This is a genomic window from Mycolicibacterium vulneris (genome assembly GCF_002104765.1).
GTDB lineage: Bacteria > Actinomycetota > Actinomycetes > Mycobacteriales > Mycobacteriaceae > Mycobacterium > Mycobacterium vulneris.
In genome coordinates, this window is the sequence record NZ_NCXM01000005.1 from 1 (window position 1) to 57,671 (window position 57,671).

The window sequence follows — 57,671 nt, forward strand, 5'->3', positions numbered from 1 at the left end:
CAATCACCACCGGCAACACTCAGCGATAGGCAAGGTCCCACCCATCACGCGATTGATCAACCTGCCTGGGCAGTACATCTAGCCCTCGTTCGAACGCGCCCGCTCGTCGGACCGGCTCGCGTGGGGATTGGCCGCATGGCTGGCCATCCAGTCGCGCAGGTCGTCCGGCGGCAGCGGCGGGCTGTGCACGAAGCCCTGGGTGATGTTGCAGCCATACCGCCGCAGGGCGCGCAGGGTGGCCTCGTTTTCGACCCCCTCGGCGACCAGATCGGCACCCAGGTTGGACGCCAGCGCCACCGTCGACCGCACGATGGCGACCGATCGCGCGTCGTGGGCCAGCCGCGACACGAAGATCCGGTCGAGTTTCAGCTCGTCGACCGAAACCTCTTGCAGGCGAGCCAATGACGACCAACCGGTGCCGTAATCGTCGAGCGAGATGCGGATTCCCAGGCCCTGCAGCGCGGCGACGGTGTTGCGGCTTCGCACGGAATCCACCAGCGCGCTCTCGGTGATCTCGAGGATGAGCGCCTCGGCGGGCAGATCGTAATTGGCCAGGAGTCGCTCTACGGTGCCGACGAGTTCGATGTCCAGCAGGTTGGTCGTCGACAGGTTCACCGCGACGGTCAGCGGGAGGCCTTCTTCGCGCCACGAGCGGACCTGCGCCAGAGCCATGGACAGCGTGCGGTTGGAGATTTTGCGCATCAGCCCGGCGCGTTCGGCGACGGACAGAAACTCCTCCGGCAGCAGTGTTCCGCGGGTGGGGTGTTGCCAGCGCAGCACCGCCTCGACACTGTGGACGCTGCCGTCGCGGCCGTCGATCTTGGGCTGGTAGTGCAGCGTCAGCTCGTCGGTATCGAACAACGCTGTCCGCAATTCCTCGATGAGGCTCGGGTCGTTGTCGCGATGAACGTCGAACGAAGAGTCATAGACCACGATCTTGCTGCGGGCGGATTTGGCGTGCGCCATAGTGGTTTCGGCGCGGCTCAGCAAGTCTTGCGGGGAGTCGCAGTGGTCGGGGCAGAGCGCGATGGCGATGCGGGCGTCCACCTGCACGGTGATCGGATCCAAAGCGATCGGCTCGCTCAAGGCTTCGAGCAGCCGGCCCGCCGAGGCGCTGGCCGCGGTGAGGTTGGCCCCATCCGACAGCAGCACGGCGAATTGGTCTTCGCCCACCCGTGCGAGCAGATCGTCACGACGGACGCAGCCGGCCAGTCGATTTGCGATATGGCATAGCAGCTCATCACCGAACTGCCTGCCGATCGAATCGGTGATCTCGTGAAAATCGCTGAGGCTCAACAACAACAGCGCGCGGCGCGCGTGAGCCCTGGTCGGAATCGACCTCGTTCGCGAGGGTGGCGAGACGGGCAAATCGGTCAGGGCCGTCGCCAGTGAGCGCCGGTTCGGCAGTGCCGTCAACTCGTCGATCATGGCGAGTCTGTCGTTCGGCTCCAGCAGGCTCGCGTTGCGGAAGGTCAGCGCGAACCGCGCGGTCGCCACGACCAGGCTCAACGCCGCCAGCGTCGCGGCGAGTCGTGAATGATGTGCCAGGACGATCACGCCCAGCGCCACGATGGCGGACACCACCGGAGTGATGTATTGCCCATATCGGCCTGGGGGTGGTGGCGTGATCGACGACGATCTGGCCCAGCTCGCCATCGCGATGAGCAACGACGACGCGGCCCAGCACGCATCCAGCAACGAGCCCGCCCGGTACAAGCCGGCGGACGCCTGAAAGAGATAGGCGGCGTCCGCCACCGCGAACAGGACCAATCCGGCGACCAGCAGCGCCCAGCGAATTTCGTTGCGCCAACCAAGGATTGGCAACATTCCGGCGGCCAGGGCCAACAGCACCAGATCGCTCCACGGATACGCCAGCCCAACCCATACGGTCGCCGGGCTGCGTATCGCGGCCGCCCGGATCGGGCCGGCCGTCAACGCCGCGGCCACCGCCGCCAACGTCAACGCGCAGATGAACGAGTCGAGCTGAATCGGGACCGGCAGCCGCTTGAGCCGTGCCCGCATGAGCAGCAACAGCCCGGCGTAGACGAAGGGGTAGTACGCCAGGTACTCCGGATCGGCTACCGACGGGGAGCGGCCGTTGGGCACCCATAAGGCATAGACGACGTCACCCACCGCCGAGGACGCCATGCCCGCGGCGATCAGCGCCCAGGCGGACCGGTCGGCCGAAACACGGTACGCGCGAAGGGCGATCAGTGCGGCCGCGACCACGCTCAGCGCCGTATACAGCGCGGCGGCCGACACGATGCCGTGCCCGGCATTCGGACGTACGACTGTGGACACTGTGAAGGCGGCCAATCCGATTGCCAGCAGCGCAATCACGGCCCGGACGTCCCGTGGCGGCCAGCGGACGGCGTCGGGGACGTCCTCGGGCGGGCTGGGTTCCGCCGTGGCGACCTCGGCGGCCGGCCGCGAATCGCGCGGCGTATCGCCGTTGCCACTGCTGATACCACGGGAGGCCACGGGCGATCTGTGCGAACCCGGCGCCGCCGGAAACGCATATGGCAGCGGCAAGTCGGGCATGAAGCTGCGGATGCACTGGCCGCCTTCGCGTTTGGCGGCATACATGGCCAAGTCGGCGTGTCGCAGCAACTGATCGACGGTGCATTTCGCCGAGCCGGTGGCCACCGTGAATCCGATGCTCGGCCGCACCGTGATCGGAATGCCGTCGATCAGAATGGCTCCGGTGAAGGCGTCGAGGATGCGGTGCGCGGCCGCCTGCGATTCCTCGACAGAGGTTTCGATGACCGCCGCGAATTCGTCGCCACCCAGCCGGGCGATGGTGCCCGTGTCGCCCAGCGCGGCGGTGAGCCGGCCGGCCACCCGCACCAGGAGTTCGTCGCCGGCCGGATGACCCAGGGCGTCGTTGACCGCTTTGAAGTTGTCGAGGTCCAGGCACAAGACCGCGATCGGTGTGCCGTCGAGGTGTCGACGCGCGACGGCCAGCTCCAACCGATGCAGGAAGAGCGCCCGATTGGCCAGGCCGGTCAGGTGGTCGCGGAAGGCCTCCTGCGCGACTTCGGTCAGCAAATTCTGGTTCTCCACCAGGGCCACGAATTGACGGGCCAGCACGGCGGCGACGAGTATTCCCAGCGCGCCCAGCAGGGGTTTGTGCAGCGTATTGCCGGCCGCGTGCGCCCAGCCCACCGCGGCGGCCATGGTCAGCGGCAGGTAAGGCAGCCACAGCCGGGTGCGCAGCTCCATCTCGTCCGGCGACATTTGCGATGCCGATGCGGGCTGCTCGTGCCGGCTGGCCGCTGCGGCCAGCGCCAACATCGCCAGCCCGGCGACCCGGGTCAGGTCGACGACGTAGCCGGTGTGATAGCTGCCGATGCCGGTGTCGAAAACCAGCACCAGGTCGGCAAGGTTGATCGTTCCGATGCCGCCGGCCAGCAGGGCTCGGCTCGGCTGATCGCCGGGACGCGCCCGCGACAGCATCAGGATTGCCGCCGTCAGCAGGACGATGTCGCTGAAGACCTCCGCCAGCGTCGCCAGCCGGGTGCCCGTGTGCTCCCGCAGCTGAGTTTCGACCACGAACACCCAAGAGATGACGAAGAGCGAGGTCGCCACAATCAGGCCGTCCAGCAGCAGACGCCGGAAGTTGTCGAGGCGAGAGAGCCGGGACAGCAACACCAACGAGGTCATGGCGCCGAGCGGGTACAACAACAGCACGATCTCGGTCGCCGCCGGGTTGGCGGCGTGGTCGAATTCCGGGCGCACGTCGTAGACCGCCCAGATGATCTCACCCGCCGCCCAGCCGACCAGGCCCATGACCAGCGCCGCCCAGCCGTATCGTTGTCGTCCGGCTTTACGGCGGGCCGCGGCGCCGGACCACGCCGCCGTGATGGCCAGACACACCGCGATGACGACCTCGTTGATCGGCCGCGTCCCGTAGGGGCCACGCGATCCCCAGAACTTCGACACCACGATCGCCAACTCGGCGGCACCGTACGCGCCGACGAGCAGCCAGCCCCTGCGCGCGGGCAGCCCAAACCGCGGCCACGGATTCACCGCCCAGCGTTTCATCGCCGCACCAGCCGCTCCCCTGCTGTGTGGTGAAGAAAATGAACAAACTCACCACGAGTTACAGGGCATTAAACCGCCGCTGACGTCCGCGAAGTGGGGCTTTTGCCAGGTTGGTGCGGGCGCGGGCCGTGATCGGACCGGCGGTTCAATCCGGCTGACTTGCATCGATGCGGGCCAGCGCGGTGCGCAGAATCTGGCCGGTGGCGTCCCGGTCGGGGTCGCGGCGCAGCAACAGCCCCTTGGCCACCGACAGCTTGTCGCCGTTGCGGCGGGGCAAAACGTGCAGGTGGATATGCAAGACGGTCTGGAAAGCGGCGCTGCCGTCATTGATCGCGATGTTGGTCGCGTCGGCCAATTCGGTGCTGCGCGCGGCCCGGGCGATGCGTTGCCCCAGGGTGACCATTCCGGCCAGCGTCTCCGGCGGGGTGTCGGTGAGATCGACGCTGTGTCGCTTGGGCAGCACCAACGAGTGGCCGCGGGTGAACGGCCGGATGTCGAGGATGGCCAGGTAGTCGTCGTCTTCGTAGATCCGGATGGCCGGAGCCTCGCCGGCGACGATCGCACAGAACACACAGGACATGTCGCCCACGGTACTGGCTGCTGCGGCGCGGCCATGCCGAGACCATTCGGGGCCTGCCACGATTATCGAGATACGCTGCCGCGGTGAACGATCTCGCGTTCGCCGGCGCGGCGGCACATGCGCGCATGCTGGCCAACGGTGAATTGACCGCACCGGAATTGCTCGAGCTCTATCTGGAGCGGATCGCGCGGCTGGACAGCCAGCTGCGTTGCTACCGCGTGGTGCTTGCCGATCAAGCCCGTTACGAGGCCGCCCTGGCGCAGGAGCGCCTGGACGCGGGCGAGCGGCTACCGCTGCTCGGCGTTCCGATCGCGATCAAGGACGATGTCGACGTCGCGGGCGAGGTGACGACTTTCGGCAGCGGTGGACACCGGCCCGCCGTCACCTCCGACGCGGAGGTGGTGCGGCGATTGCGGGCCGCGGGCGCCGTAATCATCGGCAAAACCAATGTGCCCGAGCTGATGATGCTGCCCTACACCGAGTCGATGACCTTCGGAGCCACCCGTAACCCCTGGAATCCCACCCGCACCCCGGGCGGCAGCAGCGGCGGGAGTGCCGCCGCGGTCGCCGCCGGGTTGGCGTCGCTGGCACTGGGATCCGACGGGGGCGGCTCGATCCGCATCCCGGCGACGTGGTGTGGCCTGTTCGGCCTGAAGCCGCAACGCGATCGCGTGTCGCTGGAACCGCACGACGACGCCTGGTACGGGCTGAGTGTCAACGGCCCGATCGCGCGGACGGTGATGGACGCGGCCGTGTTCCTGGACGCGACGTCGACGGTGCCCGGCCCCGAAGGGGAGTTCGCGATCGCGGCGGGGCGAAGTCCCGGCCGGCTGCGAATCGCGTTGAGCACCAAGGTCCCAACCCCACTCCCTGTCAGGGTCGGCAAGGCGGAGTTGGCGGCGGTCGACCAGGCGGGCGCGTTGCTTCGCGACCTCGGCCATGACGTCATCACGGCCGACCCCGAATATCCGGCCTCGGCGATACTCACGAACTTCCTGCCCCGCTATTTGCGCGGCATCTGTGACGATGCGGACGCCCTGGCCCATCCGGAACGCCTTGAAACGCGCACCCGCAACATGGCTCGCCTGGGGTCCTTCTTCTCCGACCGGCGGATGGAGGCTATCCGAGCCAACGAAGGCGCCGTGATTTCGCGGATCCAGGCGATCTTCGACGACGTCGACGTCGTCGTCACCCCCGGCACCGCGACGGGCCCGTCGCGTATCGGCGCGTATCAACGCCGCGGCGCGGTGTCCACGCTGCTGAGGGTCGGTCGATACGTTCCCTACCAACAGATCTGGAACCTGACCGGACAGCCCGCGGCGGTGGTTCCGTGGGACTTGGACCGGCATCGCTTGCCGATGTCGGTCCAGCTCGTCGGCAGGCCCTATGACGAAGCGGCCCTGCTGTCGCTCTCGGCGCAGATCGAAGCCGCCCGGCCGTGGGCGCTGCGGCGACCGCCGGTCTCCTAGGCGGGGTCCAGCAGCACAGCCCAGGCCGCGAGCTTGGCGCCCGGCCGCACCGCGTGGGCCGGGCTGGTCGACGGCAACCGCCGAGACCGGATCCGATCGGGCGCGGTCGCCAGCCGGCGGAACAGGTCGGCGGCCTTGGCGCCGTTGAAGCACACCGCCGTGATTGTGGGGTAGTGCTCGAGGAATTCTCCAAAATCGTTGACCAACACACTCTTTGGCTCGATCGCCGAGTCCGAGCTACCCGCCCGGCGGCACGCGTGTAGCACGTCCCAGAGGGCGACACCGTGGGCCCGCAGTGCCGCGAGCCGCCCGTCGTAGGGCGCGGCCGCATCAAAGCCGAACAGCTCACCGGTGATCGACCAGAACGCATTGCGTGGATTGGCGTAGTACTGGCCCGCCACCAGCGACTGTGCACTGGGAAACGAGCCGAGGATCAGCGTCCTGGCGCGCTCATCGACGACGGGCGGGAATCCCCGCAGCAGCGGTGTGCTCATCACCCCACATCATGGCTCGCCCGCGTTGTACGTTGGCGACGTGCAGGACGGGACCGACCACGACATCGACGATCTGCTCGAGGGGCTGGAGGGGAGCGCGCGCACGGAGCGCGCCGAGCTGGTGAAGTGGCTGTTCGAGCAGGGCGTCACCGCCGAGGAGATCCGCACCACCAATCCGCCCTTGCTGCTGGCCACCCGCCACCTCATCGGCGACGACGGCAGCTACGTGTCCACCCGCGAGATCAGCGAGGCCCATGGCATCGACCTGGGCCTGCTGCAGCAAGTGCAGCGCGCGATCGGTCTGGTCCGCGTGGACGACCCCGACGCGGTCGTGCATATGCGCGCCGACGGTGAAGCCGCCGCCTTCACCCAGCGATTCGTGGAGCTGGGACTGGATCCCGAACAGCTGGTCCTGGTGGTGCGGGTGCTCGCCGAGGGGTTGTCGCGTGCCGCCGAGGTCATGCGGTACACGGCCCTTTCGGCGATCATGCGCCCCGGCGCCACCGAACTCGAAATCGCCCAGGCGTCAAAGGCTTTGGTGACCGAGATCGCGCCCATGCTCGGCCCGATGATCGAGCACATGTTGTTCATGCAGCTGCGTCACATGATGGAGACGGAGGCGATCAATGCCGCGGAGCGCGCCGCCGGCAAGCCGCTCCCGGGAGCGCGCCAGATCACGGTTGCATTCGCGGACCTGGTCGGCTTCACCAAGATCGGCGAGGCCGTGTCACCAGAGGAGCTGGGGCACCTGGCCAACCGGCTGGCCATTCTCGCCCGGGACATGACCGTGCCACCGGTGCGATTCATCAAGACCATCGGCGATGCGGTGATGTTCGTCTGCCCCGATCCGCTGCCGTTGCTCGACGTCATCATCAAACTCGTCGAAGTCGTCGACACCGACAACGACTTTCCCCGGTTGCGAGCGGGGGTGGCGTCCGGCATGGCGGTGAGCCGGGCCGGTGATTGGTTCGGCAGCCCGGTCAACGTCGCAAGCCGCGTCACCAACGTGGCGCGCCCGGGCACGGTCCTGGTCGCGGATTCGGTCTGGGACGTCATCGGCAACCGCGGTGAGTTCGCCGGCTCGTTCGCCGGTGCCCGTCGGCTCAAGGGCATCAAAAGCGAGGTGAAGCTCTATCGCGTCCGGCGGGGCGACGGCGACTGACGGCCACGCAGCCACGGCGAAGAAAGAGTACTCGGCACATGGGCAGGCCCGGCGCGACTCCAGGGGGCGTCTGACTCCGTCTTATGCGTGTCCTACGCGGCCGGATTCCTACCCCGTGTTCCGGCACTTCGAATTGGTCGCTTCCGGGCCTGCTTCGCTAACCAAAATACGCCGACGAACTGCCCGGATCAACGGGTTTTCCGGGTTGGCCGGAGTGCCTCGATCACCCATGACCCGACGGCCGGGACTGCCGGGAGGTTGCCCCGCGTAAGTCTGTCGTTTCGCTGCCGGTGAAAGGCCGTTCCCTTACACATGCAACGGTGTAATTATGTAATCATGAAGGCGCACCACACACACGGGCGGCGTTACGGCCGCCCCGGGGGCTGGCAGCAAGCCCAGCAACCCGACGCCAGCGACGCCGCGGAATGGTTCGCGGGTCGTCTTCCGGAGGATTGGTTCGACGGCGACCCGACGGTGACCGTCGACCGTGAAGAGATCACCGTCATCGGTAAGCTCCCGGACGCGGCGAGCCCGGAAGGCGAAGCCAGCGAGGCCCGCGCGGCCGGGCGAGCTTCGCGATTCCGCGAAGACACCCGGTCGGAGCGGATGCACATCGCCGACGAAGCGCAGGAGCGCTACGGACGCAAGGTGTCCTGGGGCGTCGAGGTCGGCTCCACGGCGGGCATCGAGCGAATTCTGTTCACCCACATCGCCGTACCCGTCATGACGCGGCTGAAGCAACCCGAACGTCAGGTGCTGGACACGTTGGTCGATGCCGGGGTCGCCCGATCCCGCGCCGACGCGCTGGCGTGGTCGGTGAAGCTGGTCGGCGAACACGCCGAAGAGTGGCTGACCAAGTTGCGGGGCGCGATGTCGGCGGTCGACGACCTACGCGCGCAGGGGCCCGATCTTCAGTCGTGACAAGGCCTTAACGGTCCGGCCGATCAGCCTTCCGGCTTTTCGCTGTCGATTTTGGCGACGACCTTGTCGGCGATCTGGCCACCCTGATCGCTGATGTGGTAACCGCACGCGTTGATGTCGACGACCACGTTGTTGGCCACACTGAGCGCGCGCTGACACTCCCAGCCGTCGGCGCCTTCCTGGGTGTCCATCAGCGTCACTTTTGGCGGGCTGCCCTGAACCTGGGCGAACGTCCACCGATAGGTCTTGCTCTTGTTGGTGACGGTCACCGTCTTGCCGGCGCAGCCCTTCCACTTCTCCGCGGAGGTCTGCACGAAGCTCTTGGCCCTGTCGGCGGACGGGAAGAGCACGACGGCCTGGTTGACCCAGTGGTCGTAATTGTCGCCCGCCTCCGAGGCCACCAGTCCGCTGACCGCCGAGTAGCCGCTGCCCGCGTAGACCGGATCCTGGGTGGTGTACAGCGCGCCCTGGCAATCCGGCGCGGACACCGTCACCGAGGAGCTGTCCGTCGACGTGATCGGTTTGCCCGGCTGCATCGATGACGAGCCCATCACGCCGTTGATGTCGGCCGGACCGAGCAGCAGGCCGCTGAGGCGTTCGGGTCCCAGCGGAGCGGCCTGCGGTGGTTCCGGCTTGGGTCGGGCGACCAGCCAGATGCCCACCCCGCTCGCGATGACAACGAGCACGACGGCGACGGCGACGATGATGGGCCAGACATTGCGGTGCGGCTTGGGCGGGGGCTGGCCCCAGGGCGTTGCGCTGGTGAACTGGGGCGGGCCACCCCAGTTGGCGTTGCCGCCTTGGTAATACGACGGCGCGGGCTGGCCGGCCGTCGGGATCGGGCCGCTGGTGGGGGTCCACGCCTGAGCGCCCTGCGACTGGAGCGCCGTGGGCCTGAGCGCCTGGGTTGTTGACGGCGGGGACCGCGGCCTCCTGGCTGCGGCGCAAGATGGTAGCGGCGCGGTCCTGGTCGGGGTTGCTGAGCGCTTCCCTGGCAGCCAGCGCCAGATCGCCCGCGCTGGCGTAGCGGTCCTCGGGCTTTTTGGCCATGCCGCGGGCGATCACCGCGTCGAAGGCCCTGGGGACCCCCGGGCGCTGCTCGCTGGGCGCGGGGATGGGATCCATCATGTGGGCGGACACCAGCACGCCGGCGCTGTCGGCGCGATAGGGCGGGGATCCGGTCAAGCACTCGAACAGCACGCAGGCCAGTGCGTAGATGTCGGCGCGATAGGTGACCTCCGCGTCGGAAAACCGTTCTGGCGCCATGTATTTCCACGTCCCGACCGCGGTGCCGAGCTGGGTGAGCTTATCGTCGGTGCTGGCGCTGGCGCTGGCGCTGGCGCTGGCGCTGGCGATGCCGAAGTCGACCAGGTAGGCGAAGTCGTCACGGGTGACCAGAATGTTCTGCGGTTTGATGTCGCGGTGCATCACCCCGGCCGCATGGGCGGCGTCGAGCGCGGAAGCGATCTGGGTAATGATGGCGACCGCGCGGGGTGGGGTCAGCGGGCCGAAACGTTTGAGCACGCTGTCCAGGTCGGTGCCCTCGACCAAGCGCATCTCCAGAAACATCTGGCCGTCGATTTCGCCGTAGTCGTGCACCGGCACCACGTGCGGTTCCTGCAAACGACCGGCGGTGCGGGCTTCGCGTTTCAACCGCTCGCGAAACACCGGGTCTCGGCTGAAGCTTTCGGAGAGGAGTTTGACCGCGACCGTCCACTCCTTGACGGTGTGTTCGGCCTCGTAGACCTCACCCATCCCGCCGCGGCCCAGCAGCCGCTTCAGGTGGTAGGGGCCGAACATCGACCCCGCACGTGAGGACTGCTCGTCACTCATTCCTGATCCTTCCAACCCAACCCCTAGCCTGTCGGTCTCGTTCAAGACTTTGCGGACAGACACACGATTGCAACCCGTGCCTGAGCAATCATGACGGTAAGCGCGCAGGCGTCTGGTCGCCGTTGTCAGTAGCGATCTGGAAGGTGAATTCGTGATCGCAGATCCGGACGCGGTCGCCGTCCTGCAAGGTGGCGGCCGAGCGGATTCGTTGGTCCTGCACGTGCACGCCGTTCGAAGACCGTAGGTCGTCGATCATGTAGCCGGTTCCGGTGTCGACGATGACGGCATGGTGGCGGCTGACTTTGGGGGAGTCGAGGACGATGTCGTTGTCGCCGAGCCGCCCAATCGTTGTCGACCCTTGCAGCGGATAGCTGCGCCCGGTCACCTCGTGCAGGTAGGCGACCACCTTCTTGTCGGACGTGTAGTGCTCCAGCACGGTGATCGCGACCGCCGCGGTCGTCATGGCGTTCTTCTTGGCGTCCAGCGGTTCCTGGCGCAGGATCCGGTCATTGAGGGCGCGCAGGTTCTGGCCCGGGTCGATCCCGAGGTCATCGGCGAGCGACTTCTGCACGCGGCGGTAGGCCGCCAGCGCGTCGGACTGGCGGTCGGTGAGGTAGTAGGCGGTCATCAACTGAGCCCACAGCTGCTCGCGGTAAGGATGTTCGGCCGTCAGCGCTTCCAGCTCGGTGATCACGGTAAACGCACGTCCGCAGGCGATTTCGGCCTCGGCTTGCGCCGTGTGGGCCAGGATCTTCTCCTCGACGAGGGACGGGGTGAAGGTGTCGACGAACCGGAAGCCTTCCAGGTCCTCGAGCACCGGGCCGCGCCATTCGGCCAAAGCCGCGGACAGATGCTGGCTGGCCTGTTCGAAGCGCCCCGCCGCTGCCGCGTGCACGCCGGCGGTCTTTTCGGCGATGAAGCGGCCGAGATCGCACGTGTCATTGGGGATGTTGAGCCGATACCCGGGCGGCGCCGCGACCAGTACGGTGCGCGGGTCCACGCCGGCGCCGGTCAGCAGCTTGCGCAGGTTGGACACGTAGGAGTGAATGCTGGCCCGCGCCCCCGACGGCGGCGACTCGTCCCACAGTGCGGTGATAAGCCGGTCGACGCCGACCGGGCTGTTGCGGTTCATCAGCAGCAGCGCCAGCACCGCCCGCTGTTTGGGCGTGCCGAGCGGCACCAGGGCACCGTCAACGCTCATCTCCAACGGCCCGAGCAGACCGAATTCGAGACGATTGTCCGCCATCGCGCCTACCAGCCTTTCCGCGTCCGCGGCGTCGGATGCCATGAGGTCACAGTTGTGATTGTGACGCTAACCGGGCGGATTCGTTGACAATCCCGACAAACCGTCGAGCTCCGACGGCATGTCGTCGAATTCATCCGCACGCTGCATCACGGTCCAGCGCTACTGGCGGACTGAAATGTGTTCGTACCCAGCGCGATAGTAGCTGCCCCGCACGAATCCGATTGCTTACCCGGACTCCCCCATCGTGGGTCGTTGGTCGGCTAGGCCGGCTGCCCGGAGAACTGCGGGCAGTAGGCGTGGGTCGCCGCGATCACCACGCTGGCCGCCTGCGGGGGAGTCAGGTTGGTGTGGCGGAAGATCCCGACGGTGACGGCCGTCGGGGTCTGCCCGGCGGCCAGGTCAGTGCATACCTGGTGGCCCGCTCGCACGGCATCTTGCGTCGACGGGAAAGAGACGCCGAGGCTTTGCATCTGGCCCAGGAACGCCTGATCGGCGGTCTGCACGGAGCTCGCTGCCGCGGTGCCGGCCATGCCAATGGCGGCAAGCCCGATGGCGGTTGCGGCGACGGCGGCGGCGATTGTCGAGATGCGGCGTGTGAACATTGCTGCCACCCCTTTCAGGTGATCTGGCTGAGTAGGACAACGTCAGCGTCTCGCCTATTCCTACAAGCATTCTCAATGAGTTCTTGGTAACGACGCGGCCGTCAAGCCTGAATCATCGCGTAGTACGCGCCGCGGCGGGCCAGCAGCTCGGCGTGATTGCCCTGTTCGACGATCCGGCCGGCCTCGACCACCAAGATCCGGTCGGCATCGCGGATCGTTGAAAGTCGGTGCGCGATAATAAAACTCGTGCGGTCGCGGCGCAGTTCGCACATCGCGTGCTGAATGAGGGCCTCGGTGCGGGTATCGACCGAACTGGTTGCCTCGTCGAGGATCAACAACTGCGGGCGGGCAAGGAATGCGCGTGCAATGGTGATCAGCTGCTTTTCGCCGGCGCTGATGTTGCCTCCGTCACCGCTGATTCGGGTCTGGTAGCCGGCCGGCAACGTCCGCACGAAACGATCGACGTAGGCGGCCTCGGCAGCCTCGAGCACCTCGTCCGCACCGGCGTCGGGACGTCCGTAGGCGATGTTCTCCGCGATCGTCCCGTCGAAGAGCCAGGTGTCCTGTAGCACCATGCCGATTCGCGACCGCAGCGACCGGCGGTCCATCGTGGTGATGTCGACCCCGTCGAGCAGGATCTGGCCCGCGTCGACGTCATAGAACCGCATCAGCAGGTTCACCAGCGTGGTCTTGCCCGCTCCGGTCGGCCCGACGATCGCCACCGTGCTGCCCGGTTCGGCCACCATGGACAGGTCTTCGATCACCCGGGTGCCCTGGCGGTAGGCGAAGCTCACGTGGGCGAATTCGACGCGCCCGGCCGTCTGCGGGTTCGTGGCGGGCGGGGGATCCGGCGATTCCTCGGGCTCGTCGAGCAGCGTGAAGACGCGTTCGGCGCTGGCCGCCCCGGACTGCAGGGTGTTGTACATCCCAGCCAGCTGGCTCAATGGTGAGTTGAACTGCCGCACATACTGAATGAACGCCTGGATGTTGCCCAGGGTGATGTGGCCGGTGGCCACCTGCAGGCCGCCGACCACGGCGACGGCGACGTACCCGAGGTTGCCGATGAAGGTGGTCGCCGGCGCCACCAGTCCGGAGAAGAATTGCGCGCCGAAGCTGGCATGGTAGACGTCGTCGTTGAGGGTGCGGAATTGCTCGCGCGCCGCGGCCTGGTGGCCGAACGTCGTGACCACCGTGAAACCGCTGTAGGTCTCCTCGATATGGGCGTTGAGGCGTCCGATGCTGGTCCACTGGGCGACGAACAGCCGCTGGGAACGACGCGCTATCGCCCGGGTCGCCAGCAGGGACAACGGCACCGTCAGCACGGTGATCAGCACCAGCAGCGGCGAGATGGACAGCATCATCGCCAGCACCGCGACCACGGTCAGCACCGATGTCAGCAACTGGCTGATCGTCATCGACAGCGACGATTGAATGTTGTCGATGTCGTTGGTGACGCGGCTCAGCAGTTCACCACGCTGGCGGCCGTCGAAGTAGGACAGCGGCAGCCGGTGGATCTTGTCCTCGACATCGGAACGCAACGCCACCATGGTGCGCTGCACGGTGACGTTGAGCAGCCGGGCCTGCCCCCAAATCAGCAGCGCGGAAACGAGATACAGCACCAGTGCCAGCGCAAGTGTCCGTGCGACCGCCCCGAAGTCCACGCCTTGGCCCGGCACCACATTCATCCCGGACAGCAGGTCGGCGAAGGTGTTGGCTCCTCTGCTGCGTGCGGCGGCGACGGCCTGCGCCTTGGTGATTCCGGCGGGGAGCTGGCGCCCGATCACACCGTTGAACAGTAAATCGGTGGCATGCCCCAGGATCCGCGGGACGATCACCCCGATGGCCGTGCCGGTGATTCCCAAGGCGATCACCGCCGCGCACAGTCGTCGTTGCGGCGCAAGCTGTTTCACCAACCGGGCGGCCGGGCCCCAGAAGTCGCGGGGACGGGTGGCGGTGTCGGGCCTGCCGGCCGCCTTGGTAGTCGCACGGGTCACGGCGCGCCCCCGACTCGACCCGAGCGCACGGCATCGACCGACTGCGAGTCGGCGAATTCGGCGTAGGTGGTGCAATCGGCCAGCAGCGATTCGTGCGTGCCCGCGCCCACCAGTTTCCCGTTGTCGATCACGATCACCTGGTCGGCCTTCGCCGCGATCGAGATACGTTGCGTGACAACGATGACGGTGGCGTCGCCGGAGATCTCCTGCAGCGAGGCGCGGACCCGCGCGTCGGTACGGGCATCGAGCGCGCCGAACGAGTCGTCGAACAGATAGATGGCCGGGCGGCGGATGACCGCCCGCGCGATGGCGAGTCGCTGCCGCTGCCCGCCGGAGAAGTTGATACTGCCCTGGGCCACCCGCATGCGCAGCCCGTCGTCGTGGGCCCGCACGAAATCGTCGGCGGCCGCCACCCGCAACGCGTCCCACATCTGTTCGTCGGTGACCGCTTGGTGGGGGGCGGCGCCGTAGCGCAGGTTGTCGGCGACCGTCCCCGAGAACAGGTAACCGCGCTGGGGGACCAGCCCGATCGCCGACCACAACCGTTCGGTCTGGTAATCGCGGACGTCGATGCCGTCCACCGAGACCGCGCCGTCGGTCACGTCGTAGAGCCGGCAGATCAGCGAGACCAGCGTCGATTTGCCCGAACCGGTGCTGCCGACGATGGCCGTGGTGGTTCCGGGCAGCGCGGTCAGCGAAATGTTCTGCAGCACTGGGCGATCGGCGCCGGGGTAGGTGAACGTCGCGCCCTCCAGACGCACCGTCCCGGTGATCGCGCCGCGCGGGGCAAGCGGATTCGCGGGGTCGGTGACGGCGGGGTGGGTGGTGAGCACCTCGGTGATCCGTTCGGCGCAGACGGAGGCCCGCGGCAACACCACCAGCGTCATCGTCGCCATCAACACGGCCATCAGGATCTGGGTGAAGTAGGCCAGGAAGGCGGTCAACGAGCCGACCTGCATCTGGCCGCGGTCGATGCGCAACCCGCCGAAATAGATCAGCGCGACGCTGGACACGTTGATGGTCAGCGTGGTCACCGGCAGCATCAGCGCTTGCCAGTTACCCGCGGTCAGTGCGGTATTCGACAGCGCGGTGTTGGCGCGGGCGAAGCGGTCGCGCTCGAAATCTTCCCGGGCGAACGCACGGACAACCCGTACGCCGGACAGCTGGTCACGCATTACCCGGTTGATGCCGTCGATCAGGCTTTGAATCCGGCGGAACAGGGGCAGCATGTGCGACATCACCCAGTAGTTGGCGACCGCCATGATCGGCACGCTCACCAACAGCAGCCACGTCAGCGCGGCCTCCTGGCGGATGGCCATGAAGATCCCGCCCAGGCACATGATCGGGGCGGTCACCAGCACGGTGCCCGTTACCTGAACCAGGTACTGGATCTGCCGCACGTCGTTGGTGCTGCGCGTCAACAGCGTGGGCGCTCCGAATCGGGCGGCCTCGCGTTCGGAAAAGGTGGTGACGTGTTCGAACATCGCCGCGCGCAGGTCGCGACCGAAGCCCATCCCGGTGCGCGAGCCGAAATAGACCGCGCCGATCGAGCACAACACCTGCAATGCGGTGACCCCGAGCATCACCGTGCCGAGCCGGACGATCGTGGTGGTGTCGCCCTTGGCGACGCCCTCGTCGATGATGGCGGCGTTGACCGTCGGCAGATACAGCGACGCGAGGTTGCTGACCAGCTGCAGTGCCATCAGCACCGCCACCAGCCGTCGGTACGGCTGGATGTACTGGCGCAGCAGTGCCAGGAGCATTGGGTAACTGTCGCATACCGTCCGCCCGGCCGTCCCCGCCCACCGCCGGACGGTCAAGGTCCGCGGCGCACGGGTTGGCGGCCCCGAAATACCTGCTCAGGCGCGTCGGTGGTTGACCCGCTGGGCTGCCGCTACAGTGCATCGTGTGGACCAGCAGCGGGCGGAACGGAAGCAGGGTAGCGGTGCGGCGTGACACGAGGGCGCTGGCTCTTGTGGCGTCAGCATTGACGATCCTGATCCCCGCGGCCGCGGGCTGCTCCGATTCCGGCGGCAACAAGCCGGGAGCGACGGCGTCGTCGACGCCGCAGAACGGCCAGGGCAGCCACGGTGCGATGTTCCCGCAGTGCGGCGGCATCAGCGATCAGACCGTCGCCGAGCTCACCAAGGTCACGGGGCTGATCAACACCGCACGCAACTCCGTCGGCTGCCAGTGGCTGGCCGGCGGCGGCATCCTCGGGCCGCACTTCTCCTTCTCCTGGTATCGCGGCAGCCCCATCGGGCGTGAACGCAAGACCGAGGAGCTCTCGCGCGCCAGCGTCGACGACATCAACATCAACGGTCACGGCGGTTTCATCGCCATCGGCAACGAGCCCAACCTGGGTGACTCGCTGTGCGAGGTGGGCATTCAGTTCCAGGACGACTTTATTGAATGGTCAATCAGTTTCAGCCAGAAGCCGTTCCCGCCGCCGTGCGATATAGCGAAAGAACTGGCTCGCCAATCGATTGCGAACTCGAAATGATGGCCTCGATGCGTGCCGGGTCGCGCAGCAGAAGGACTGCCCGCATCGCCGCGACCGTTCTGATCGCCGCGCTGCTGGTGTTGACGGGCTGTTCCCGCTCGATCGGGGGCAACGCGGTCAAGGCGGGTGGCAATGTGCCCCGCAACAACAACGCCCAGCAGCAGTATCCGAACCTGCTCAAGGAATGTGAGGTCTTGACCAGCGACATCCTGGCCAAGACCGTGGGCGCCGATCCGCTCGACATTCAGAGCACCTTCGTCGGTGCGATCTGCCGCTGGCAGGCGGCCAACCCGGCCGGCCTGATCGACATCACCCGGTTCTGGTTCGAGCAGGGCAGCCTGTCCAACGAGCGCAAGGTCGCCGAATTCTTGAAGTACAAGATCGAGACGCGTTCGATCGCCGGCATCGACTCCATCGTGATGCGGCCCGACGACGCGAACGGCGCTTGCGGCGTGGCCAGCGATGCCGCCGGGGTGGTCGGATGGTGGATCAACCCGCAGGCCCCGGGCATCGACGCGTGCGGACAGGCCATCAAGTTGATGGAGCTGACGCTGGCCACCAACTCCTAGCGGCGATCGCAAGCGCGGCGAAGCCGGGCGCGGCGGGTCGCCGCCACCAAATCCTAGCGCGGCACCTCGAAGTCGATCAGCGTCGCCACCCCGAGCTCCAGTTGCTTCCACGCGCACGGCACGGTGAGCACCGCGATGGCCGACGTAGGAAACTTGACCGAAATCCGTTCGGCGGCAGAGGTATTCGCATCCCCGGCACCGCCGAGCCCCAGCGCGAGAGTCGACATCGTCGGCTCATGCCCGATGACGAGCAGCGCGCTGACGCCGTCGTCCACCGTGTTGATCTCGTCGATCACCGTGCCCGGGGTGCTGGCGTAGAGGCGCTCGCTGTATCGCACCGGCGCATCGATGCGGGTGTTCAGCAGCGTCTCGCGGGTGCGCGTCGCCGTGGAGCACAGCACCGCATCGATGGTGGGCGCGTTGGCGCGCAACCAGTCGCCGGCGAGCCCGGCCTGCTCGATGCCGCGGGGCGCCAACGGCCGATCATGGTCGGCGACACCGGGCGGGTAGTCGGACTTCGCGTGCCGCATCAACAGCAGGGTGCGCTGGTCAGTCACGAGAAACCAGGTTAATCAAAGCAGCCGCGAGTCGTCATCGCCATCGCCGCCGAGCAATTTTTCCGGGTGGTAGAAGGTGTTGGTCGGCAGACGATGTGGCCGAGCTCGGGTGTATCGGTAGGCGTAGCGAGTGCGGATGGTCGGCCGACAGCCAGCACAGTTTCGGCGACGCTGGCCAGAACCAACCTAATGGGACGAATCCTAAATCCTCTGCAAATTTGTCCCGGGCGTTGTAGAACTTGGAATAGCAGTCCCCCGCTCGAGGCACGCGCTGCCATTGCCGAAGCCAGAAGGCGTTACAGTGAAAGAGTCGTTGCGCACGGGAATTAGATTACTTGTGGCACTGGGGGTTGCCTTGTGGGTAATCCTCAATTCGCCGGTGGCCCGGGCTGGGCCGGGCGGCAACCTTCCAGGCCCCGGCGTGTGCGACTATCCCGGTGTTGGCGGAAGTACTTTCGAGGCAGGGGCCACGACGTACTACTGTGATTTTCCTGTCGAAGAGAACAGCACGCACTGGCACTGCGAATATGGCGGATGGAACCTGGGTGGTCCCGGTGGCAATGCCCCCATCGGTGGAAATTTTATGGGTTTTGGGTTGACGATTCCTGCAGGCGATTTCGGGGGTGCCTCGGGTAGCTGTTCATGGCGGTGGCCGGATAACACCATCGGCCCTGCACCGAATCCACCGGGCGCGTGGAAGAACTACTTGGTGCCCAAGCCGCCACCGCCCGAACATCGGGCACCCCCGGCTCCATCGGCTGAGCCAGAGGCCGGACCACCACCAGTAATGAACCCGAATCCCGGCGATGAGCCACAGACACCGGCCTACACTAACCCGGCGTTTCCGAATCCCGGCAGGCCTCAGAACCCGCCAAGTTAGCTTGTCGCAGCCACGGCACCCTCAAGCTCGTTGGGTTTCGTGAGACTGGATCGGAAGTGTTGTTTGCCAATGTGGTCCGAGTCGGGGCCGCGAATGTTGAGCTTGGCTGACTGCCGCGGCTTGTACACGCCTTCAAACAGATTCACACTCGCGCAACTCATTTGAAGCATGGGACGCGAGCAGTTCCTGAATGGTGCCTTGAGCCGGTGTGGCCGGATTCGCGCGCTGATCGGGAGCCGGCCTACATCGCCCAGATTTCTCACACCGAGACCTGCCGACCCAGGTCCCGCGTGTTGTCGGTGCACGGACCTAAACTCGCGTTGCCCAGGTAAACACGCACTTCGAAAGGGGGTCGCCGGCATGCGATTCCTGCACACCGCCGACTGGCAGCTGGGCATGACCCGGCACTTCCTCGCCGGTGACGCGCAGCCGCGCTATTCGGCGGCCCGCCGCGACGTGGTTTCTGGTCTGGGCGCGCTGGCGGCTGAAGTCGGCGCCGAGTTCGTCGTCGTGTCGGGCGACGTCTTCGAACACAACCAGCTTCCGCCCAAAGTTGTCGGGCAGTCCCTGGAAGCCATGCGCGCCATCGGAATTCCGGTGTACCTGCTGCCGGGCAACCACGACCCCCTGGACGCCTCGTCGGTGTACACCAGCGCGCTGTTCACCGCCGAACGTCCCGACAACGTCGTGGTGCTCGATCAGGCCGGCGTGCATCAGGTCCGTCCCGGGCTGGAGATCGTCGCCGCCCCGTGGCGGTCGAAGGTGCCGATCACCGACCTGGTCGCCGACGTCCTCGACGACCTGCCCGCGGCGGAGGGCACGCGGATCCTCGTCGCGCACGGCGGCGTCGACGTGCTGGATCCCGATCGGGACAAGCCCTCGCTGATCCGGCTCGCCACGGTTGACGAGGCGCTGACCCGCGGCGCGGTGCACTATGTGGCGCTGGGGGATAAGCACTCGCTCACCCAGGTCGGCGGCAGCGGACGGGTGTGGTACTCCGGCTCCCCGGAAGTCACCAACTTCGACGACGTCGAATCCGACCCCGGCCATGTCCTGATCGTCGACATCGACGAGGCCGACCCGCGGCGCGCCGTCGCTGTGACGCCGCGGCACCTCGGCAGCTGGCGGTTCGTCACGATGCACCGGCAGGTCGACACCAGCCGCGAGATCGCCGATCTGGACATGAACCTGGACCTGATGACCGAGAAGGACCGAACCGTGGTGCGCCTGGCGCTGACCGGGTCGCTGACGGTCACCGGCCGCGCCGCGCTGGACGCCTGCCTCGATAAATACGCACGGTTGTTCGCCTGGCTGGGCCTGTGGGAACGTCACACCGATCTGGCGGTGGTCCCGGCCGACGGCGAATTCAGCGACCTGGGCATCGGAGGTTTCGCTGCCGCGGCGGTCGAAGAATTGGTGGCGACGGCGCGCGAGGAGGACTGCGCGACCGCGGTCGACGCGCAGGCGGCGCTGGCGCTACTGCTGCGCCTCACCGACCGGGGCGCGGCGTGAAGCTGCACCGGCTGATCCTGACGAACTACCGCGGCATATCGCACCGCGAAATCGACTTCCCCGACCACGGCGTCGTCGTGGTGTGCGGCGCCAACGAGATCGGCAAGTCGTCGATGATCGAGGCCCTGGACCTGCTACTGGAAGCGCGGGACCGCTCGACCAAGAAGGAAGTCAAGCAGGTCAAACCCACCCACAGCGATGTGGGCTCCGAGGTGTCCGCCGAAATTAGTTGCGGCCCTTATCGTTTCGTCTATCGCAAGCGGTTTCACAAGAAGTGCGAGACGGAGCTGACCGTGGTCCGGCCGTACCGCGAACAGCTGACCGGCGACGAGGCCCACGAGCGGGTCCGGGCGATGCTGGCCGAGACGGTGGACAGCGACCTGTGGCACGCCCAGCGGGTGCTGCAGTCCGCGTCGACCGCCGCGGTGGATCTGTCCGGGTGCGACGCGCTCTCGCGCGCGCTTGATGTGGCCGCCGGTGACAGCGGGGGGCTGTGCGGCACCGAGCCCTTGCTCATCGAGCGCATCGACGCCGAATACGGGCGTTACTTCACCCCGACCGGACGTCCGACGGGCGAGTGGGCCGCCGCGATCGCCCGGCTGGCGGACGCCGAGGCCGCGGTCGCCGAGTGCGCCGCGGCGGTCGCCGAGGTCGACGACCGGGTGGCCCGTCATGCCGTGTTGACCCAGCAGGTGGCCGACTTCTCCCAGCGCCGCATCGCCGCTGGGCCGCGGGTCACCGCCGCGCAGGAGGCCGCCGACAAGATCGCGGCGCTGACCGCGCAGCGACGTGAGGCCCAGCTGGTCGCGGAGGCCGCTGCCGCCACCGCCGCCGCGGCTAACGGCGTCTACACCGCACGCCGGCAATTGCTCACCGAAATCGACAGCCGCGCGCGCGCCGTCGCCGAAACGCAAACGCAGGCCCAAGAAGCCGCGGCCGCCCAGGCGGCGGCGCATGCGGAGGCCGAGGCGGCTGACGCCGCGCTGCAGCAGACCACCGAGGCCCTTGCCGAGCTGCAACGCCGGACCGAATCCGCGCGGGATACGGTCGACCAACTCGCCGACCGTGAAGAGGCCGACCGGTTGACCGCCCGGCTGGCCAAGATCGATGCCATCGAGCGGGATCGCGAACGGATCGGCGTTGAGCTCGACACCATCGCCGTCTCCGAGGCGGTGCTGCGACGCATCGAGGACGCGGCGGCCGCCGTCGATCGCACCGGTGACCAGTTGGCGCTGACGTCGGCGGCGATCGAATTCACCGCCGCCGCAGACATTCAGATGGTCGTGGGCGGTGAGCAGATCTCCCTGTCGGCCGGACAGAGCTGGTCGACCACCGCCGCCGGACCCACCGCGGTGGAGGTCGCCGGTGTCTTGACCGCCCGGGTCACCCCGGGCGCGACCACGTTGGACATTCACGCCAAACACGCTGCGGCGCAAGAGGAGATGGCAGCAGCGCTGGTGACCGGCGAGGTGAGCGACCTCGCCGCGGCACGGTCCGCCGACCAGCGTCGCCGCGAGTTGCACGGCACCCGCGACCAGCTCACCGCAACTCTGGCCGGCCTGTGCGGTGACGAACAGGCCGACGAGCTGCGGTCGCGGCTGGCGCAATTGCGCGCCGCACATCCCGCTGGGGCCGAACTCGTCCTCAGCGATATCGGGGTCGCCCGCGCCGAACTCACTGCGGTCCTTCAGGCTCGCGCGGCCGCATCGAGCGAATGCGAGACACGCCGCCAGGCCGCCACCAACGCCGCCGCCGCGCTCGCCGAGTTGTCCACGCGGGCAACGGTTCTGCAGAATACCCTGGAGGCTCAGCGCGCCGAGCTGGACGCCGCGGCGGGCCGGCTGGCCGCCGAACGCGCGTCGGCAGGCGATGACGAACTCGCGGCCGCCGCGGCCACGGCCCTGGGCGCGGCGCAGGCCGCGCAAGAGCGGGCCGCCGAACTCACCGACGCGCTGGCCGCGGCCGCACCCGATGCGGTCGAGACCGAATTGGCCGATGCCACAAAGGAAGCCGACTGGCTGCGCGAGCGCTACGAGGAAGCCGCCCGCGCGTTGCGTGAGATCACGATCGAACTCTCGGTGTTCGGCAGTGAGGGACGACAAGGCAAGCTCGATGCCGCGGAAACCGAACGCGAGCACGCCGCCAGCGGACACAGCCAGGTGGGCGCCCGCGCCCGCGCCGCGCAACTGTTGCGGTCGGTCATGACGCGCCACCGGGACACCACCCGGCGGCGCTACGTCGAGCCCTATCGTTCGGAGCTGCAGCGGCTCGGCCGCCCGGTCTTCGGCCCGAGTTTCGAGGTCGACATCGACAGCGACCTGTGCATCCGTAGCCGCACGCTGAACGGCATCACCGTGCCCTACGAATCCCTATCGGGCGGCGCCAAGGAGCAACTCGGCATCCTGGCGCGGCTGGCCGGCGCGGCCCTGGTCGCCAAGGAGGACGCCGTCCCGGTGGTAGTCGACGACGCGCTCGGTTTCACCGACCCGGACCGGTTGACCAAGATGGGGGAGTTGTTCGACACCGTGGGAACCCACGGGCAGGTGATCGTCCTCACCTGTAGCCCCGACCGCTACGACGGTGTCAAGGGCGCCCATCGCATCGATCTCAGCGCTTAGCTCTGGCGGCTGACCTCCGCCGATATCGCTGATCAAAGCGATTCATCGCCGCACCGGCGCCTCGCCTGCAGAATGGGATCATGGGGGGCACGCCAGAATGACGATGAACGCGAAGCGCAGCCGGATGCAGGAGAAGCTGGCGGAACTGCCCGGCGTGCGGCTCGTCCGCCGGCCGATCTCACCGCACAACGCCGAAGAGTTCGATCTGTACTACGTGCGCGCGGGCCGCAAGTCCGCTCATCCGCTGGTCATCATCCCGGGCGGCCCGGGAGTGGCGTCGGTGCAGATGTACAAGGGGCTGCGGCGGCGCGCGGCCGCGGCGGGCCTCGACGTCATCATGATCGAGCACCGCGGGGTGGGGATGTCGCGCCACGACGATTCGGGTGCCGATCTGCCCCCGCAGTCGCTGACCGTGAACCAGGTGGTCGACGATGTGGCGGCGGTGCTCGATGACGTGCAAGCGGAGTCGGCCGTCATCTACGGCGCCTCGTACGGCACCTACATCGCGGCCGGCGTAGGGGTACGCCACCCGCACCGGGTGCGCGGCATGGTGCTCGATTCACCGCTGCTGTCGCGGCACGACATCGTCATCGTGCGCCGCGCGATCCGCCGGCTGCTGCTGAAGGGCGACAGCACCGAAACCGCCTCGGTGGCACCAAAAATGCGCGAACTCGTCGACGCCGGCGTGATGAACGCGACGGCAACACAGGTCGTCGCGACGATCTACGGCTATGGCGGCACCGACCTGCTCGAGCGGCAACTCGATCTGTTGCTCGATGGCCGAAAACTACTGTGGTGGGCACTATCCCGGTTCACCACCCTCAGTAACCTGCCGTTTCGGTACGAAGAAGATCTGGTGAGCCGCATCGCGTTCCGTGAACTGGACTATGCGGCCGAACCCGACGGCCTACCGCTCGATCCCGCGGTCGCCGAAAGGAGAGCCCGTACGCAGCGAGTGACTTTCGAAGACGAGCCCTATGACCTGACGGCCGAAATGCCGAAATTCGACTGGCCCACCGCGGTGGTTTCCGGAGGTCGTGACCTGATCACCCCGCCGGCCGTCGCGCAACGCGTGGCGTCGCTGCTGCCGAATGCGGTGCTGTTGAGTTTGCCGAACATGGCGCACAGCGCGCTGGATTTCCGTGAGCCGGTCGCGCTCGCCAGTGCCGACGCGGTCCGGCGCGGCGACCTGAATGGGCTTGTCGCACAGGCGCCGGCGCTGGACGCGCTCCCGCCGCGCCCGGAGGTGCGGCTGCTGTGGAAGGCGCTCGGGGCGGCGGCCGTCGCCGAGGGCGCCCTACCGATCCCGAATCGGCTACGACGGCGGCTCAACTCCGCGTAAACCCGATGGCGGTGTAGTCGAGGTCGGCGAGACCGGCCGCGCCGAAGTTGGCCAGCTTGCTGCGCACCGCGACATCGCCGGGCGACTGGGTCAGCGGAAGGCTGAATCCCTCCGCCCAGATCATCTTGTCGAGATCGTTGGCCAACGCCCGCGCCTTGGCCGGATCGAGTTCTTCCAGCGTGCCTTCGATGGCGGCGTCTATCTGCTCGCTGCCGATCTTGCCGAAATTGCTCTCCCCGTCGGATTTGTAGATCTGGGTCAGCGCCGACAGTGGGAAAGCGTCCCCGAGCCAACCGAATTGAGCCATATCGAAAGCGCCGACGTTGATGTAGTTGGTGAAGAAGCCGCTGCCCGACCGGGAGACGAGCTCGAGCTTGACGCCGATCTGGGCGAGGCTGTGCTGGGCGATCTGGGCGAACTGCCGGCTGCCCTGGGCGTCGTAGAACAAGTCGCGGATGACCAGCGGCCGGCCGTCCTTCTCTCGGAACTGCCCGGCCCGCTTCCAGCCCAGCGCGTCGAGCTCTCGGTCGGCCGCGGCCGGGTCGTAGGGCACGACCGCGCTGTTGTCCTGATAGCCCTGCTGCCCGGCGACATAGATGTGGTTGCCCAGTGCGACAGGGTCACTGGTCAGGCCGTACTGGACGACCTTGGCGATGGTCTGCCGATCGATCCCCTTGGCCACCGCGACACGCAGCGCCTTATCGGCCAGGATCGAGCCCGGGGCGCCGTTGAACGTGAAGTGCGACCAGGCCGGGGCGGGCGCGCGCCGGATCGAGATGCCCTTGGTGCGCTGCGCGATGGTCAGCTGGTCGATCGTGCCGACCCCGGTGGCGTCGATCGTGTTGTTCTGCAAGGCGGGGAGCCGCGCGGCATCGTCGAGCACCAGGTAGGTGATGCTGTCCAGGCGGGGCCGTGCGCCCCACCATTTCGGGTTGCGGCTCAACACGATCCGCTGGGTGGTCCGATCCAGCGACGAGACGACGAACGGGCCGGCCGACGGACCGGGCCCCTCCAGCTGGCCCTTGTTGAACGCCTCCGGGGAGGCCGTCATGCTCTTGGGCAGCAGCATTCCGTTGCCGGCGAACATGCCGCGCCATTCGGCGTAGGGCTTGGCGAACGTCATGACGGCCTGCCGGTCGTCGACGCCGCGGGTCACCGACGCGACGCGGTCGGCGCCGCTGGGCCCGGCGATCTCGAAGGTCATGTCGGCGCCGCTCAGGGCGTGGATCTGGCTGGCGATGTCCTCCCAGGTAATCGGCGTGCCGTCGGACCACACCGCCTTGGGGTTGATCGTGTACGTAACCACTTGCGGCGCAGTGCCGGTGAGTTCGATACTGGTGAAGTAGTCGGTGTCGACCGTCGTCGAGCCGTCGGGCCCGATGACGAACGCCCGCGGCAGGGTGGCCTTCATCATCGCGGAGACGTCGGCCGAGTTGCCGTCGATGTGCAAGATATTGAAGTTCGGCGGAAAGTCGGTCAGGGCCAGTCGCAGGTCGCCGCCGTCTTGCAGGGTCGCCGGATCGTGTGGGTTGATGTCGCTCGTCGAGCCGATCTGCGCGTTGTGGCCGGCTTCGGGAATCAGGTTGACGGCCGGTGAGCAGCCCGACAGCGCAAGGACAATCGCGAGGAAGGCCGCCGCGAACCGGGTGCCCGCACCCGCCTTGACCGCCGGCCTAGACACGCCGGCCCGGATCCGGTTGCGGCACCGCGTTCAGCAGCCGCCGAGTGTATTCGTGCTGCGGGTCGGCGAAGACGCGACGGCTGTCGCCCTGCTCCACGATCGCGCCGGCATACATCACGACGACGTGGTGCGCGAGGTGCTTGACTACCGAAAGATCGTGGGAGACAAACAGATAGGACAGGCCGAACCGCTCCTGCAGGTCGAGCAGCAGGTTGATGATCCCGGCCTGGATGGACACGTCGAGCGCGGACACCGGTTCGTCGAGCGCCAGGATCTTCGGTTGCAGAGCGAGCGCACGCGCTATGCCGATGCGCTGCTTCTGCCCGCCGGAGAACTCGGCGGGGTAACGGACCGCGTCGGCGCGGCGCAGCCCCACGATCTCAAGCAGCTCGGCGACGCGCGAGTTGGTGCGGCTCTTGTCGAACCCGTTGGCCCGCAGGGGCTCTGCGAGCAGCTCGAACACCGGTAGCCTTGGGTCAAGCGACGCGACCGGGTCTTGGAACACGACCTGGATGTCGCGCCGCAGCGCCTGCCTGCTCGCGGCGCTCAACGCGGCGACATCGGTGCCCAGCACCTCGATCGAACCCGATTCGGGCTGGGTGAGTTCCAAGATCTCGTGCAGGGTGGTCGACTTGCCCGAACCCGATTCGCCGACGATGCCCAGGGTGCGGCCCTGCCGCAATTCGAAACTGACGCCGTCGACGGCGCGCACCTCACCGGCGCTGCGGCGCAACACGCCCTTTGTCAGCCGGTAGGTCTTGGTCAGGTCGCGCACCCGAACGACCACCGACGTGTCGGCGGATTCCGCGTGGCGGGCGTCGGTGCTCACCCCGTAGATGTCGGCGGCGCTTCGGCCGTCGACCTGATCGGTGCGGATGCAGGCCGCCCGGTGATCGGCGCCGACGGAGAGCAATTCCGGCTCCGCGAGCCGACATTCGTCGATGGCCAGCGGGCAGCGTGGCGCGAAGGGGCACCCGGGATCCAGGCCCGCCAGCGACGGCGGCGCACCGGGGATCGGCACCAACCGGGTGCCCTGTGCGGCGTCGAGCCGCGGGACAGAGCCCAGCAGCCCGACGGTGTAGGGCATGCGGCGATCCCGGTAAAGGTCATGCACGGAAGCGGTTTCGACGACCCGCCCGGCGTACATCACCAGGGCGCGGTCGGCGAACTCGGCCACCACCCCGAGGTCGTGGGTGATGATGAGCACCCCGGCGCCGGTGATGTCGCGCGCCGTCTTGAGCACCTCGAGGATCTGCGCCTGCACCGTGACATCCAGCGCGGTGGTGGGCTCGTCGCAGATCAACAGGTCAGGGTCGTTGGCAATGGCGATCGCGATGACCACCCGTTGCCGTTCGCCACCGGACAGCTCATGCGGAAACGCGCGGGCGCGTCGCTCCGGCTGTGCGATGCCCACCAGCTCGAGCAATTCCACGGCACGCCGGCGTGCGGCCCTCCTGCCCACCCGCGGCTGATGGATCTCGATCGCCTCGGCGATCTGGTCGCCGACGGTGTAGACGGGCGTCAGCGCGGACATCGGATCCTGGAACACCATGCCGACCGTCTTGCCGCGGAACCGTGACATCGCGTCGTCGCCGAGGCCCAGCAGTTCGGTGTCGTGCAACCGCACCGAGCCGCGCACCTGGGCGTACTCGGGCAACAGGCCGATGGCCGCCATCGCCGAAACGGACTTCCCCGAACCGGATTCACCGACCATGGCGACGACTTCCCCCGGTTCGATGCGGTAGCTGATACCGCGCACCGCGGTCACCGGATCGCCACCCGCCGGGAACGTGACCGCCAAATCGGTCACCTCGAGCAGCGGGCTCATCGGCTCCCCCTGCTCAGGCCCGCGCTGCCGGGGTCGAGCGCATCGCGCAGGCCGTCACCGGTGAGGTTGGCGCACACCAGGATCAGTACCAGCACTCCCGCGGGGAAAAGAAACACCCAGGGAAAGGTGGTCGCGGATTGGGTGCCGTTGGCGATCAACGTTCCCAGCGACACGTCGGGTGGCTGAATGCCGAAACCCAGGAAGCTCAGCCCGGTTTCGGCCAGGATGGCCGACGCGACATTAAGCGCGGCGTCGATGATCAAGATGGACGCCACGTTGGGCACCACGTGGCCGACGATGATGCGGCGGCTGGAAACCCCCATATACCGTGCGGCACGGATGAATTCGCGTTCCCGAAGACTCATGGTCATGCCGCGCACCATGCGCGAGCTGACCATCCAGCCGAACCCGGCCAGCAGCAGGACCAGCATCAAGACATTGGCCGAGCTCTTGATTCGCGGCGTCACGATGGCGATGAGGATGAAGCTGGGCACCACCAACAACAGGTCGACCAGCCACATCAGCGCGCGGTCGCGCCAGCCACCGAAGTAGCCCGCGATCGACCCGACGGTGGCGGCGATGCCGGTGGAGATGACCGCGACACAGACGCCGATCAGCATCGACTTCTGCATCCCGCGCAGGATCTGCGCCAGCAGATCTTGACCCAGCGCGTTGGTGCCGAGCCAGTGGCGCGCGTTCGGTGGCTGCAGCAGCGCGGTGAAATCGAGGTCTTCGTAGGAATACGGCAGCACGGCGGGCAGCGCGTAACAGCCGACGAACAACAGCACCAACAACATCAGCGACGCCACCGCGAACCTGTTGCGGGCGAACCGCCGAAGGACCAGGGTGCGCCGCGAGGTGAAGTCCGCGACCTCGTGCCCCGAAAAACCATGGGCGCCATCGATGTTCGCTTGCGACGTCATGACACCCGGACCCGCGGATCGAGGGCCGCGTAGAACACGTCCGAGAGCAGGCCGGCCAGCAGCACCACCGCACCGGAGAACAGGGTGATCGCCGCGATGATGTTGGTGTCCTGAGTCGCGATGCCCTGCACCAGCCATTCGCCCATGCCGTGCCAGCCGAAGATCTTCTCCACGAACACCGCCCCGGTCACCAGACCGGCCACCCCGTAGGCGAACAGGGTGGCCAGCGGGATCAGCGCGGTGCGCAGCCCGTGCTTGACCAGCGCCCGCCGCCGGGTGAGCCCCTTGGCGCGCGCGGTGCGAATGAAGTCCTGGCCCAGGACGTCCAGCATCGCGTTGCGCTGATAACGGCTGTATCCCGCCGCGGCGGCCAGCGCCAGGGTCAGCGACGGCAAGACCAGATGCCGTAACCGGTCGAGCAGGTGCGCGCCCGTCCCGCCGGTCACGCCCGGTGAGGTTTCCCCGGTGTAGTCGAAGATTTGGATGCCCACGGCCCAGTTCACCCGCAGCGCACCGAGGATCAACAGGCTGGCGATCACGAACGTCGGGGTGCTCAGCACCAGCAGCGCCACCATGGTGACCACACGATCGCTGAGGCGATACTGCCGAATGGCGCCCCACGCCCCGGCCGCGATGCCCAGCACGGTGCCCACCAGCGAACCAATGATCAGCAACCGCAGGGTCACTCCGACGCGGCGCCACAACGTCGTCCCGACGGGCTGCCCGGTGATGGTCTTGCCGAAGTCACCGCGCGCGGCGTGCGACGCCCAGTGCGCGTAGCGGATCGGTATCGGCTCATCCAGCCCGAGCGTGTGGGCCTTGGCGTCGATCACGGACTGAGGCGGGCGCGGGCTGCGCTGCAACAGGCTGTCCAGTGGCCTGAAGGCCAGCGACGTCAGGCAAAACGTCAGAAACGATGCCAGCGCCAGCAGCACAACGTAGTTGAGCAACCGGCGTGCCAGAAACCGAGTCATGCCGGTCCGCACACCCCACGTCGCATTGGGACAGGCTATCGACCCGCCGGCACAGCGTCGCGCGTTGCGGTCGCCCGGCGCGTTCGATCTCCTTCCGATCCGGTTGATTCTCATGCGTGAATCGCGTGTGATCGGTTGTTAGGATCCACCGCGGTACCGACCGCGCAGCAAACGCAGCACGGTTCAGGCCGCGACACTCCCGAGGAGGCTTGCGTGACGGTTACCGATGATTACCTGGCCAACAACGCCAAATATGCGAGCACCTTCGAGGGGCCGCTGCCGATGCCGCCAGGCAAACATGTGGCGGTCGTCGCGTGCATGGACGCCCGGCTCGACGTCTACCGCATCCTCGGGCTCAACGAGGGGGAGGCCCACGTCATCCGCAACGCCGGCGGAGTCATCACCGATGACGTCGTCCGGTCGCTGGCCATCAGCCAGCGATTGCTGGGCACGCGGGAGATCATCCTGATTCACCACACCGATTGCGGCATGCTCACCTTCACCGACGACGACTTCAAGCGCAGCATCCAGGAGGAGACCGGGATCAAACCGCCATGGGCGGCGGAGGCTTTCGCCGATCTCGCCGAGGACGTCCGGCAATCGCTGCGCCGGATCGAGGGCAGCCCGTTCGTCACCAAGCACGTCTCCGTGCGCGGATTCGTCTTCGACGTGGCCACCGGCAAGCTCGAGGAGATCAAGCCCTAATCGCCGTCGGCCGTGAGCGACCTCAACCGACCTTGTACGTCGCCAGCGCCTTGGCGACCAGCGTGCCCTGCGGGTCGACGATCTCGGTCCCAGGGCAGCCGCAGCCGTACCTCGTGCTCTTCGAGGCGGTCGGCGACCATGCCCAGCTTGACGACGACCGGAGATTGGGGAAGGAACTGCGCGATGACGTCGCGACCGCTCGGCGCGGATGGTCCGGCGGTTTCAGGGGTGGCAGTCATCCGTCCATGTTTTCGCACCCCGACCGGCCGCAAAAGTGCCGCCAGGACTCTTGACGTGATCTATCCGGTCACCGGTGTGCGGGCCAGGCCGATCCGCCGGCCGCAGGTCCTGCGGTTGACAGCGCCGGGCCGGGCTGGTGTTATTTATCGTTAAGATGCCAAATATGGTCAGTTCTGCCAGGTTTTAAATCGAAGGAAGCTATGACCAGTGACGTGACGGTGGCACCCGCCGCCGGACAGTACGAGTTGAGTCATCTGCGCTCGCTGGAGGCAGAGGCGATCCACATCATTCGTGAGGTGGCCGCGGAGTTCGAGCGGCCGGTGCTGCTGTTCTCCGGCGGCAAGGACTCCATCGTCATGCTGCACCTGGCGCTGCGGGCGTTCCGTCCCGGCCGGCTGCCGTTCCCGGTGATGCACGTCGACACCGGGCACAACTTCTCCGAGGTGATCGCGACCCGCGACGAGTTGGTGGCCGAGCACGGCGTGCGCCTGGTGGTCGCCTCGGTTCAGGAGGACATCGACGCCGGCCGGGTCGTCGAGCCGCGCCAAGGACGCAACCCGATCCAGACCGTCACTCTGCTGCGCGCCATCCGGGAGAACAAGTTTGACGCCGCGTTCGGGGGAGCGCGCCGCGACGAAGAGAAGGCGCGTGCGAAGGAACGGGTGTTCAGCTTCCGCGACGAATTCGGGCAGTGGGATCCCAAGGCGCAGCGGCCCGAGCTGTGGAACCTCTACAACGGCCGGCATCACAAGGGCGAGCACATCCGGGTGTTCCCGCTGTCCAACTGGACCGAGTTCGACATCTGGTCCTACATCGGCGCCGAGAACATCGCACTGCCGTCGATCTATTACGCCCACCAGCGCAAGGTGTTTCGCCGCGACGGCATGCTGCTGGCGGTCGACAAGAACATGCACCCGCGCGACGACGAGCCCGTATTCGAGGCGACCGTGCGGTTCCGCACCGTCGGGGACGTCACGTGCACCGGCTGCGTGGAATCGCAGGCCGCCACCGTGGACGAGGTTATCGCCGAGACCGCGGTGTCGCGGCTGACCGAACGCGGGGCGACCCGAGCTGACGACCGGATCTCCGAGGCCGGCATGGAAGACCGCAAACGGCAGGGGTACTTCTGATGACAACGCTATTGCGCTTGGCCACTGCGGGTTCCGTCGACGACGGCAAGTCCACCCTGATCGGTCGGCTGCTCTATGACTCCAAGGCCGTGATGGAAGACCAGTGGGCGGCGGTGGAGCAGACCTCCAAGGACCGCGGTCACGACTACACCGACCTGGCTCTGGTGACCGACGGCCTGCGGGCCGAGCGCGAACAGGGCATCACGATCGACGTCGCCTACCGCTACTTCGCCACTCCCAAGCGGAAATTCATCATCGCCGACACGCCCGGCCACATCCAGTACACCCGCAACATGGTGACCGGGGCGTCGACCGCCCAACTGGTGATCGTGCTGGTCGACGCGCGCCACGGCTTACTCGAACAGTCCCGCCGGCATGCCTTCCTGGCGTCCCTGCTGGGCATCCAGCACATCGTGCTCGCGGTCAACAAGATGGACCTGATCGGTTGGGACAGAGAGAAATTCGAGGCGATCCGGGACGAATTCCACGCCTTCGCCGCGCGGCTGGACGTGCACGACGTGGCCACCATCCCGCTTTCGGCATTGCACGGCGACAACGTGGTAACCAAGTCGGAGCAGACACCGTGGTACGAGGGTCCGGCGTTGCTGTCGCACCTCGAGGAGGTGTACATCGCGGGTGACCGCAACATGGTCGACGTCCGGTTCCCGGTCCAGTACGTCATCCGCCCGCACACCCGAGAGCATCAGGACCACCGCAGCTACGCCGGTACCGTCGCCAGCGGGGTCATGCGCCCCGGCGATGAAGTGGTGGTGCTGCCCGTCGGTAAGCAAACGCGGATCACCGCGATCGATGGGCCGAATGGTCCGGTGCAAGAAGCGTTCTCGCCGATGGCCGTATCGCTGACCCTGGCCGACGAGATCGACATCTCGCGCGGCGATTTGATCGCCCGCACCCACAATCAGCCCCGGGTCGCGCAGGAGTTCGACGCGACGGTGTGCTGGATGGCCGACGATGCGGCCCTCGAACCCGGTCGCGACTACGTCATCAAGCACACCACCCGCACCACGCATGCCAAGGTGACCGCGCTCGACTACCGGCTCGACGTCAACACGCTGCATCGCGACAAGACGGCAACGGCGTTGAAGCTCAACGAACTCGGCCGCATCTCGCTGCGCACCCAGGTGCCGCTGCTGCTCGACGAGTACACGCGCAACGCGAGCACCGGTTCGTTCATCCTCATCGACCCGCACACCAACGGAACGGTGGCGGCCGGCATGGTGCTGCGCGACGCCTCGGCGCAGGCGGCCAGCCCGAACACGGTACGACACAAGTCGTCCGCCATCGCCGCGGCCCGGCCTCGAGGCAGGACGGTGTGGTTCACCGGTCTGTCCGGTTCCGGCAAGTCGTCGGTGGCCATGCTGGTCGAGCAGAAGCTGCTCCAAAAGGGAACTCCGGCTTACGTTCTCGACGGCGACAATCTGCGGCATGGTCTGAACGCAGACCTGGGCTTCTCCATGGCCGACCGAGCCGAAAACCTGCGTAGGTTGGCGCATGTGGCGGCGCTGCTCGCCGACTGCGGCAACGTCGTGCTGGTGCCGGCGATCAGCCCGCTGGCCGGGCAACGCGAACTGGCCCGCAACGTGCACGCCGAGGCCGGCTTCGATTTCATCGAGGTGTTCTGTGACACCCCGATCGAGGAATGCGAAAGCCGTGATCCCAAGGGTTTGTACGCCAAGGCGCGTGCGGGTGAGATCAGCCAGTTCACCGGCATCGACAGCCCGTATCAGGCGCCGGTGAACCCCGACCTGCGGCTGACCCCGGACGCGACCGTCGAGGAGCAGGCACAGCGGATCATCGACCTGCTCGAATCACGGGGGTAGCCGCCGGATCAGCCAGGGTGCACCGAAATTGTGCCCTTGGATGGCACAATCCTGTGAGTGCGCATGTCGGCGAAAGCGGAGTATGCCGTGCGGGCGATGATCCAGCTCGCCACGGTGCCCGACGGAACGCTGGTGAAGACCGACGATTTGGCCCAGGCCCAGGGCATTCCGCCGCAATTTCTCGTCGACATCCTGACCAACCTGCGCACCGACCGGCTGGTGCGAAGCCACCGCGGTCGCGAGGGCGGCTACGAGTTGGCCCGGTCCGGGAAAGACATCAGCATCGCCGACGTGCTGCGCTGTATCGACGGCCCGCTGGCCAGCGTCCGTGACATCGGGCTCGGCGACTTGCCGTACTCGGGGCCGACGGCCGCGCTCACCGACGTCTGGCGCGCGCTGCGGGCCAGCATGCGGTCGGTGCTGGAAGAGACGACGCTGGCCGACGTCGCCACCGGCGGCCTGCCCAAGCATGTCGCGCAGCTGGCCGACGACTATCGCAAGCAGGAAAGCCAGCGGCACGGCACGGCGCGCACCGGCGACTAGGCGGACCACCGCCTACCGGCTCAGCCCGCTGATCCGTAGGGACGAGTCAGGATTTCCATGGCGTGCCCGGAGGGGTCGGGAAAGTACACCCCGCGTCCACCGTCGCGCTGGTTGATCTCGCCCGGGCGTTTGGCGCCCGGGTCGGCCCAGTGCTGCAGGCCGCGGGACTGGATCTTGCCGTAGATGGCGTCGAACTCCTGCTCGGACACCAAAAATGCGTAGTGCTGGCGCGGGATATCCGCGCCTTGCGGCGCATCCGCGTAGTCCAGGCTCGCGCCGTGGTCGAGTTCGACAACCATGAAGTGGCCGAACGGTTTTGGACTGGGCAGCCCGAACAGCTCGGCGAGAAATTCGGCGGATTCGCGTTTGTCGCGGGACGCGACGATGGTGTGGTTGAAACTGATGGTCATAGTTCTTCCCAGTCAACCACTCGGTGCCCGGCGCGACAACGCCGCGCTACTTGGGCGCGGTCAGCTCCAGGGCGATGTTGTCGGGGTCGCGGAACTCCAGGATGTAGGACGGCCCGATGTCTTTGATCGGCTCGTGGGCCACGCCGAGTTCGTCGAGATGCGCTGCTGCCGAATCCAATTCATCTTTGCTGGCGAGCCGGAAGGCAATGTGGTCGAGTCCGACGCGGTCCTCGTCGAAGCGGTCGGCGGCGACCGGCCGCAGCCCGAGAAGCGTCCCGCCGAGGTCGTAGATGACACCGCCGAACAGGAAGCTCAACTGGTTGCGGGTGGGTTCGTCGGCGTTCTCGGGAACTTCGATCAACACCGGCCAACCGAACACGCTCTCGTAGAACTGCCGCGACCGCTCGATATCGGTCACTGTCAGTCGGACATGCGCGATGGAACTACTCGTGAACGCCATTCGCCCCATGGTTCCACTGAAGGGCCGCAGATTAAACATGCCAGAATCGCCGTCGTGCGGATTGCGATGACGATGCCGGTGATGGAGCCGGATCTGGATGCGACGGTGCTCGAGACGTGGGCGCGCGCCATCGACGAGGGCCCGTTCTCGTCGCTCTGCTGGGGCGAGCGGATCGCCTTCGACAACCCGGACAACCTGACGTTGCTGGGCGCGCTGGCCGCCTGGACCAAAAGGGTGCGGCTGCTGACAACCGTCATCGTGCCGCAGCTGCACGACCCCGTCATGCTCGCCAAGGGCCTGGCGACCGGTGACCTGCTCAGCGGCGGCCGGTTGAGCGTGGGAATCGGGGTGGGCGGCCGGCACGAGGACTACCACGCCGTGAGCGCCGACCCGGCGACGCAGACGATGCGCGGCATGGCCGAACGCGTTGCCGTGATGAAGCGCGTCTGGGCGGGGGAGAAGACCACCGACTCGGTGCTGCCCGTCGGGCCGGCGCCCGTCCAGCCCGGCGGTCCGCCGCTGTTCGTCGGAAGTATCGGGCCGAAGACCATTCGCAGCGCGGCCGCGTGGGCCGACGGGTTGGCCGGCACCACCCTGGACCTCGACGTCGCCAAGCAGAACGAGCTGTTCGACGTGACCCGGGAGGCCTGGGCCCAGGCCGGCAAGCCCAAACCGCACCTGATCACGTCGTTCTGGTTCGCGTTCGGGTCCCCCGAGGAGTCTCGCGATCAGATCCACCGTCATCTGCGCCGCTACATGAACTGGATACCGGCCCACTACGTCGACGCGATGGCGCCGATGACGGGCTGGGCCGGCAGCGAAGACGATCTGCTGGACGTGTTGCGCCGGTTCGAGGAGATCGGCACCGACGAGGTTCAGCTCATCCCGACGAGCTCGGATGTCGATCAAGTACGCCGCGCGGCGGACGTGGCGGCGCGGCTGTAACCCGCCATCCTGGGGCATCGCCGCAGGTAGATCGGGGTGAATTGCCGCCTCGGCGCGGTGGCGATTTCATTAGCGAATGACTCAGCAGGAGCTGCCCGCCCCGCTGGCCGAACTGACCGGGCTGATGACGGAGTGCGCGAATCACGGCGATTACGCCGGGGCCGCTAGGCAGGCAAACGAGCTGGTCACTCTCTGCCGGGCGACGCTGGGCGAGCGTCATCCCACGGCCCTGGAACTCAAGGTGTCGCTGGCCACCCTGCAGCTGCGGGCGGGTGAGGAAGCCGTCGCCTACGACGAGTTCGCGCGGCTGATACCGGACCTCGTCGAGGTGCTCGGTCGTGACCACCTCAGCACCCTGGCCGCTCGCCACCTGTTGGCGGGCCGGCAACAGCCTTCGCTGTCATCGCTCGCCGAGTGGTCGCAGCTCTTCGCCGACGAACAGCGCATCCTGGGCGGCGAGCACGAGAGCGTGTTGGTGGCCCGCGAGAAGATCGCCGAGAAGCGTTGGGAGATAGGCGATGTCGTGGGTGCAATGGCCGAGGGTGAACAGGTGCTCGCCGCGCGCCGTCGCGTGCTCGGCGACGACCACGCCGACACCCTGGGGACCAGATTAATGCTGGCGATCTGGCGGGGCCGGGCTGGTGACGTGCCGACGGCCGTCGCCGAGCTCGAATCCTTGATCCGCGATCTGCGCGAAAAGCTGGGAGCCGACCACGTTCACCTCCTCATGGCCCGGCATATGTTCACGCTCTGGGCGCCGGACCGGGCCGGCGTCACCGACGAGGTCGCCGCGTGGGCGGCATTGGTCGACGAAGAGGCGCGGGTGCTCGGTGAAGGGCACCCGGTGACCGTCGCCGCCCGTCACGAGCTGGCCGAATCGTGCGCCCGGCATGTCGGCCGCGCCGACAGTTCCGGCGACCTGGGTTCCCTCGGCTGGTCAGCCTCCTGATCCGGATGTCGCGCTGAGCGTCCTCAGGCCGTCGCCTTATCCGCCGGGCGCTCTTCGTTGACGGCAGGCTCCTGCGGCGGCTGCCCCTTGCGCAGCGTCTCCAGCAGCTCGCGGTAGGGCCCCACCAGGTAGACGGTGTCGCCGCCACGCAGCCACGTATCCCGGCGAGGGTGCAACTCGACGGGCGTATCCTCGGGCGCATCCCGAGTTAAGCCGTCAGCCAACAGAATTGGCGAGGCGTCCGGCCGGTTTACAAGACCTGAACGTCGGCGGGCGACCAGAACGCGCGCATCGACGTGATCTTGGCGTCCCCGTCGAACGACATCGTCGAGATCGGCGAGATTCGGGTGCGGCTGTCACCGGCGTCGAGCGTTAGATGCCAGAAGAAGGCGGCTTCGCCGCCGCCGATCCGTATTTCGGCGAGCTCGGCGTCCTTCTTGGCGTCTTGGAAGCCCGCATAGAACGCGCGGATGGCGTCATGGCCGCGGCGGATGTCGGATCCGATCGGATCCTCGATCGTGGCGTCGGCCGCGTAGAGGCCAACGATGTCGTCGGCGGTGCCGGCTGCGACCAGCGCAAGGTAGCGAGTGACGGTCTCGGTGATGGCTTCGGGGGACGGCATAGCTTCGGACGCTACTCCTCGCCGTCACCACGGTATGAGTTTCGCTGTTCACGGCAATACTGGCGTCGTGACTTTCATCGAACGCCTCGCGACCCGTGAGATCTACCGGAACCCGTGGATGGTGCTGCGAGAGGACGACATCCGTCGCCCGGACGGCAGCAAGGGCATCTACAGCGTCGTCGACAAGCCGGCCTATGCGCTCGTAATGCCCTACGACGGGCACCGCTTCCGGTTGGTCGAGCAGTATCGCTATCCCCTAGGCGAGCGACGCTGGGAGTTTCCCCAAGGCACCGCTCCCGACCTGGTCGACGCCGAACCGGCCGAGCTGGCCGAGCGCGAATTACGGGAGGAAACCGGATTGAGCGCAACGTCATTCGAGGCACTCGGCCAGCTCGACGTCGCACCGGGAATGACCAGTCAGCGGGGCTGGGTATTTCTGGCCACCGGTATCGCTGAGGGAGAAGCCGACCTCGAGCACGAGGAACAGGACATGCGCAGTGCGTGGTTTGCGCGTGCGGAGGTCGAGCGGATGATTCGCGGGGGAATCATCGCCGACGCGCAGTCGATCGCCGCCTACGGGTTATTCCTACTGCGAGTGGGATGACAGCCGCGACGACATTGCGATCGTTTCCGCGCCGAGATCACCCCGCGTCATCGAACGCCCATCATTGACGCAATGCGGCCGAGGTTTCGGGTAGTTGCGGTGCTCGCTGCCGTCGCCGCATCGACCATCGGCGCACCCGGCATAGGTGCGCATGCGCTGGCACCGTCGTGGAACGGCAAATACTCACTGGTCAGGTATGCGGTCAGCAAAACCGGCACCAGCGTCGCCGCCACGCAAGCGGAACCGACCTTCAGCGCGGACTACGTCTTCACCACCGCGTGCTCCTCGGGCAGGTGCGTGGCCACCGCCACCAACGGCCCCGTGCCGAAGAACCCGACGCTGCCCCAGCCTTCGCGCTACACCTGGGACGGCGCCAACTGGGTTGAGCGCTTCGACTTCAAATGGGATTGCTATATGGGCGAAGGCGTTTCGAAGGTATGGGCCCCCGCGAGGTCGTGGGCCTTCTACACGCCGCAGCCCGATGGTTCGCTACGCGGGACCTGGCACACCGACATCAACAGCGGTCCCTGCCAGGGGAGCGTCGAAATGCCGGTGGCGGCGTTCGCCGCCGGGCCGGCATGACGGAGACGCCGTCACGACGACGCCTCAGGATTGGTTAGGGGCAGTAGTTCGATTCCGCCGCGCTCACGATGGCCGTGGCGTCCCCGTAGCTGAAGGAACTGTTCAACCCGGAATGAACATCGGTTGCAAGCTCGTCCGGGGTCTTGCCCGCGGCGCGATCCGAGCAGATGGCGTGCCCCAGCGAGATGAGCGTGCCCTCGCCACCCGGTTGCCACACCACGCCGATCTTCTTCAATTGGCCCAGGTACCCGTCATCGTCGGCGGCGGCGACCCCGCTACCTACCGTTAACGCGGCAGCAACGACAGCTGGAATACACAACATGCGCAGCCCGCAAACAGTCTTCACACTCGGCTCCTTCTCTCAGTGATAGTGACAACGGCCTCAGTATGCGGCTTGCGCTGCGGGATTGCGCGGCGAACAGCGAAAGCTGGCAAACCATCAGTGAGCAACTATGTCCGGCGTCAGCAATCGAAGATTATTTCTGTGGCAACCACACCGGAAGGCGGTACAGTGGGCTGATCGGATGCGTCGAGCCCCGGACCCCGCCCGTGGTGCGTGCTATGGAGGCACCCAATACTGTTGCCGGGTAATGGCTTAGCGGATCAATCCTGCGGCATGGGGGTCATCGAGGCGATGTAATAGGTTTCGTGCCCGGTCGGGTAGCCGCCTCCGCCGGTCGCGATATGAACATGGTCGTAATGGTCGGCGGTCTCTGAGCCCAGGTCCGCCATCCAGTTGCCGCCACCGACGCCCGGGTAGATCTTCTGCCGCCAGATGACGTGGTTGATGCCCCATCGCTTCGCGTTCGCCAAGGCGTAGCCGGCGATCTGATTGCCGAGCTCGATGCCTTCGGGGGAATGGTAGTTCGGGATCATCACGTCGATCGCCAGCCCGTTGGGATGCCACGGCAACGGATCCTCGCGGTATCCGTAGATGGTCTTGATCTGGGGGAAGAGCACGGTGATGACGCGCGCCGCCCAGATGGTCTTGACCTGCAACCGTTCTTCGGATCCCACGCTGTGCGGCAATGCGAGCTCGAATTGCTGGCCGGCGGACGGGGCGGGCGGTGCCAGGGCGGTCAGCGATTCCACCTCGGCCGGACTGGCGGTGCGCGGTGCGCTGGCGGACGGCCGCGCGGCGGCGGCGCTGGTGGTGGGAGTCGGCGCGGGCGTCTCGACGCAGCACCGTGTCTTGGTGCCCTGCGCGTGGATCATGGCGGCGGAGACGACGAGCGACGCCGCGATCGCCAGCCATCGCCCGCCGCCCTTGGCGAACACCTTCACGCCCACGACCAGCAGCTTAATGTCGTTTGTGACTCGTGGGGTGGGTTTTCCATTGCTTGTCCAGCTCGGGTGAGCGGGCCACAATGGCACGATGCCCGGGCGGTCGTTCAACGATGCGAATGCTTTTCACCGGATGATGCGCCGCTTCGCGTCTACGACCGTGGGTGTGGCGCTTCTTCGCCCGACGGCGCACCACCTCGACCGTCTCATCACCAAGGCCACTGGTGGCAGGAGCAGCTTCGCCGGGGTCGTGACGGGGATTCCCGTGGTCATGCTCACCACCACCGGCGCCAAATCCGGCGAACGCCGCACCGTCGCCGTGTACGGAATCCCGCGCCCGGACGGCGTGGGCCTGATCGCGTCCAACTTCGGCGGTACCAAGCATCCGGCGTGGTACCACAATCTGAAGGCCAACCCGGAAGCGACGGTCACCGTCGGCGGCGATACCTGGAGTGCCACCGCGCGGCTCGCGACCCCAGACGAGCGCGACGAGATCTGGGCCGAGGGCGTCGCGCTGTATCCCGGCTGGCGCAAGTACGAAGTGTGGGCCGGAGATCGACACATCGAGGCGTTCGTGCTGGCACGAACGTGAGGTGAGCAGTCCCTTCTCGGGCGCGCAGAGGTGCGGTGCGCTGTGAACATTCGGCTTGTAGCGAGCGCGCCGTGGCAGCCAGGGCCGTGAAGTGAAGCGCCGAGCCGGGTGTTGCTGGTGCCGGGTGTCGCCGCACCCTCCACAGACGAACTTCGAACGCTGCGTGGATGGTTAACCCAGTGAAAGCCGCTTGTACGCCTGCGCGGCAGACGGTTTCAGCTTTCCACCTACGCGCCGCAGCAGGATTCCCTTCACTGTCTGGTACTCCGTGCCAAGGATCGGCATCGACGACACGGAGTGGCGGGGGACTGTTCAGCGGCGGCCGGTGGCCGGGGCGAGGTGCGCCATCCCGCGGAGAACCCACGGTGCGCGCGTGGCAATCAGCTCCACGGCGCGGTCCGAGCGTCGCATCGCGGTCCGGCGGCCAGGGGTGGGAATTGAAACAAGTTCCGCCTCAGGCGATCCCGCCCGCGGGCCACGGCGATCGACCGCCAGCAATTGCCAACTGCCGGGCACACCACGCAGCTCGACGTTGCCACGGTCTTCGAAGCCAGTGCCCGACCCGACGACGAGGTCACGCACGGTCCGGGACACGAGAATGTCGCCCGCCCCTGCGTGCCCGAGGATGCGCGCCGCGATGTGTACCGCGATTCCCCCGATGTCGTTGTCCAGTAGTTCGCATTCGCCGGTGTGGATGCCGACGCGAATCTGGATGCCCAGGATCTCGGTGTCAGCGCGTAAAGCCTCGGCGCAGCGGATGGCCTGAGTCGGACCGTCGAACGTGGTGAGGTGGCCGTCGCCGGTGCTCTTGACCACCGTGCCGCCGAATCGCTGCGTGAGTTCGGCGGTGATCTCACCAAAGCGGTACAGCACCGCCCGCCACCGCTCATCGCCCGCCGCCGCGGCGTGTTGGGTCGAGGCGACCATGTCGGTGAACAACACGGTGCGCAGGGCGCGATGTGACTGTGCAGGCGCGGCATGGCCGCCGGTGAGGAACTCCTCGATGCCGGTCAGGATCTTGTCGGGCTCGGTCAAGAAGGGTGCGTGGTCCACACCCTCGACCTCGAGGTACCGCGCGCCGGGGATGTGGTCGGCGAGATACCGGCCGCCCTGCACCGGAACCGCGGGGTCCTCACGGGCATGGATGACCAGGGTTGGCGTGGTGATCGTTGGCAGGATCGGGCGTAGGTCAGTCAGAAAGGCCGCTTCGAATGACGCCCGCGCCATTCCCGGGCTCGCGCTCATGCGCTCCAACATTGCGAGCTGGCGTATAGACCGGACCGACGGCGCGCTGATGCTGGCTGCCACACCGCTGCCCCACCCGGAGCGCACCGCGCGGCTGCCTTCCAGCCAGCGAGCGAGCTGTTCAACCGACGGCGTGTAGTCCTCACCTAGCTCGGAGAGGAAGCGCGCCCGCAGCTCTCCCGGGTCGCGATTCATGTCGTCCCATCCGCAGGGGTGGAACGAGTATGTGGCGCATAGGATCAGCGCCCGCACTCGCTCCGGCCGTGCTGCCGCGAACATCATGGAGGCGGGTCCACCGTCACTCAGACCGGAGACGACGGCCCGTCCGAATCCGACGGCGTCCATGACGGCCTCGATCTCGGCCACCCGATCATCCAGGGTGCGAACTTTTGGCACCGGGTCCGACAGCCCGACACCGGCCTTGTCGAACAAGAGGACACGACAGAACGTGGCGAGCTGCTCCATGAACGCCTTGAACTGGGGGAGGGTCCAGGCCAGCTCGAGGTGGCTGACGAACGGCCCGACGACGACGAGCTCTACAGGCCCGTCGCCGAACACCTGATACGCCAGGCTGAGATCGCCGCACTTGGCGTACGACGTGTCCGCCATGGCCTGAGCGTACTGCTGATCCCACCGCTCGGCGGGGCGCCAGTGATAATCCCCCAGGCAGTTCCGCCTAGTGATCACTCAGGCAGTTGGTTGCGCCGTCGACCGTGAGATCGCACGGTTAGCTGAATCGCGTCCTGCTGCGGACATGAAAGTAACCGTCATAGCTTCTACCCAGTCCGACGAGGTGTTTTGATCATTTCTTAGGGGCCTGCCTAAGCGATGAATACTGACAGGCAAACCAAACCGTGGCTTCGCCTGTGCACTGGCGCGCTGGTGGCTGGAGGGCACGGCCTTGTCCACACTCGGTCTGACATCGAGCGTCGCCCAGGCCGCACCTCCGCCTGCACCCGCACACACTGGTGCCCGGGGGACCCATGGGATCAGGGCTGGGGTCCTTACCCGAACTGGAAAGCCTGCCGTGACTGGGAAGGCAACAATTGGAGTCGCGGCGGCTACCCACCGCCCGGGGGTTATGGACCCGGTTACGGACTGGGTTACTGAGCCTCGGCTGTCGAAATGCCACAAACTAGCGCCAAGTCGGCACCAGCTTCTCGACAGCTGGCCGCGATTGGCGTGAGGGAAGCTCAGAAGGCGCCTGAGTCGGTCCGTCGTACCGTCATTAGGCAAGGCCAAGAGCGTACCGAGGCAGCTGGTCATGCCGGGAGTGCCGGGAGCATATGAAGTTCGGACCGTGGAAACGAAAACGGCGTCTCACCTGCATAAACCTGGGTGCCCCCGGCAGGATTCGAACCTGCGGCCTTCTGCTCCGGAGGCAGACGCTCTATCCCCTGAGCTACGGGGGCGCACCGACATACCTGTTGCGCCATGGGGCTTTCGAACAAGCACGGACAGACTAACTCATCGCGGTGGCCGCCCCACCACCGCAATGGATTCGGGGCGCGGGCACCCCAGCCAATAGGATGGACGCTCGTGACCCCCGCTGACCTGGCTGAGCTGCTCAGAACCACCGCCGCCGCGGTGCTGGCCGAGCGCGGGCTGGATGTTGCCGCGCTGCCTCAGACGGTCACCGTGGAGCGCCCCCGCAATCCCGAGCACGGCGACTACGCCAGCAACCTGGCGCTGCAGCTGGGCAAGAAGGTCGGCGCCAACCCCCGTGAACTGGCCGGATGGCTCGCCGAGGCGCTCGCCCAGGCCGACGGCATCGCGTCGGCGGAGGTGGCCGGACCCGGATTCATCAACCTGCGCCTCGAGGCGTCTGCGCAAGCCGTCGTGGTCAACAACGTCATCGACGCCGGCGACCGCTTCGGTCACTCCGACGCGCTGGCCGGCCGCAACATCAACCTGGAGTTCGTGTCGGCCAATCCGACCGGACCGATCCACATCGGCGGCACCCGCTGGGCCGCCGTCGGCGACGCGCTGGGCCGGCTGCTGTCCACCCAGGGTGCCGACGTGGTGCGCGAATACTATTTCAACGACCACGGCGCCCAGATCGATCGGTTCGCTAGCTCACTGGTCGCCGCGGCCCAGGGCGAGCCCACCCCGGAAGACGGGTACGCCGGCGCCTACATCAACGACATCGCCACCCAGGTGTTGCAGAAGGCGCCCGACGCGCTGAGCCTGCCCGACGCCGAGATGCGCGAGACCTTCCGCGAAATCGGTGTCGACCTGATGTTCACCCACATCAAGGAGTCGTTGCACGAGTTCGGCACCGACTTCGACGTCTACACCCATGAAGACTCGATGCACACCAAGGGCCTGGTCGAGGAAGCCATCGGCAGGCTGCGCGAGACGGGCAACATCTACGAGAAGGACGGCGCAACGTGGTTGCGCACCAGCGCCTTTGGTGACGACAAGGACCGCGTCGTCATCAAGAGCGACGGCAAGCCGGCCTACATCGCCGGTGACATCGCCTACTACCTGGACAAGCGGCAGCGCGGCTTCGACCTGGCCATCTACATGCTGGGGGCCGACCACCACGGCTACATCGCCCGGCTCAAGGCCGTGGCGGCCGCGTTCGGCGACGATCCGGCCACCGTCGAGGTGCTCATCGGTCAGATGGTCAACCTGATCCGCGACGGCCAGCCGGTCCGGATGAGCAAGCGGGCCGGAACGGTGATCACGCTGGACGACCTCGTCGAGGCCATCGGCGTCGACGCCGCGCGCTACAGCCTGATCCGTTCCTCGGTGGACACCCCCATCGACATCGACCTCGCCCTGTGGTCCTCGGCGTCGAACGAAAACCCGGTCTATTACGTGCAATACGCGCATGCCCGGCTCTCGGCTCTGGCCCGCAACGCCGCCGAGCTCGCCCTGACCCCCGACACCGGGCACCTCGAGCTGCTCAGCCACGACAAGGAGGGGACGCTGCTGCGCACCCTCGGCGAATTCCCGCGGGTGCTCAACACCGCAGCGACGCTGCGCGAGCCCCACCGGGTATGCCGGTACCTGGAAGACCTCGCCGGCGACTACCACCGGTTCTACGACGCGTGCCGGGTCTTGCCGCAGGGCGACGAGCAACCGACCGATCTGCACACCGCGCGCCTGGCGCTGTGCCAGGCGACCCGCCAGGTGATCGCCAACGGCCTGGGGATACTGGGCGTCACCGCTCCGGAGCGAATGTGAACGTTCACCCCGCCGGTCCTCGGCACGCCGAAGAGACCCGCCACGCCGAAAGCCCGCTGCGGCCGCAATCCCCCGAGGAGCTGCTGCTGTTGGCGCCGAATGTGTGGCCGCGCAACGTCGCTCGCGACGAAGCCGGAGTCGCCAGCATCGCGGGCGTCACGGTGACCGACCTCGCCCAGGAGTACGGGACCCCGCTGTTCGTCATCGACGAGGACGACTTCCGGTCCCGCTGCTGCGAGATCGCGTCGGCCTTCGGCGGCGGCAAGAATGTGCACTATGCCGCGAAGGCGTTCCTGTGCAGCGAGATTGCGCGCTGGATCGACGAAGAAGGCCTGTCCCTCGACGTCTGCACCGGCGGCGAGCTGGCCGTCGCGCTGCACGCCGACTTCCCGCCCGAGCGGATCACCTTCCACGGCAACAATAAATCCGTCGCCGAGCTGACGGCCGCGGTCAAAGCCGGTGTCGGCCATGTCGTGTTGGACTCGATGGTCGAGATCGAGCGCCTCGACGCCATCGCTGGGGAGGCGGGCATCGTCCAGGATGTCTTCGTCCGCCTCACCGTCGGGGTCGAGGCGCACACCCACGAGTTCATCTCCACCGCGCACGAGGACCAGAAGTTCGGGTTGTCGTTGGCCAGCGGCGCGGCTCTGGACGCCGTCGGCAAGGTATTCGAGACCCGGCACCTGCGACTGGTGGGCCTGCACAGTCACATCGGTTCGCAGATCTTTGACGTCGCCGGCTTCGAACTCGCCGCACGCCGGGTCATCGGTCTGCTGCACCGGGCCGTCGAACAATTCGGTGTCGAGAAGACCGCGCAGATCTCCACCGTGGATCTGGGCGGCGGCCTGGGCATCTCCTACCTCGCCGCCGACGATCCGCCGCCGATGGGCGAACTGGCCGCCAAGCTGAGCGAGATCGTGCGCAACGAGTCGGCGGCCGTCGGGCTGCCCACCCCGCGGCTGGTGGTCGAGCCGGGACGGGCCATCGCCGGGCCAGGCACAATCACGCTCTACGAGGTGGGCACCGTCAAGGATGTCGACGTGAGCGCCACCGCGCACCGGCGCTACGTCAGCGTCGATGGCGGCATGAGTGACAACATCCGCACCGCGCTCTACGACGCGCAGTACGACGCCCGGCTGGTCTCGCGGCTCAGCGATGCGCCTGCCGAGCTGGCCCGTGTCGTCGGAAAGCATTGCGAGAGCGGCGATATCGTGGTGCGCGACACCTGGGTGCCGGGAGATCTGCGCCCGGGCGACCTGATCGGAGTCGCCGCCACCGGTGCCTACTGTTACTCATTGTCGAGTCGGTACAACATGATCTGCCGCCCCGCCGTCGTCGCGGTGCGCGACGGGCGCGCCCGTCTGGTCCTGCGTCGTGAAACGGTCGACGATCTATTGAGTCTGGAAGTGAGGTGAACTGTGCCCCGTGACGAAAAGCCGGTCGGTGTAGCGGTACTCGGATTGGGCAACGTCGGCAGCGAAGTTGTCCGAATCATCGAGGACAGCGCTGACGACCTCGCCGCTCGTGTCGGCGCACCCGTGGTGTTGCGCGGCGTCGGAGTGCGCCGCGTCGCCGAGGGCCGCGGTGTCCCCCTCGAGCTGCTCACCGACGACATCGAAGCCCTCGCCGCCCGCGACGACGTCGACATCGTCGTGGAACTGATGGGGCCGGTGGAGCCGTCCCGCAAGGCCATCCTGTGCGCCCTCGAGCACGGTAAATCGGTCGTCACGGCGAACAAGGCGCTGTTGGCGACCTCCACCGGCGAGCTGGCGCAGGCCGCCGAAAGTGCGCATGTCGACCTGTATTTCGAGGCGGCCGTCGCGGGCGCAATTCCGGTGATCCGTCCGCTGACGCAGTCGCTGGCCGGCGACACGGTGTTGCGGGTCGCCGGGATCGTCAACGGCACCACCAACTACATCTTGTCCGCGATGGACAGCACCGGCGCCGACTACGACACCGCGCTGGCCGAAGCCGGCGCGCTGGGTTACGCCGAGGCCGACCCCACCGCCGACGTCGAGGGCTACGACGCCGCAGCCAAGGCGGCGATCTTGGCCTCCATCGCCTTCCACACCCGGGTGACCGCCGACGACGTCTACCGCGAGGGCATCACCAAAGTCACCCCGGCCGACTTCGAATCTGCCCGGGCCCTGGGGTGCACCATCAAGCTGCTGTCCATCTGCGAGCGCATCACAACCGATGGCCAGGAGCGGGTTTCGGCGCGCGTCTATCCCGCACTCGTGCCGTTGTCACACCCGCTGGCCACGGTCAACGGCGCCTTCAACGCGGTGGTGGTGGAGGCCAAGGCCTCCGGCCGGCTGATGTTCTACGGTCAGGGCGCCGGCGGTGCGCCGACCGCGTCCGCGGTGGCCGGTGACATGGTGATGGCCGCGCGCAACCGGGTGCTGGGTAGCCGTGGGCCGAAGGAATCCAAGTACGCCCAACTTCCCATTGCCCCAATGGGTTTCATCTCGACCCGCTACTACGTCAGCATGAACGTCGCCGACAAGCCCGGCGTGCTGTCCTCGGTGGCGGCCGAATTCGCCACGCGTGAGGTCAGCATTGCCGAGGTTCGTCAGGAAGGCGTCGCGGACGAAGACGGGCGACGGGTCGGGGCCCGCATCGTCGTGGTCACCCACAGCGCCACCGATGCCGCGCTGTCCGAAACCGTGGACGCGCTGGCCGATTTGGACGTTGTGCAGAGCGTCACCAGCGTGTTGCGACTGGAAGGGACCACCCTATGACCGCCCCGCGCACCGCCGTCCACAAGCCGTGGCCCGGTCTCATCGAGGCGTATCGGGACCGGTTGCCGGTGGGCGACAACTGGACCCCGGTCACCCTGCTCGAGGGCGGCACCCCGCTGATCGCGGCGGGCCGGATCTCGGAAAAGACCGGCTGCAGCGTTCATCTCAAGGTCGAGGGCCTCAATCCCACCGGCTCGTTCAAAGACCGGGGCATGACGATGGCCGTCACCGATGCGCTGGCGCGCGGTCAGCAGGCGGTGCTGTGCGCGTCGACCGGAAACACCTCGGCGTCGGCGGCGGCCTACGCGGCGCGCGCCGGCATCACCTGTGCGGTGCTGATACCGCAGGGCAAGATCGCGATGGGCAAGCTGGCGCAGGCGGTCATGCACGGCGCCAAGATCATCCAGATCGACGGCAACTTCGACGAGTGCCTGGAGTTGGCCCGCAAGATGGCCGCCGACTTTCCGACCATCGCGCTGGTCAACTCGGTGAACCCGGTGCGCATCGAGGGCCAGAAGACCGCGGCGTTCGAGATCGTCGACGCCTTGGGTACCGCGCCCGACGTGCACGCCCTGCCGGTCGGCAACGCGGGAAACATCACCGCGTACTGGAAGGGATACACCGAGTATCACCACGAGGGCCTGATCGAGAAGTTGCCGCGCATGCTGGGCACCCAGGCGGCCGGTGCGGCCCCGCTGGTGCACGGCGCGCCGGTCAAGAACCCGGAGACCATCGCGACCGCGATCCGCATCGGCGCGCCCGCGTCGTGGACGGCGGCCGTTGACGCGCAGCAGCAATCGAACGGCCGCTTCCTGGCCGCGACGGACGAAGAGATCCTGGCCGCCTACCACCTGGTGGCCGAGTCCGAAGGCGTCTTCGTCGAACCCGCGTCGGCGGCCAGCATCGCGGGACTGCTCAAGGCCGTCGACGACGGCTGGGTGGCCCGCGGGTCGACGGTCGTGTGCACGGTGACCGGCAACGGACTCAAGGACCCCGACACCGCCTTGCGGGATATGCCGACCGTGACCCCGCTGCCGGTGGACCCGGTCCTCGTGGTCGAAAAGCTGGGGCTGGCCTAGTGGCGAGCGCAAGCGCGGCGAAGCCGGGTGCAGTGGGTCGCCACGTGATGGCTTGGGTGGCGATCGCAAACGCGGCGATCGCAAGCGCGAAAGGCTGTTGATGACCCCGATGCTGCCCGCCGGGCTGGTGGCCAGCGCCGTGGTTTCGGCATCCAGCGCCAATCTTGGCCCCGGCTTTGACAGCATCGGTCTGGCGCTGAGCCTGTACGACGAAATCATCGTCGAGACAACCGATTCCGGCCTGGTCGTGCTGGTCGAGGGCGAAGGTGCGGGCCAGCTGCCGGTGGGTCCCGAACACCTGGTGGTGCGCGCTCTCGAGTGCGGACTGCGGGCAGTCGGGGTCCGCGCCCCAGGCCTGGTGGTGCGCTGCCGCAACGTCATCCCGCATTCGCGCGGCCTCGGCTCGTCGGCAGCGGCGGTGGTCGGCGGCCTGGCGGCCGCAAACGGCCTTGTCGCACAGACGGATTGGACGCCGCTCACCGTAACCCAACTGATCCAGCTGTCCTCGGAGTTCGAGGGTCATCCCGACAACGCCGCGGCCGCCGTGTTGGGCGGCGCGGTCGTCTCGTGGGTCGATCGCACCGGCGATCGTCCCCAGTACGCGGCGGTGCCGCTGCGGCTACATCCCGATATCCACGTGTACTCCGCGATTCCCGAGGAACGCTCGCTCACCGCCGAGACGCGCGTGCTGCTGCCCGCGCAGGTCAGCCACGAGGACGCGCGCTTCAACGTCAGCCGCACCGCGTTGCTGGTGGTGGCGCTCACCGAACGCCCGGACCTGCTGATGGCGGCCACCGAAGATGTGCTGCACCAGCCGCAGCGCGCACCGGCCATGCCGGCCTCGGCGGAATATTTGCGCCTGCTGCGGCGTCATAACGTGGCAGCGACGCTTTCAGGGGCCGGACCCTCACTGATCGCGTTAACCACAGCGGCAGAGCTGCCCCCGGAACTCGCGGAGTACGGCGAGGCCAATGGATTTGCCATCACCAAGATGGCCGCTGGCGAACCAGTTCGCTGGAGTCCTGGAGTCACCGTCGTCGGTTGATCCACGGCGTGGCCGGAGGGTTTGCTTGCTTCCGGCAGGGATGGGGGCTATCCTCGGACGCGTCCAGCAATCGCAGCATCTGCATCTGCATCCATACTGCCTTGCCGCTAGGACACACCAATTCTTCTTGTGGACGAGGTTCGCCGTTTACTCCGCCAATCCAGGCGATCACCGTTGCAATGTCGATGATTGGGCGCACTCGGCAATTTGCCTGAATGCAACGAACCCTCCGTATGACCTGATCAGCGGGGGAAAGAAAGGAAATCCGTGACCGATACGGACCTGTTCACGGCTGGCGAAAACACTGACGCCAATCAACTCTCGAATGCCGTGACTACAGACACTCCAGACGCGAAACCCAAGGTCTCGGGTGGATCACTGTCCACGATGGTGCTGCCCGAGTTGCGCGCGCTGGCCAATCAAGTTGGCGTCAAAGGGACGTCGGGTATGCGTAAGAACGAACTGATCGCCGCGATCAAGGAAGTCCGGGGGCAGGCCAACGGCGCTCCCGCCAATGGCGCCAAGCCCGCTGAGGACAGCGGCAAGCCGGACAACAAAGACGACGACAAGAACGACAACGGCAGCGCCGACGCGCCGGCGGCCAAGGGCGACCAGAACGGTAATACCGAGGCGCCCCGCCGCGAACGACGCGGCGCTTCCCGCGAAGCGGGATCCTCCGCCCGCGGCAACGACGAGGCCGACCGCGAGAGCACAGGCAGCCGTGAGGGCGCCGCTCCCGGTGAGGGCGACCGCCGGGCGAAGGCCAAGCAAGACAACCAGAGTGACGACCGCGGCCAGGACCGCGGCAGCGACCAGGATCAAAACTCCGGCGGCCAGCAGGGCCGCGGCGGCTCGAACCAGCAGGACGACGAGGGCGACGGGCGTCAGGGACGGCGGGGACGCCGGTTCCGTGACCGCAGGCGCCGCGGCGAGCGCACCGGCGAGGGTGGCGATGCGGAACTGCGCGAAGACGACGTCGTTCAGCCGGTAGCCGGCATTCTTGACGTCCTCGACAATTACGCCTTCGTGCGGACCTCCGGCTACCTGGCCGGTCCGCACGACGTGTACGTGTCGATGAACATGGTGCGCAAGAACGGTCTCCGTCGTGGTGACGCCGTCACCGGAGCGGTCCGCGTGCCGAAGGAAGGCGAACAGCCCAACCAGCGGCAGAAGTTCAACCCGCTGGTGCGCCTGGACACCGTCAACGGCGGACCGGTCGAAGACCTCAAAAAGCGGCCCGATTTCACCAAGATGACGCCGTTGTACCCCAACCAGCGGCTTCGTCTGGAAACCACTCCTGACCGACTGACCACCCGGGTCATCGACTTGATCATGCCGATCGGTAAAGGCCAGCGCGCGCTGATCGTGTCGCCGCCCAAGGCCGGTAAGACGACGATCCTGCAGGACATCGCCAACGCGATCACCAAGAACAACCCCGAATGCCACCTCATGGTCGTGCTCGTCGACGAGCGGCCCGAGGAGGTCACCGACATGACCCGTTCGGTCAAGGGTGAGGTCATCGCCTCGACCTTCGACCGGCCGCCGTCGGACCACACCGCGGTCGCCGAGCTGGCGATCGAGCGGGCAAAGCGGCTGGTTGAGCAGGGTAAGGACGTTGTCGTGCTGCTCGACTCGATCACCCGCCTCGGGCGCGCCTACAACAACGCGTCGCCGGCGTCGGGCCGGATCCTGTCCGGTGGCGTCGACTCCACCGCGCTGTACCCGCCCAAGCGGTTCCTGGGTGCGGCCCGCAACATCGAGGAAGGCGGATCGCTGACCATCATCGCCACCGCGATGGTCGAGACGGGGTCCACCGGTGACACGGTCATCTTCGAGGAGTTCAAGGGCACCGGCAACGCCGAGCTCAAGCTGGACCGCAAGATCTCCGAGCGGCGGGTCTTCCCGGCGGTCGACGTGAACCCCTCGGGTACCCGCAAGGACGAGCTGCTGCTGTCGCCGGACGAGTTCGGCATCGTGCACAAGCTACGCCGCGTGCTGTCGGGGCTGGACTCGCATCAGGCCATCGACCTGCTGATGTCGCAGCTGCGCAAGACGAAGAACAACTACGAGTTCCTGGTCCAGGTGTCCAAGACGACACCCGGGGCGATGGACAACGACTAGCCCACTGGCGGCGACCCGAGACCCGAGCGGGTCACCGGGAATGTAGGGGCGCAGCTCGCTGTTTGGGATGATGGTGGTTGACCTGGCATAATCGGTGCTCGATTATCCGACAACTGCCTGAGGTTCGGAGTTCACGCCCGACCGTCGGAGTTTGGACGGGGGCGGGCGGCAAACGATCGAAGAGGACATCATGAAAGCTGACATTCACCCCGCCTACGGGGAGACCACGGTGCTCTGCGGGTGTGGCAACACCTTCCAGACGCGCAGCACCAAGGACGGCGGACACATCGTCGTCGAGGTCTGCTCGCAGTGCCACCCCTTCTACACCGGCAAGCAGAAGATCCTCGACAGCGGCGGCCGCGTGGCCCGCTTCGAGAAGCGGTACGGCAAGCGCAACTCCGGCGCTGCTGCCGACAAATAGCTCGGTTCCCGACGCCCGAACTGTGCGCACCGTCGCACAGGCCGGGCGTCGGTTTGCGTTCGGCGTAGTGACAGGCGAAGGTGGGCAGGAGGTGTGGCGGTGACCAAGCCGGTACAGACCATCGATGTGCTGCTGGCCGAGCACGCCGACCTCGAGCGCCGGCTGGCGGATCCGGAATTGCACAGCAATCCCGACGAGGCCCGAAAGGCCGGTCGGCGGTTCGCCCGGCTGGCCCCGATTGTGGGTACCTACCGCAAGCTGGTGGCCGCGCGCGACGATCTGGAAACGGCGCGAGAGCTGGCCGCCGACGACGCGTCCTTCGCCGCCGAGGTGACGGATCTGGAAACCCAGGTGGCCGAGTTGGACACCCAACTCACCGACATGCTGGCGCCGCGTGACCCGCACGACGCAGACGACATCGTGCTCGAAGTGAAATCCGGTGAGGGCGGCGAAGAATCGGCATTGTTCGCCGCCGACCTGGCGCGGATGTACATCCGCTACGCCGAGCGGCACGGCTGGACCGTCACCGTGCTGGGCGAAACCACCTCGGACCTCGGTGGCTACAAGGACGCGACGCTGGCCATCGCCAGTAAGGGCGACACCGCCGACGGGGTCTGGTCGCGGATGAAATTCGAGGGCGGAGTGCACCGGGTGCAACGCGTCCCGGTGACGGAATCCCAAGGCCGTGTTCATACTTCGGCGGCCGGCGTGCTGGTGTATCCCGAACCCGAGGAAGTCGGCGAGGTGCAGATCGACGAGTCGGACCTGCGTATCGATGTCTATCGCTCGTCGGGCAAGGGCGGTCAGGGCGTCAACACCACCGACTCCGCGGTGCGCATCACGCATCTGCCCACCGGCATCGTCGTCACCTGCCAGAACGAACGGTCGCAGCTGCAGAACAAGGCCCGCGCGCTGCAGGTCCTGGCCGCGCGTCTGCAGGCCCTGGCCGAGGAGCAGGCCCTGGCGGATGCCTCGGCGGACCGGGCCAGCCAGATTCGCACGGTGGACCGCAGCGAACGTATCCGCACCTATAACTTCCCGGAGAACCGGATCGCGGACCACCGCATCAACTTCAAGGCGCACAACCTCGATCAGGTCCTCGACGGCGACCTCGACGCCCTGTTCGACGCACTGGCCGCCGCCGACAAGCAGTCTCGGCTGCAACAGGCATGAACGGTCTGCGGCGCGCGATCGACGATGCTGCGGCCACCCTTGCCGAAGCGGGAATCGATTCCGCGCGTTGGGATGCCGAACAGCTGGCCGCCCACCTGGCAGGAACCGACCGTGGACGCCTGGCCCTGCTGGACCCGCCCGGTGAGGAATTTTTCGGGCGCTACCGTGACGTCGTGGCCGCGCGCTCGCAACGGGTGCCGCTGCAACATCTGCTCGGGACCGCGGCATTCGGTCCCGTGACGCTGCACGTCGGACCCGGGGTCTTCATACCCCGACCGGAGACCGAGGCCCTGCTGGAGTGGGCCGTTGCGCAACCACTTGCGCCGCGGCCCGTCATCGTCGACTTGTGTACCGGTTCGGGCGCTTTGGCGGTGGCGCTGGCATACCACCTGCCTGACGCGCGGATCATCGCCATCGATAACTCCGACGCTGCACTCGACTACGCGCGCCGTAACGCGCAGGGCACCGCGATCGAACTGCTGTGCGCCGACGTCACCGAGCTGGCTTCCCAAACCGCACTGCTCGCCGAACTGGACGGTCGGGTCGACATGGTGGTGGCCAACCCGCCTTATGTTCCCGACGACGCCGTGCTGGATCCCGAAGTGGCGCAACATGATCCGCATCAAGCGGTCTTCGGCGGCCCGGACGGATCGGCGGTGATCGCCCCCCTCGTCCGGCTCGCCCGCCGCTGGCTGCGCCCGGGCGGGCCGATCGGTGTCGAGCACGACGACACCACCTCGGCGCAGACGGTGGAATTATTCGATCGCACAGCAGCATTCGACGATGTCCAGGCCCGGGCGGACCTGACCGGCCGGCCGCGTTTCGTGACGGCCCGCAGGAGGTCGACAGCCGGGGGAGGGGACGTCGCCCATGACTGAGGTCTTCGACTGTGCGGATCCCGGTCAGCGCTCACTGGGAGTCGCTGCGGCGACAGCAGCGCTCAAGGGCGGCCGGCTGGTCGTCATGCCCACCGACACCGTCTACGGCATCGCCGCCGACGCGTTCAACAGCGCCGCGGTCTCGGCGTTGCTGTCGGCTAAGGGCCGGGGGCGCGACATGCCGGTGGGGGTGCTGGTCGGCTCCTGGCACACCATCGAGGGACTCGTCTACACCATGCCGGACGGGGCCCGCGACCTGATCCGCGCCTTCTGGCCGGGCGCGTTGAGCCTCGTGGTCAGACAGGCGCCGTCGTTGCAATGGGATCTCGGCGACGCCCGCGGCACGGTGATGTTGCGCATGCCGCTGCATCCCGTTGCCATCGAACTGTTGCGTGAGGTCGGGCCCCTGGCGGTGTCCAGCGCCAACATCTCCGGCCGCCCGGCGGCCGTCGACGCCAACGAGGCGCGCAGTCAGCTCGGCGATCTGGTGGATGTCTACCTGGAGGCGGGCACGGCCGATCAGGGTGCTGCCTCGACCATCGTCGACCTGACCGGTGCGACGCCGCGGATTCTGCGGCCGGGCCCGGTGAGCGCGGAGCGGATCGCGGAAGTGCTCGCGGTCGATCCCGAAAGCCTGACCGCCCCGGCCTGACTGGAGCGGTTGTCGGGGTGCCAGGTTTGTCCAGTACGGTCTCGGTGATGTCCAGCGACGTAACCAACCTTGCCGGTGGGTTGCTCGCGCTGGCCGGCCGCGGCGCCGGCGTTCCGCTTCGTGAGCTGGCGCTGGTGGGGTTGACCGCAGCGATCATCACATACTTCGCGACCGGGCCGGTCCGGGTGCTGGCGACCCGCCTGGGGGCGGTCGCCTATCCGCGCGAGCGCGACGTCCACGTCACCCCGACCCCTCGGATGGGTGGGCTGGCGATGTTCCTCGGCGTCATCACGGCCGTCTTTCTGGCGTCCCAACTTCCGGCGCTCACCCGTGGGTTCGTCTACTCCACCGGCATGCCCGCCGTCCTGGTGGCCGGCGCGGTCATCATGGGCATCGGCCTCATCGACGACCGGTGGGGCCTCGACGCCTTGACCAAGTTCGCCGGACAGATCACCGCGGCCAGCGTGCTGGTCACCATGGGCGTGGCGTGGAGCGTCCTCTACATCCCGATCGGTGGCGTCGGCACCATCGTGCTCGACCAGGCCTCATCGATCCTGCTGACCCTCGCCCTGACCGTGTCCGTCGTCAACGCGATGAACTTCGTCGACGGGCTCGACGGCCTGGCCGCCGGGCTCGGACTGATCACCGCGCTGGCCATCTGCATGTTCTCGGTCGGGCTGCTGCGCGACCACGGCGGTGACGTCCTGTTCTATCCGCCGGCGGTGATCTCGGTGGTGCTCGCCGGGGCCTGCCTGGGCTTTCTGCCGCACAACTTCCACCGCGCCAAGATCTTCATGGGCGACTCCGGCTCGATGCTGATCGGGCTGATGCTGTCGGCCGCGGCGACGACGGCCGCGGGCCCGGTCTCGCAGAACGCCTACGGCGCGCGCGACGTGTTTGTCCTGCTGTCGCCGTTCCTGCTGGTGGCCGCGGTCATCTTCGTGCCGATGCTCGATTTGCTGCTGGCGATCGTGCGTCGCACCCGCGCGGGCCGCAGCGCGTTCAGCCCCGACAAGATGCATCTGCATCACCGGTTGCTGCAGATCGGTCACTCGCACCGGCGGGTGGTGTTGCTGATCTATCTATGGGTCGGGATCGTCGCGTTCGGCGCCGCGAGCACAATCTTTTTCCGTCCCCGCGATACCGCTGCGGTGATGCTGGGTGCGATCGTGGTGGCCGGCATCGCGACGGCGATCCCTCTCTTACGCCGCGGGGACGACTACTACGACGAGGAGTAGTAGTGGGGTCCGCGGTGTGGTACGGTGCTGGTAGAACCCCAAAAAGCCGCGCAGGCTACCGGTCCATCGGAGGCTAATCCGAGCGGGCTGGTTGAAGACCGGCCCCGGGAGATACCCGTTGGGTGATTCGACTGTGACGTGCGATACGCTCGGCGGACCACCGATCAGTCGGTCGGGGGGTTCCCGTTTTACCAACCTGGGATTGAGGTGCTGCAGTGACGACACCAGCGCAGGACGCGCCGTTGGTGTTTCCCTCTGTTGCTTTCCGTCCGGTTCGGCTCTTGGCGATCAGCATTGCCATCACTGCGGTGGCGGTGCTCGCCGCCGGACTGTCCGGCCACCTGATGGTCGGAGTCTTCTTCGGTGTCGGGCTTCTCCTGGGTTTGCTCAATGCGGTGTTGGTGCGTCGCTCGGTTGAAGCGATTACCGCCAAGGATCACCCGCTGAAAAGGTCGATGGCGGTCAACTCGGCGTCACGACTGGCCATCATCACCGTCGTCGGGCTGATCATCGCCTACGTCTTCCGGCCCGCCGGCCTGGGCGTCGTGTTCGGATTGGCGCTTTTCCAGGTCCTATTGGTCGCCGCGACAGCGCTTCCGGTGTGGAAGAAGCTGCGCGCCGGCGACTGGGCGGAGTCTTCGGACGGTGCCGAGGGCGGCGTGATCGAAGGATCGGAAGGAACGGAAGGAAGGAACCCCACCGATGCCTGAGACGACGTTCCTGGCCGCGGCGATCGAGGTTGGCGATCACACCCAAGCCAAGTGGCTCGGCATGACCGTCAACACCGACACGATTTTGTCGACCGGGATCGCTGCGGTGATCGTGTTGGCGCTGGCCTTCTTCCTACGCGCGAAGATCACCTCCAAGGGCGTGCCCAGTGGCGTTCAGTTGTTCTGGGAGGCGATCACCGAACAGATGCGCGGACAGATTGAGAGCGCCATCGGCATGCGGATCGCCCCGTTCGTGCTGCCACTGGCCGTGACCATTTTCGTGTTCATCCTGATCTCCAACTGGTTGTCAGTGCTTCCGCTGCAGTACACCGACAAGTCGGGACACACCACCGAACTGCTGAAGTCGGCGGCGGCGGACATCAATTACGTTCTGGCGCTGGCCCTTTTCGTCTTCGTCTGCTATCACGTGGCCGGCATCTGGCGCCGCGGCATAATCGGGCATCCGCTCGCCGTGCTCAAGGGCCATGTGGCGTTCTTGGCGCCGATCAACCTCGTCGAGGAGCTCGCGAAGCCGAT

49 protein-coding genes, 1 tRNA gene and 3 pseudogenes (1 of these 53 running past the window's edge) are annotated in these 57,671 nt (G+C 67.1%); 31 read left to right on the forward strand and 22 right to left on the reverse strand.

The annotated features are described in order from the left end of the window. Positions 1-78 precede the first annotated feature (78 nt). Positions 79-4,044, reverse strand: coding sequence for a diguanylate cyclase domain-containing protein (locus B8W69_RS06065; protein WP_245843142.1), 3,966 nt, complete (start codon positions 4,042-4,044; stop codon positions 79-81). Positions 4,045-4,189: 145 nt separating this feature from the next. Further along, entirely contained in the window at positions 4,190-4,624 is a 435-nt protein-coding gene (locus B8W69_RS06070) for an HIT family protein (protein WP_085289194.1), read from the reverse strand. Between the two features lie 83 nt (positions 4,625-4,707). On the opposite strand from B8W69_RS06070, the gene B8W69_RS06075 reads away from it, so the two are divergent. Further along, entirely contained in the window at positions 4,708-6,093 is a 1,386-nt protein-coding gene (locus tag B8W69_RS06075; RefSeq protein ID WP_085289031.1) for an amidase, read from the forward strand. On the opposite strand, the gene B8W69_RS06080 is transcribed toward B8W69_RS06075, so the two are convergent. Further along, the gene (locus tag B8W69_RS06080) at positions 6,090-6,587 is read right to left on the reverse strand and encodes a DNA-deoxyinosine glycosylase (protein WP_085289032.1); all 498 of its coding nucleotides are present in this window, start codon (positions 6,585-6,587) and stop codon (positions 6,090-6,092) included. The genes B8W69_RS06075 and B8W69_RS06080 overlap by 4 nt on opposite strands. A 40-nt stretch (positions 6,588-6,627) precedes the next feature. On the opposite strand from B8W69_RS06080, the gene B8W69_RS06085 reads away from it, so the two are divergent. Both B8W69_RS06085 and abmR read left to right on the forward strand, forming a co-directional pair. Then, positions 6,628-7,749, forward strand: coding sequence for an adenylate/guanylate cyclase domain-containing protein (locus B8W69_RS06085; protein WP_181447339.1), 1,122 nt, complete (start codon positions 6,628-6,630; stop codon positions 7,747-7,749). Positions 7,750-8,085: 336 nt separating this feature from the next. Next, positions 8,086-8,670 carry an ATP-binding transcription factor AbmR gene (gene abmR / locus B8W69_RS06090; RefSeq protein WP_085289033.1) on the forward strand — a complete coding sequence of 195 codons (585 nt, stop codon included), beginning with the start codon at positions 8,086-8,088 and terminating at the stop codon, positions 8,668-8,670. Between the two features lie 23 nt (positions 8,671-8,693). On the opposite strand, the pseudogene B8W69_RS06095 reads toward abmR, so the two are convergent. The 5 genes and pseudogenes from B8W69_RS06095 to B8W69_RS06115 all read right to left on the reverse strand — a co-directional run bounded on the left by B8W69_RS06095 (position 8,694) and on the right by B8W69_RS06115 (position 16,108). Continuing rightward, positions 8,694-10,503: pseudogene (locus tag B8W69_RS06095) on the reverse strand (serine/threonine-protein kinase PknH/PknJ). Between the two features lie 88 nt (positions 10,504-10,591). After that, positions 10,592-11,749, reverse strand: a complete 1,158-nt coding sequence (locus tag B8W69_RS06100; RefSeq protein ID WP_085289196.1) for a BTAD domain-containing putative transcriptional regulator — start codon at positions 11,747-11,749, stop codon at positions 10,592-10,594. A 260-nt stretch (positions 11,750-12,009) separates the two neighbouring features. Continuing rightward, positions 12,010-12,351, reverse strand: coding sequence for a DUF732 domain-containing protein (locus B8W69_RS06105; protein WP_085289034.1), 342 nt, complete (start codon positions 12,349-12,351; stop codon positions 12,010-12,012). A gap of 101 nt (positions 12,352-12,452) precedes the next feature. After that, positions 12,453-14,345, reverse strand: a complete 1,893-nt coding sequence (locus tag B8W69_RS06110) for an ABC transporter ATP-binding protein (RefSeq protein ID WP_085289035.1) — start codon at positions 14,343-14,345, stop codon at positions 12,453-12,455. Continuing rightward, positions 14,342-16,108: an ABC transporter ATP-binding protein gene (locus B8W69_RS06115; protein WP_085289036.1), complete on the reverse strand. Its 1,767-nt coding sequence runs from the start codon at positions 16,106-16,108 to the stop codon at positions 14,342-14,344. The genes B8W69_RS06110 and B8W69_RS06115 overlap by 4 nt, the downstream gene beginning before the upstream one ends. A 182-nt stretch (positions 16,109-16,290) precedes the next feature. On the opposite strand from B8W69_RS06115, the gene B8W69_RS06120 reads away from it, so the two are divergent. Beyond that, the gene (locus B8W69_RS06120) at positions 16,291-16,848 is read left to right on the forward strand and encodes a DUF3558 domain-containing protein (protein ID WP_085289197.1); all 558 of its coding nucleotides are present in this window, start codon (positions 16,291-16,293) and stop codon (positions 16,846-16,848) included. Further along, positions 16,845-17,417: a DUF3558 domain-containing protein gene (locus tag B8W69_RS06125; RefSeq protein WP_439330593.1), complete on the forward strand. Its 573-nt coding sequence runs from the start codon at positions 16,845-16,847 to the stop codon at positions 17,415-17,417. Before B8W69_RS06120 ends, B8W69_RS06125 begins: the two co-directional genes overlap by 4 nt. 53 nt (positions 17,418-17,470) lie before the next feature. Here the strand turns inward: B8W69_RS06125 and B8W69_RS06130 are convergent, their stop codons facing one another. Further along, a complete protein-coding gene (locus B8W69_RS06130) occupies positions 17,471-17,974 on the reverse strand; it encodes a SixA phosphatase family protein (RefSeq protein WP_085289037.1) in 504 nt (167 codons plus the stop codon). 1,240 nt (positions 17,975-19,214) lie between these two features. Between B8W69_RS06130 and B8W69_RS06135 the strand changes: the two genes are divergently transcribed. The 3 genes from B8W69_RS06135 to B8W69_RS06145 all read left to right on the forward strand — a co-directional run bounded on the left by B8W69_RS06135 (position 19,215) and on the right by B8W69_RS06145 (position 24,326). Continuing rightward, the gene (locus tag B8W69_RS06135) at positions 19,215-20,366 is read left to right on the forward strand and encodes a metallophosphoesterase family protein (RefSeq protein ID WP_085289038.1); all 1,152 of its coding nucleotides are present in this window, start codon (positions 19,215-19,217) and stop codon (positions 20,364-20,366) included. Continuing rightward, entirely contained in the window at positions 20,363-22,984 is a 2,622-nt protein-coding gene (locus tag B8W69_RS06140; protein ID WP_085289039.1) for an AAA family ATPase, read from the forward strand. Before B8W69_RS06135 ends, B8W69_RS06140 begins: the two co-directional genes overlap by 4 nt. Positions 22,985-23,081: 97 nt before the next feature. Beyond that, positions 23,082-24,326: an alpha/beta hydrolase gene (locus tag B8W69_RS06145; protein WP_085289040.1), complete on the forward strand. Its 1,245-nt coding sequence runs from the start codon at positions 23,082-23,084 to the stop codon at positions 24,324-24,326. Here B8W69_RS06145 and B8W69_RS06150 read toward each other — a convergent pair. The 4 genes from B8W69_RS06150 to B8W69_RS06165 form a co-directional block, all read right to left on the reverse strand. Further along, on the reverse strand, positions 24,313-25,935 hold the full coding sequence (locus tag B8W69_RS06150; protein ID WP_439330595.1) for an oligopeptide ABC transporter substrate-binding protein OppA: 1,623 nt from the start codon (positions 25,933-25,935) through the stop codon (positions 24,313-24,315). The two genes, B8W69_RS06145 and B8W69_RS06150, sit on opposite strands and share 14 nt — an antisense overlap. Positions 25,936-25,999: 64 nt before the next feature. Beyond that, positions 26,000-27,835 (reverse strand): oligopeptide ABC transporter ATP-binding protein OppD, encoded by a 1,836-nt coding sequence (locus tag B8W69_RS06155; protein ID WP_085289042.1) that lies wholly within the window; start codon positions 27,833-27,835, stop codon positions 26,000-26,002. Then, positions 27,832-28,758, reverse strand: coding sequence for an oligopeptide ABC transporter permease OppC (locus B8W69_RS06160; RefSeq protein WP_085289043.1), 927 nt, complete (start codon positions 28,756-28,758; stop codon positions 27,832-27,834). The genes B8W69_RS06155 and B8W69_RS06160 overlap by 4 nt, the downstream gene beginning before the upstream one ends. Next, positions 28,755-29,732, reverse strand: a complete 978-nt coding sequence (locus tag B8W69_RS06165) for an oligopeptide ABC transporter permease OppB (protein WP_085289199.1) — start codon at positions 29,730-29,732, stop codon at positions 28,755-28,757. Before B8W69_RS06165 ends, B8W69_RS06160 begins: the two co-directional genes overlap by 4 nt. 213 nt (positions 29,733-29,945) lie before the next feature. On the opposite strand from B8W69_RS06165, the gene B8W69_RS06170 reads away from it, so the two are divergent. After that, positions 29,946-30,437: a beta-class carbonic anhydrase gene (locus B8W69_RS06170; RefSeq protein WP_085289200.1), complete on the forward strand. Its 492-nt coding sequence runs from the start codon at positions 29,946-29,948 to the stop codon at positions 30,435-30,437. Between the two features lie 44 nt (positions 30,438-30,481). Here B8W69_RS06170 and B8W69_RS06175 read toward each other — a convergent pair. Then, positions 30,482-30,676, reverse strand: a pseudogene (locus B8W69_RS06175) (PaaI family thioesterase); the annotation flags it as partial. Positions 30,677-30,877: 201 nt separating this feature from the next. Between B8W69_RS06175 and cysD the strand changes: the two are divergent. The 3 genes from cysD to B8W69_RS06190 are packed head-to-tail and all read left to right on the forward strand — an operon-like array spanning position 30,878 to position 34,191. Further along, the gene (gene cysD, locus B8W69_RS06180) at positions 30,878-31,807 is read left to right on the forward strand and encodes a sulfate adenylyltransferase subunit CysD (protein WP_085289044.1); all 930 of its coding nucleotides are present in this window, start codon (positions 30,878-30,880) and stop codon (positions 31,805-31,807) included. Next, positions 31,807-33,648, forward strand: a complete 1,842-nt coding sequence (gene cysC / locus B8W69_RS06185) for a sulfate adenylyltransferase subunit CysN (RefSeq protein WP_085289045.1) — start codon at positions 31,807-31,809, stop codon at positions 33,646-33,648. The genes cysD and cysC overlap by 1 nt, the downstream gene beginning before the upstream one ends. A gap of 57 nt (positions 33,649-33,705) precedes the next feature. Further along, positions 33,706-34,191 (forward strand): Rrf2 family transcriptional regulator, encoded by a 486-nt coding sequence (locus B8W69_RS06190; protein ID WP_067104460.1) that lies wholly within the window; start codon positions 33,706-33,708, stop codon positions 34,189-34,191. 20 nt (positions 34,192-34,211) lie between these two features. Here B8W69_RS06190 and B8W69_RS06195 read toward each other — a convergent pair whose 3' ends face one another. Together B8W69_RS06195 and B8W69_RS06200 are read right to left on the reverse strand one after the other, a co-directional pair. Further along, complete coding sequence (locus B8W69_RS06195; protein ID WP_085289046.1) at positions 34,212-34,601, reverse strand: VOC family protein; 390 nt, start codon at positions 34,599-34,601, stop codon at positions 34,212-34,214. A 46-nt stretch (positions 34,602-34,647) separates the two neighbouring features. Beyond that, positions 34,648-35,061, reverse strand: coding sequence for a VOC family protein (locus B8W69_RS06200; RefSeq protein WP_085289047.1), 414 nt, complete (start codon positions 35,059-35,061; stop codon positions 34,648-34,650). A gap of 66 nt (positions 35,062-35,127) precedes the next feature. Between B8W69_RS06200 and B8W69_RS06205 the strand changes: the two genes are divergently transcribed. Together B8W69_RS06205 and B8W69_RS06210 are read left to right on the forward strand one after the other, a co-directional pair. Then, positions 35,128-36,006 carry an LLM class flavin-dependent oxidoreductase gene (locus B8W69_RS06205; RefSeq protein ID WP_085289048.1) on the forward strand — a complete coding sequence of 293 codons (879 nt, stop codon included), beginning with the start codon at positions 35,128-35,130 and terminating at the stop codon, positions 36,004-36,006. 76 nt (positions 36,007-36,082) lie between these two features. Beyond that, positions 36,083-36,955, forward strand: coding sequence for a tetratricopeptide repeat protein (locus tag B8W69_RS06210; RefSeq protein WP_085289049.1), 873 nt, complete (start codon positions 36,083-36,085; stop codon positions 36,953-36,955). Positions 36,956-36,978: 23 nt separating this feature from the next. On the opposite strand, the gene B8W69_RS06215 is transcribed toward B8W69_RS06210, so the two are convergent. Continuing rightward, on the reverse strand, positions 36,979-37,131 hold the full coding sequence (locus B8W69_RS06215; protein ID WP_165762559.1) for a hypothetical protein: 153 nt from the start codon (positions 37,129-37,131) through the stop codon (positions 36,979-36,981). A gap of 74 nt (positions 37,132-37,205) precedes the next feature. Continuing rightward, the gene (locus B8W69_RS06220; RefSeq protein WP_085289050.1) at positions 37,206-37,577 is read right to left on the reverse strand and encodes a nuclear transport factor 2 family protein; all 372 of its coding nucleotides are present in this window, start codon (positions 37,575-37,577) and stop codon (positions 37,206-37,208) included. Between the two features lie 34 nt (positions 37,578-37,611). On the opposite strand from B8W69_RS06220, the gene B8W69_RS06225 reads away from it, so the two are divergent. Continuing rightward, a complete protein-coding gene (locus B8W69_RS06225) occupies positions 37,612-38,181 on the forward strand; it encodes an NUDIX domain-containing protein (RefSeq protein ID WP_085289051.1) in 570 nt (189 codons plus the stop codon). A 72-nt stretch (positions 38,182-38,253) separates the two neighbouring features. Further along, positions 38,254-38,763 carry an Rv2253 family sensor-like surface protein gene (locus tag B8W69_RS06230; RefSeq protein ID WP_181447340.1) on the forward strand — a complete coding sequence of 170 codons (510 nt, stop codon included), beginning with the start codon at positions 38,254-38,256 and terminating at the stop codon, positions 38,761-38,763. Between the two features lie 34 nt (positions 38,764-38,797). Here B8W69_RS06230 and B8W69_RS06235 read toward each other — a convergent pair whose 3' ends face one another. Both B8W69_RS06235 and B8W69_RS06240 read right to left on the reverse strand, forming a co-directional pair. Then, positions 38,798-39,085 carry a DUF732 domain-containing protein gene (locus tag B8W69_RS06235; protein ID WP_085289202.1) on the reverse strand — a complete coding sequence of 96 codons (288 nt, stop codon included), beginning with the start codon at positions 39,083-39,085 and terminating at the stop codon, positions 38,798-38,800. 281 nt (positions 39,086-39,366) lie between these two features. Continuing rightward, positions 39,367-40,053: a VldE C-terminal domain-containing protein gene (locus tag B8W69_RS06240; RefSeq protein ID WP_181447341.1), complete on the reverse strand. Its 687-nt coding sequence runs from the start codon at positions 40,051-40,053 to the stop codon at positions 39,367-39,369. An 85-nt stretch (positions 40,054-40,138) separates the two neighbouring features. Here B8W69_RS06240 and B8W69_RS06245 point away from each other — a divergent pair, with 85 nt between their 5' ends. Next, the gene (locus B8W69_RS06245; RefSeq protein ID WP_085289052.1) at positions 40,139-40,639 is read left to right on the forward strand and encodes a nitroreductase family deazaflavin-dependent oxidoreductase; all 501 of its coding nucleotides are present in this window, start codon (positions 40,139-40,141) and stop codon (positions 40,637-40,639) included. Positions 40,640-40,951: 312 nt separating this feature from the next. On the opposite strand, the gene B8W69_RS06250 is transcribed toward B8W69_RS06245, so the two are convergent. Further along, positions 40,952-42,493, reverse strand: a complete 1,542-nt coding sequence (locus B8W69_RS06250) for an adenylate/guanylate cyclase domain-containing protein (RefSeq protein ID WP_085289204.1) — start codon at positions 42,491-42,493, stop codon at positions 40,952-40,954. A 219-nt stretch (positions 42,494-42,712) separates the two neighbouring features. Here B8W69_RS06250 and B8W69_RS32395 point away from each other — a divergent pair, with 219 nt between their 5' ends. Then, positions 42,713-42,994, forward strand: a complete 282-nt coding sequence (locus B8W69_RS32395; protein ID WP_500684395.1) for an Mtp family mycobacterial-type pilin — start codon at positions 42,713-42,715, stop codon at positions 42,992-42,994. Between the two features lie 229 nt (positions 42,995-43,223). On the opposite strand, the gene B8W69_RS06255 is transcribed toward B8W69_RS32395, so the two are convergent. Next, positions 43,224-43,296 (reverse strand) — tRNA-Arg (locus B8W69_RS06255). A 127-nt stretch (positions 43,297-43,423) separates the two neighbouring features. Between B8W69_RS06255 and argS the strand changes: the two genes are divergently transcribed. The 13 genes and pseudogenes from argS to atpB form a co-directional block, all read left to right on the forward strand. Continuing rightward, positions 43,424-45,076 (forward strand): arginine--tRNA ligase, encoded by a 1,653-nt coding sequence (gene argS, locus B8W69_RS06260; RefSeq protein WP_085289053.1) that lies wholly within the window; start codon positions 43,424-43,426, stop codon positions 45,074-45,076. Beyond that, positions 45,073-46,491 carry a diaminopimelate decarboxylase gene (lysA, locus tag B8W69_RS06265; protein ID WP_085289054.1) on the forward strand — a complete coding sequence of 473 codons (1,419 nt, stop codon included), beginning with the start codon at positions 45,073-45,075 and terminating at the stop codon, positions 46,489-46,491. The genes argS and lysA overlap by 4 nt, the downstream gene beginning before the upstream one ends. Before the next feature lie 3 nt (positions 46,492-46,494). Then, a complete protein-coding gene (locus B8W69_RS06270) occupies positions 46,495-47,817 on the forward strand; it encodes a homoserine dehydrogenase (protein ID WP_085289055.1) in 1,323 nt (440 codons plus the stop codon). Further along, positions 47,814-48,896 (forward strand): threonine synthase, encoded by a 1,083-nt coding sequence (gene thrC, locus B8W69_RS06275; protein ID WP_085289056.1) that lies wholly within the window; start codon positions 47,814-47,816, stop codon positions 48,894-48,896. Before B8W69_RS06270 ends, thrC begins: the two co-directional genes overlap by 4 nt. A gap of 97 nt (positions 48,897-48,993) precedes the next feature. Beyond that, a complete protein-coding gene (thrB, locus tag B8W69_RS06280) occupies positions 48,994-49,941 on the forward strand; it encodes a homoserine kinase (protein ID WP_110881862.1) in 948 nt (315 codons plus the stop codon). A 267-nt stretch (positions 49,942-50,208) separates the two neighbouring features. Further along, positions 50,209-52,062: a transcription termination factor Rho gene (gene rho, locus B8W69_RS06290; RefSeq protein WP_085289057.1), complete on the forward strand. Its 1,854-nt coding sequence runs from the start codon at positions 50,209-50,211 to the stop codon at positions 52,060-52,062. A 190-nt stretch (positions 52,063-52,252) separates the two neighbouring features. Then, positions 52,253-52,483, forward strand: coding sequence for a 50S ribosomal protein L31 (rpmE, locus tag B8W69_RS06295; RefSeq protein ID WP_085289206.1), 231 nt, complete (start codon positions 52,253-52,255; stop codon positions 52,481-52,483). A gap of 99 nt (positions 52,484-52,582) precedes the next feature. After that, positions 52,583-53,656, forward strand: coding sequence for a peptide chain release factor 1 (gene prfA, locus B8W69_RS06300; RefSeq protein WP_085289207.1), 1,074 nt, complete (start codon positions 52,583-52,585; stop codon positions 53,654-53,656). Beyond that, complete coding sequence (gene prmC, locus B8W69_RS06305) at positions 53,653-54,534, forward strand: peptide chain release factor N(5)-glutamine methyltransferase (protein WP_085289058.1); 882 nt, start codon at positions 53,653-53,655, stop codon at positions 54,532-54,534. The genes prfA and prmC overlap by 4 nt, the downstream gene beginning before the upstream one ends. Further along, complete coding sequence (locus tag B8W69_RS06310) at positions 54,527-55,186, forward strand: L-threonylcarbamoyladenylate synthase (protein WP_085289059.1); 660 nt, start codon at positions 54,527-54,529, stop codon at positions 55,184-55,186. The genes prmC and B8W69_RS06310 overlap by 8 nt, the downstream gene beginning before the upstream one ends. Before the next feature lie 28 nt (positions 55,187-55,214). Next, positions 55,215-56,424: pseudogene (locus B8W69_RS06315) on the forward strand (glycosyltransferase family 4 protein); the annotation flags it as partial. A 215-nt stretch (positions 56,425-56,639) separates the two neighbouring features. Beyond that, positions 56,640-57,134 carry an ATP synthase subunit I gene (locus tag B8W69_RS06320; RefSeq protein WP_085289061.1) on the forward strand — a complete coding sequence of 165 codons (495 nt, stop codon included), beginning with the start codon at positions 56,640-56,642 and terminating at the stop codon, positions 57,132-57,134. Further along, positions 57,127-57,671, forward strand: partial view of a F0F1 ATP synthase subunit A gene (gene atpB, locus B8W69_RS06325; protein ID WP_085289062.1) — the 5' portion only. Its footprint extends 211 nt past the window's final position; the window shows 545 of its 756 coding nt (coding positions 1-545); the start codon lies at positions 57,127-57,129; its stop codon lies off the right edge, out of view. Before B8W69_RS06320 ends, atpB begins: the two co-directional genes overlap by 8 nt.

Bases quoted from the DNA above. Each gene is read 5' to 3' on its own strand.
- B8W69_RS06065 (WP_245843142.1), bottom strand. From the start codon at position 4,044: ATGAAACGCTGGGCGGTGAATCCGTGGCCGCGGTTTGGGCTGCCCGCG.
- B8W69_RS06070 (WP_085289194.1), bottom strand. From the start codon at position 4,624: ATGTCCTGTGTGTTCTGTGCGATCGTCGCCGGCGAGGCTCCGGCCATC.
- B8W69_RS06080 (WP_085289032.1), bottom strand. From the start codon at position 6,587: ATGAGCACACCGCTGCTGCGGGGATTCCCGCCCGTCGTCGATGAGCGC.
- abmR (WP_085289033.1), top strand. From the start codon at position 8,086: ATGAAGGCGCACCACACACACGGGCGGCGTTACGGCCGCCCCGGGGGC.
- B8W69_RS06100 (WP_085289196.1), bottom strand. From the start codon at position 11,749: ATGGCGGACAATCGTCTCGAATTCGGTCTGCTCGGGCCGTTGGAGATG.
- B8W69_RS06105 (WP_085289034.1), bottom strand. From the start codon at position 12,351: ATGTTCACACGCCGCATCTCGACAATCGCCGCCGCCGTCGCCGCAACC.
- B8W69_RS06115 (WP_085289036.1), bottom strand. From the start codon at position 16,108: ATGCTCCTGGCACTGCTGCGCCAGTACATCCAGCCGTACCGACGGCTG.
- B8W69_RS06125 (WP_439330593.1), top strand. From the start codon at position 16,845: ATGATGGCCTCGATGCGTGCCGGGTCGCGCAGCAGAAGGACTGCCCGC.
- B8W69_RS06135 (WP_085289038.1), top strand. From the start codon at position 19,215: ATGCGATTCCTGCACACCGCCGACTGGCAGCTGGGCATGACCCGGCAC.
- B8W69_RS06145 (WP_085289040.1), top strand. From the start codon at position 23,082: ATGACGATGAACGCGAAGCGCAGCCGGATGCAGGAGAAGCTGGCGGAA.
- B8W69_RS06155 (WP_085289042.1), bottom strand. From the start codon at position 27,835: ATGAGCCCGCTGCTCGAGGTGACCGATTTGGCGGTCACGTTCCCGGCG.
- B8W69_RS06160 (WP_085289043.1), bottom strand. From the start codon at position 28,758: ATGACGTCGCAAGCGAACATCGATGGCGCCCATGGTTTTTCGGGGCAC.
- B8W69_RS06165 (WP_085289199.1), bottom strand. From the start codon at position 29,732: ATGACTCGGTTTCTGGCACGCCGGTTGCTCAACTACGTTGTGCTGCTG.
- cysD (WP_085289044.1), top strand. From the start codon at position 30,878: ATGACCAGTGACGTGACGGTGGCACCCGCCGCCGGACAGTACGAGTTG.
- cysC (WP_085289045.1), top strand. From the start codon at position 31,807: ATGACAACGCTATTGCGCTTGGCCACTGCGGGTTCCGTCGACGACGGC.
- B8W69_RS06195 (WP_085289046.1), bottom strand. From the start codon at position 34,601: ATGACCATCAGTTTCAACCACACCATCGTCGCGTCCCGCGACAAACGC.
- B8W69_RS06200 (WP_085289047.1), bottom strand. From the start codon at position 35,061: ATGGCGTTCACGAGTAGTTCCATCGCGCATGTCCGACTGACAGTGACC.
- B8W69_RS06205 (WP_085289048.1), top strand. From the start codon at position 35,128: ATGACGATGCCGGTGATGGAGCCGGATCTGGATGCGACGGTGCTCGAG.
- B8W69_RS06210 (WP_085289049.1), top strand. From the start codon at position 36,083: ATGACTCAGCAGGAGCTGCCCGCCCCGCTGGCCGAACTGACCGGGCTG.
- B8W69_RS06220 (WP_085289050.1), bottom strand. From the start codon at position 37,577: ATGCCGTCCCCCGAAGCCATCACCGAGACCGTCACTCGCTACCTTGCG.
- B8W69_RS06225 (WP_085289051.1), top strand. From the start codon at position 37,612: ATGAGTTTCGCTGTTCACGGCAATACTGGCGTCGTGACTTTCATCGAA.
- B8W69_RS06230 (WP_181447340.1), top strand. From the start codon at position 38,254: ATGCGGCCGAGGTTTCGGGTAGTTGCGGTGCTCGCTGCCGTCGCCGCA.
- B8W69_RS06235 (WP_085289202.1), bottom strand. From the start codon at position 39,085: ATGTTGTGTATTCCAGCTGTCGTTGCTGCCGCGTTAACGGTAGGTAGC.
- B8W69_RS06245 (WP_085289052.1), top strand. From the start codon at position 40,139: ATGCCCGGGCGGTCGTTCAACGATGCGAATGCTTTTCACCGGATGATG.
- B8W69_RS06250 (WP_085289204.1), bottom strand. From the start codon at position 42,493: ATGGCGGACACGTCGTACGCCAAGTGCGGCGATCTCAGCCTGGCGTAT.
- B8W69_RS32395 (WP_500684395.1), top strand. From the start codon at position 42,713: ATGAATACTGACAGGCAAACCAAACCGTGGCTTCGCCTGTGCACTGGC.
- thrC (WP_085289056.1), top strand. From the start codon at position 47,814: ATGACCGCCCCGCGCACCGCCGTCCACAAGCCGTGGCCCGGTCTCATC.
- rpmE (WP_085289206.1), top strand. From the start codon at position 52,253: ATGAAAGCTGACATTCACCCCGCCTACGGGGAGACCACGGTGCTCTGC.
- prmC (WP_085289058.1), top strand. From the start codon at position 53,653: ATGAACGGTCTGCGGCGCGCGATCGACGATGCTGCGGCCACCCTTGCC.
- B8W69_RS06310 (WP_085289059.1), top strand. From the start codon at position 54,527: ATGACTGAGGTCTTCGACTGTGCGGATCCCGGTCAGCGCTCACTGGGA.